This window comes from Phenylobacterium sp. (genome assembly GCF_035569475.1).
Taxonomy (GTDB): domain Bacteria; phylum Pseudomonadota; class Alphaproteobacteria; order Caulobacterales; family Caulobacteraceae; genus Phenylobacterium.
Window position 1 is genome coordinate 1 of the sequence record NZ_DATMNA010000036.1, and the last position, 54,350, is coordinate 54,350.

The 54,350-nt window shown below is 70.1% G+C and carries 56 protein-coding genes and 1 riboswitch (1 of these 57 running past the window's edge); of the genes, 35 read left to right on the forward strand and 21 right to left on the reverse strand.

The genetic code is table 11. The features are described 5' to 3' along the window. The first annotated feature begins 92 nt into the window (after positions 1-92). Entirely contained in the window at positions 93-431 is a 339-nt protein-coding gene (locus tag VNW53_RS05050; protein ID WP_325554002.1) for an MmcQ/YjbR family DNA-binding protein, read from the forward strand. Here VNW53_RS05050 and VNW53_RS05055 read toward each other — a convergent pair. After that, the gene (locus VNW53_RS05055; RefSeq protein ID WP_325554003.1) at positions 428-1,762 is read right to left on the reverse strand and encodes a dihydroorotase; all 1,335 of its coding nucleotides are present in this window, start codon (positions 1,760-1,762) and stop codon (positions 428-430) included. The two genes, VNW53_RS05050 and VNW53_RS05055, sit on opposite strands and share 4 nt — an antisense overlap. Next, complete coding sequence (locus VNW53_RS05060) at positions 1,759-2,736, reverse strand: glycosyltransferase family 9 protein (RefSeq protein ID WP_325554004.1); 978 nt, start codon at positions 2,734-2,736, stop codon at positions 1,759-1,761. Before VNW53_RS05060 ends, VNW53_RS05055 begins: the two co-directional genes overlap by 4 nt. 60 nt (positions 2,737-2,796) lie before the next feature. Between VNW53_RS05060 and VNW53_RS05065 the strand changes: the two genes are divergently transcribed. Further along, a complete protein-coding gene (locus VNW53_RS05065) occupies positions 2,797-3,642 on the forward strand; it encodes a folate-binding protein YgfZ (protein ID WP_325554005.1) in 846 nt (281 codons plus the stop codon). Here VNW53_RS05065 and VNW53_RS05070 read toward each other — a convergent pair. Then, positions 3,613-4,491, reverse strand: coding sequence for an alpha/beta hydrolase (locus VNW53_RS05070; protein ID WP_325554006.1), 879 nt, complete (start codon positions 4,489-4,491; stop codon positions 3,613-3,615). The two genes, VNW53_RS05065 and VNW53_RS05070, sit on opposite strands and share 30 nt — an antisense overlap. A gap of 52 nt (positions 4,492-4,543) precedes the next feature. Between VNW53_RS05070 and VNW53_RS05075 the strand changes: the two genes are divergently transcribed. The 4 genes from VNW53_RS05075 (at position 4,544) to sthA (ending at position 7,635) form a co-directional block, all read left to right on the forward strand. Further along, positions 4,544-5,140: a DNA-3-methyladenine glycosylase I gene (locus VNW53_RS05075; protein WP_325554007.1), complete on the forward strand. Its 597-nt coding sequence runs from the start codon at positions 4,544-4,546 to the stop codon at positions 5,138-5,140. Next, the gene (locus tag VNW53_RS05080; protein WP_325554008.1) at positions 5,137-5,436 is read left to right on the forward strand and encodes a hypothetical protein; all 300 of its coding nucleotides are present in this window, start codon (positions 5,137-5,139) and stop codon (positions 5,434-5,436) included. The genes VNW53_RS05075 and VNW53_RS05080 overlap by 4 nt, the downstream gene beginning before the upstream one ends. A gap of 2 nt (positions 5,437-5,438) precedes the next feature. After that, positions 5,439-6,083 (forward strand): ribonuclease HII, encoded by a 645-nt coding sequence (locus VNW53_RS05085; protein WP_325554009.1) that lies wholly within the window; start codon positions 5,439-5,441, stop codon positions 6,081-6,083. Positions 6,084-6,177: 94 nt separating this feature from the next. Further along, the gene (sthA, locus tag VNW53_RS05090; RefSeq protein WP_325554010.1) at positions 6,178-7,635 is read left to right on the forward strand and encodes a Si-specific NAD(P)(+) transhydrogenase; all 1,458 of its coding nucleotides are present in this window, start codon (positions 6,178-6,180) and stop codon (positions 7,633-7,635) included. Here the strand turns inward: sthA and VNW53_RS05095 are convergent. After that, positions 7,632-8,327 carry a PEP-CTERM sorting domain-containing protein gene (locus VNW53_RS05095; protein WP_325554011.1) on the reverse strand — a complete coding sequence of 232 codons (696 nt, stop codon included), beginning with the start codon at positions 8,325-8,327 and terminating at the stop codon, positions 7,632-7,634. The two genes, sthA and VNW53_RS05095, sit on opposite strands and share 4 nt — an antisense overlap. A 257-nt stretch (positions 8,328-8,584) precedes the next feature. On the opposite strand from VNW53_RS05095, the gene VNW53_RS05100 reads away from it, so the two are divergent. Continuing rightward, complete coding sequence (locus VNW53_RS05100) at positions 8,585-9,664, forward strand: site-specific DNA-methyltransferase (RefSeq protein WP_325554012.1); 1,080 nt, start codon at positions 8,585-8,587, stop codon at positions 9,662-9,664. A 42-nt stretch (positions 9,665-9,706) separates the two neighbouring features. After that, positions 9,707-10,216, forward strand: coding sequence for an MAPEG family protein (locus VNW53_RS05105; protein ID WP_325554013.1), 510 nt, complete (start codon positions 9,707-9,709; stop codon positions 10,214-10,216). On the opposite strand, the gene VNW53_RS05110 is transcribed toward VNW53_RS05105, so the two are convergent. Beyond that, complete coding sequence (locus VNW53_RS05110) at positions 10,213-10,575, reverse strand: VOC family protein (RefSeq protein WP_325554014.1); 363 nt, start codon at positions 10,573-10,575, stop codon at positions 10,213-10,215. The two genes, VNW53_RS05105 and VNW53_RS05110, sit on opposite strands and share 4 nt — an antisense overlap. 83 nt (positions 10,576-10,658) lie before the next feature. On the opposite strand from VNW53_RS05110, the gene VNW53_RS05115 reads away from it, so the two are divergent. Both VNW53_RS05115 and VNW53_RS05120 read left to right on the forward strand, forming a co-directional pair. After that, complete coding sequence (locus VNW53_RS05115) at positions 10,659-10,967, forward strand: helix-turn-helix domain-containing protein (RefSeq protein ID WP_325554015.1); 309 nt, start codon at positions 10,659-10,661, stop codon at positions 10,965-10,967. A gap of 79 nt (positions 10,968-11,046) precedes the next feature. Beyond that, the gene (locus VNW53_RS05120) at positions 11,047-11,472 is read left to right on the forward strand and encodes an SRPBCC domain-containing protein (RefSeq protein ID WP_325554016.1); all 426 of its coding nucleotides are present in this window, start codon (positions 11,047-11,049) and stop codon (positions 11,470-11,472) included. Here the strand turns inward: VNW53_RS05120 and mutY are convergent. Next, complete coding sequence (gene mutY / locus VNW53_RS05125) at positions 11,469-12,515, reverse strand: A/G-specific adenine glycosylase (RefSeq protein WP_325554017.1); 1,047 nt, start codon at positions 12,513-12,515, stop codon at positions 11,469-11,471. The two genes, VNW53_RS05120 and mutY, sit on opposite strands and share 4 nt — an antisense overlap. A 141-nt stretch (positions 12,516-12,656) precedes the next feature. Here mutY and VNW53_RS05130 point away from each other — a divergent pair, with 141 nt between their 5' ends. From VNW53_RS05130 to VNW53_RS05170, 9 genes are all read left to right on the forward strand, one after another. Continuing rightward, a complete protein-coding gene (locus VNW53_RS05130) occupies positions 12,657-13,208 on the forward strand; it encodes a DUF721 domain-containing protein (protein WP_325554018.1) in 552 nt (183 codons plus the stop codon). Positions 13,209-13,300: 92 nt separating this feature from the next. Continuing rightward, positions 13,301-13,936 (forward strand): thioredoxin domain-containing protein, encoded by a 636-nt coding sequence (locus VNW53_RS05135; protein WP_325554019.1) that lies wholly within the window; start codon positions 13,301-13,303, stop codon positions 13,934-13,936. A 7-nt stretch (positions 13,937-13,943) separates the two neighbouring features. Continuing rightward, a complete protein-coding gene (locus tag VNW53_RS05140; RefSeq protein ID WP_325554021.1) occupies positions 13,944-14,570 on the forward strand; it encodes a DsbA family protein in 627 nt (208 codons plus the stop codon). Positions 14,571-14,576: 6 nt separating this feature from the next. Further along, entirely contained in the window at positions 14,577-18,020 is a 3,444-nt protein-coding gene (gene smc, locus VNW53_RS05145; RefSeq protein WP_325554023.1) for a chromosome segregation protein SMC, read from the forward strand. Positions 18,021-18,332: 312 nt separating this feature from the next. Continuing rightward, complete coding sequence (locus VNW53_RS05150; protein WP_325554024.1) at positions 18,333-18,575, forward strand: hypothetical protein; 243 nt, start codon at positions 18,333-18,335, stop codon at positions 18,573-18,575. Between the two features lie 7 nt (positions 18,576-18,582). Beyond that, entirely contained in the window at positions 18,583-19,410 is an 828-nt protein-coding gene (locus VNW53_RS05155; RefSeq protein ID WP_325554025.1) for a F0F1 ATP synthase subunit A, read from the forward strand. Positions 19,411-19,444: 34 nt separating this feature from the next. Beyond that, positions 19,445-19,684 carry a F0F1 ATP synthase subunit C gene (locus VNW53_RS05160; RefSeq protein ID WP_325554026.1) on the forward strand — a complete coding sequence of 80 codons (240 nt, stop codon included), beginning with the start codon at positions 19,445-19,447 and terminating at the stop codon, positions 19,682-19,684. A gap of 30 nt (positions 19,685-19,714) precedes the next feature. Next, positions 19,715-20,242, forward strand: coding sequence for a hypothetical protein (locus VNW53_RS05165; RefSeq protein WP_325554028.1), 528 nt, complete (start codon positions 19,715-19,717; stop codon positions 20,240-20,242). 6 nt (positions 20,243-20,248) lie between these two features. Continuing rightward, complete coding sequence (locus VNW53_RS05170; protein WP_325554029.1) at positions 20,249-20,740, forward strand: ATP F0F1 synthase subunit B; 492 nt, start codon at positions 20,249-20,251, stop codon at positions 20,738-20,740. Between the two features lie 131 nt (positions 20,741-20,871). On the opposite strand, the gene VNW53_RS05175 is transcribed toward VNW53_RS05170, so the two are convergent. The 6 genes from VNW53_RS05175 to VNW53_RS05200 all read right to left on the reverse strand — a co-directional run bounded on the left by VNW53_RS05175 (position 20,872) and on the right by VNW53_RS05200 (position 27,426). Further along, the gene (locus VNW53_RS05175) at positions 20,872-21,273 is read right to left on the reverse strand and encodes a hypothetical protein (RefSeq protein WP_325554031.1); all 402 of its coding nucleotides are present in this window, start codon (positions 21,271-21,273) and stop codon (positions 20,872-20,874) included. 237 nt (positions 21,274-21,510) lie between these two features. Continuing rightward, positions 21,511-23,082, reverse strand: coding sequence for an aminomethyl-transferring glycine dehydrogenase subunit GcvPB (gcvPB, locus tag VNW53_RS05180; RefSeq protein ID WP_325554032.1), 1,572 nt, complete (start codon positions 23,080-23,082; stop codon positions 21,511-21,513). Further along, on the reverse strand, positions 23,079-24,416 hold the full coding sequence (gcvPA, locus tag VNW53_RS05185; RefSeq protein WP_325554033.1) for an aminomethyl-transferring glycine dehydrogenase subunit GcvPA: 1,338 nt from the start codon (positions 24,414-24,416) through the stop codon (positions 23,079-23,081). The genes gcvPB and gcvPA overlap by 4 nt, the downstream gene beginning before the upstream one ends. A gap of 163 nt (positions 24,417-24,579) precedes the next feature. Next, the gene (gcvH, locus tag VNW53_RS05190) at positions 24,580-24,945 is read right to left on the reverse strand and encodes a glycine cleavage system protein GcvH (RefSeq protein ID WP_325554034.1); all 366 of its coding nucleotides are present in this window, start codon (positions 24,943-24,945) and stop codon (positions 24,580-24,582) included. 10 nt (positions 24,946-24,955) lie between these two features. Next, complete coding sequence (gene gcvT / locus VNW53_RS05195) at positions 24,956-26,104, reverse strand: glycine cleavage system aminomethyltransferase GcvT (RefSeq protein WP_325554035.1); 1,149 nt, start codon at positions 26,102-26,104, stop codon at positions 24,956-24,958. Positions 26,105-26,162: 58 nt separating this feature from the next. Further along, positions 26,163-26,284: riboswitch (glycine riboswitch) on the reverse strand. Between the two features lie 422 nt (positions 26,285-26,706). Then, a complete protein-coding gene (locus VNW53_RS05200; protein ID WP_325554037.1) occupies positions 26,707-27,426 on the reverse strand; it encodes an SDR family oxidoreductase in 720 nt (239 codons plus the stop codon). Here VNW53_RS05200 and VNW53_RS05205 point away from each other — a divergent pair. Both VNW53_RS05205 and VNW53_RS05210 read left to right on the forward strand, forming a co-directional pair. Continuing rightward, the gene (locus VNW53_RS05205; protein ID WP_325554038.1) at positions 27,413-28,426 is read left to right on the forward strand and encodes a LysR family transcriptional regulator; all 1,014 of its coding nucleotides are present in this window, start codon (positions 27,413-27,415) and stop codon (positions 28,424-28,426) included. The genes VNW53_RS05200 and VNW53_RS05205 overlap by 14 nt on opposite strands. Positions 28,427-28,593: 167 nt before the next feature. Next, on the forward strand, positions 28,594-30,720 hold the full coding sequence (locus tag VNW53_RS05210; protein ID WP_325554040.1) for an FkbM family methyltransferase: 2,127 nt from the start codon (positions 28,594-28,596) through the stop codon (positions 30,718-30,720). Here the strand turns inward: VNW53_RS05210 and VNW53_RS05215 are convergent. Continuing rightward, complete coding sequence (locus VNW53_RS05215; protein WP_325554042.1) at positions 30,717-32,279, reverse strand: glycosyltransferase family 2 protein; 1,563 nt, start codon at positions 32,277-32,279, stop codon at positions 30,717-30,719. The genes VNW53_RS05210 and VNW53_RS05215 overlap by 4 nt on opposite strands. Before the next feature lie 223 nt (positions 32,280-32,502). On the opposite strand from VNW53_RS05215, the gene VNW53_RS05220 reads away from it, so the two are divergent. Both VNW53_RS05220 and VNW53_RS05225 read left to right on the forward strand, forming a co-directional pair. Beyond that, positions 32,503-33,294 carry an SDR family NAD(P)-dependent oxidoreductase gene (locus VNW53_RS05220; protein WP_325554044.1) on the forward strand — a complete coding sequence of 264 codons (792 nt, stop codon included), beginning with the start codon at positions 32,503-32,505 and terminating at the stop codon, positions 33,292-33,294. 171 nt (positions 33,295-33,465) lie between these two features. Then, entirely contained in the window at positions 33,466-33,831 is a 366-nt protein-coding gene (locus VNW53_RS05225) for a response regulator (RefSeq protein WP_325554045.1), read from the forward strand. Positions 33,832-34,056: 225 nt separating this feature from the next. Here VNW53_RS05225 and argS read toward each other — a convergent pair whose 3' ends face one another. Next, entirely contained in the window at positions 34,057-35,829 is a 1,773-nt protein-coding gene (argS, locus tag VNW53_RS05230; protein WP_325554046.1) for an arginine--tRNA ligase, read from the reverse strand. Then, a complete protein-coding gene (locus tag VNW53_RS05235) occupies positions 35,826-36,560 on the reverse strand; it encodes a Tat pathway signal sequence domain protein (protein WP_325554047.1) in 735 nt (244 codons plus the stop codon). Before VNW53_RS05235 ends, argS begins: the two co-directional genes overlap by 4 nt. A 128-nt stretch (positions 36,561-36,688) precedes the next feature. Between VNW53_RS05235 and ispH the strand changes: the two genes are divergently transcribed. The 3 genes from ispH (at position 36,689) to VNW53_RS05250 (ending at position 39,447) form a co-directional block, all read left to right on the forward strand. Further along, on the forward strand, positions 36,689-37,642 hold the full coding sequence (gene ispH, locus VNW53_RS05240) for a 4-hydroxy-3-methylbut-2-enyl diphosphate reductase (RefSeq protein ID WP_325554048.1): 954 nt from the start codon (positions 36,689-36,691) through the stop codon (positions 37,640-37,642). A 652-nt stretch (positions 37,643-38,294) separates the two neighbouring features. After that, positions 38,295-38,732 carry a DUF1236 domain-containing protein gene (locus VNW53_RS05245; protein WP_325554049.1) on the forward strand — a complete coding sequence of 146 codons (438 nt, stop codon included), beginning with the start codon at positions 38,295-38,297 and terminating at the stop codon, positions 38,730-38,732. Positions 38,733-39,021: 289 nt separating this feature from the next. Continuing rightward, the gene (locus VNW53_RS05250; protein ID WP_325554050.1) at positions 39,022-39,447 is read left to right on the forward strand and encodes a hypothetical protein; all 426 of its coding nucleotides are present in this window, start codon (positions 39,022-39,024) and stop codon (positions 39,445-39,447) included. A 97-nt stretch (positions 39,448-39,544) separates the two neighbouring features. On the opposite strand, the gene VNW53_RS05255 is transcribed toward VNW53_RS05250, so the two are convergent. The 3 genes from VNW53_RS05255 to VNW53_RS05265 form a co-directional block, all read right to left on the reverse strand. Continuing rightward, complete coding sequence (locus tag VNW53_RS05255) at positions 39,545-40,258, reverse strand: hypothetical protein (RefSeq protein ID WP_325554051.1); 714 nt, start codon at positions 40,256-40,258, stop codon at positions 39,545-39,547. Positions 40,259-40,468: 210 nt separating this feature from the next. Continuing rightward, entirely contained in the window at positions 40,469-41,533 is a 1,065-nt protein-coding gene (locus VNW53_RS05260; protein WP_325554052.1) for a class I SAM-dependent methyltransferase, read from the reverse strand. 89 nt (positions 41,534-41,622) lie between these two features. Further along, a complete protein-coding gene (locus tag VNW53_RS05265) occupies positions 41,623-43,212 on the reverse strand; it encodes a metallophosphoesterase family protein (protein ID WP_325554053.1) in 1,590 nt (529 codons plus the stop codon). 168 nt (positions 43,213-43,380) lie between these two features. On the opposite strand from VNW53_RS05265, the gene VNW53_RS05270 reads away from it, so the two are divergent. The 6 genes from VNW53_RS05270 (at position 43,381) to VNW53_RS05295 (ending at position 48,647) form a co-directional block, all read left to right on the forward strand. Further along, positions 43,381-44,031 (forward strand): PEPxxWA-CTERM sorting domain-containing protein, encoded by a 651-nt coding sequence (locus tag VNW53_RS05270; protein WP_325554054.1) that lies wholly within the window; start codon positions 43,381-43,383, stop codon positions 44,029-44,031. Positions 44,032-44,084: 53 nt separating this feature from the next. Continuing rightward, a complete protein-coding gene (locus VNW53_RS05275) occupies positions 44,085-44,984 on the forward strand; it encodes a LysR family transcriptional regulator (RefSeq protein ID WP_325554055.1) in 900 nt (299 codons plus the stop codon). Positions 44,985-45,114: 130 nt separating this feature from the next. After that, positions 45,115-45,606: a hypothetical protein gene (locus tag VNW53_RS05280; RefSeq protein ID WP_325554056.1), complete on the forward strand. Its 492-nt coding sequence runs from the start codon at positions 45,115-45,117 to the stop codon at positions 45,604-45,606. Positions 45,607-45,659: 53 nt separating this feature from the next. Continuing rightward, entirely contained in the window at positions 45,660-46,814 is a 1,155-nt protein-coding gene (locus VNW53_RS05285; RefSeq protein ID WP_325554057.1) for a TDT family transporter, read from the forward strand. 100 nt (positions 46,815-46,914) lie between these two features. Further along, positions 46,915-48,153, forward strand: a complete 1,239-nt coding sequence (locus tag VNW53_RS05290) for a molybdopterin-dependent oxidoreductase (protein ID WP_325554058.1) — start codon at positions 46,915-46,917, stop codon at positions 48,151-48,153. Then, the gene (locus tag VNW53_RS05295) at positions 48,150-48,647 is read left to right on the forward strand and encodes a hypothetical protein (RefSeq protein ID WP_325554059.1); all 498 of its coding nucleotides are present in this window, start codon (positions 48,150-48,152) and stop codon (positions 48,645-48,647) included. Before VNW53_RS05290 ends, VNW53_RS05295 begins: the two co-directional genes overlap by 4 nt. Positions 48,648-48,664: 17 nt before the next feature. On the opposite strand, the gene VNW53_RS05300 is transcribed toward VNW53_RS05295, so the two are convergent. Then, positions 48,665-49,879 carry a hypothetical protein gene (locus VNW53_RS05300; protein ID WP_325554060.1) on the reverse strand — a complete coding sequence of 405 codons (1,215 nt, stop codon included), beginning with the start codon at positions 49,877-49,879 and terminating at the stop codon, positions 48,665-48,667. 188 nt (positions 49,880-50,067) lie between these two features. Between VNW53_RS05300 and thrB the strand changes: the two genes are divergently transcribed. The 3 genes from thrB to VNW53_RS05315 all read left to right on the forward strand — a co-directional run bounded on the left by thrB (position 50,068) and on the right by VNW53_RS05315 (position 52,040). Then, positions 50,068-51,045 carry a homoserine kinase gene (thrB, locus tag VNW53_RS05305; protein ID WP_325554061.1) on the forward strand — a complete coding sequence of 326 codons (978 nt, stop codon included), beginning with the start codon at positions 50,068-50,070 and terminating at the stop codon, positions 51,043-51,045. Next, positions 51,042-51,494, forward strand: coding sequence for a ribonuclease HI (gene rnhA / locus VNW53_RS05310; RefSeq protein WP_325554062.1), 453 nt, complete (start codon positions 51,042-51,044; stop codon positions 51,492-51,494). The genes thrB and rnhA overlap by 4 nt, the downstream gene beginning before the upstream one ends. A 69-nt stretch (positions 51,495-51,563) precedes the next feature. Next, on the forward strand, positions 51,564-52,040 hold the full coding sequence (locus tag VNW53_RS05315) for a MarR family winged helix-turn-helix transcriptional regulator (RefSeq protein ID WP_325554063.1): 477 nt from the start codon (positions 51,564-51,566) through the stop codon (positions 52,038-52,040). A gap of 42 nt (positions 52,041-52,082) precedes the next feature. On the opposite strand, the gene VNW53_RS05320 is transcribed toward VNW53_RS05315, so the two are convergent. Further along, on the reverse strand, positions 52,083-52,490 hold the full coding sequence (locus tag VNW53_RS05320) for a hypothetical protein (protein WP_325554064.1): 408 nt from the start codon (positions 52,488-52,490) through the stop codon (positions 52,083-52,085). 202 nt (positions 52,491-52,692) lie between these two features. Continuing rightward, positions 52,693-54,350, reverse strand: partial view of a TonB-dependent receptor gene (locus VNW53_RS05325; RefSeq protein WP_325554065.1) — the 3' portion only. Its footprint extends 595 nt past the window's final position; only the last 1,658 of its 2,253 coding nucleotides appear in the window; the start codon falls outside the window, past its right edge; the stop codon is at positions 52,693-52,695.

Consider the following 54,350-nt stretch of genomic DNA (forward strand, 5'->3'; position numbering starts at 1 on the left):
GACGCGGAGGTGATGGACTGGCTGGCGACGGCGCACGGCCTCGTCGCCGCCAAGCTGCCGCGCAAGCAGCGCGCGGCCCTGGGGCTCGCCGTTTGACCCGCGAGCAGGTCGAGGCGGCGGCCATGGGCCTGCAGGCCACGACCAAGGTCGTCCAATGGGGCGGCTCGGACGTGTACAAGGTGGGCGGCAAGGTGTTCGCCATCTGCGGCCTGCGCGGCGGGCTGTCGTTCAAGGTCAGCGAGATCGGCTTCGTGGCGCTGACCGAAGGCGGGCCGGCCCGCCAGGCGCCCTATCTGCACAAGGGCTCCTGGGTGATCGTCGACCTGGACGGCGCGCCGGACGAGGACATGGCCGACTGGCTGACCAACGCCCACGCCCTGATCGCCGCCAAGCTGACGAAGGTCGCGAGGCGCGAGCTGGGGCTGGCCTAAGCGACCAGGGTCTCCTGGAACCGGCACGGGTCGCCCAGGTGCGGGGCCACCACCTCGCCGTCGCGCATGACCACGGTCCCGCGGATGATCGTCGCCATGGGCCAGCCCTTGGTCTCCATGCCGTCGAATGGGGTCCAGCCGACGCGGCTGGCCATCATGTCGTGGCGGATGGTCTTGCGGGCCTTCAGGTCGACGATGGTCAGGTCGGCGTCGTAACCCTCCGCCAGGCGGCCCTTGTCGGCCAGCTGGAACAGGCGGTTGGCGCCGTGGCTGGTGAGGTCGACCAGTTGCTCCAGGCTGAGCCGCCCCTCCGCCACGTGGGTCAGCATCACCGGCAGCAGGGTCTGCACGCCGGGCATGCCGGAAGGCGAGGCCGGGTAGGGCCGGGCCTTCTCCTCGGAAGTGTGCGGCGCATGGTCGGAACCCAGCACGTCGGGGACGCCGTTGGCCATCCCCGCCCAGAGGGCGGCGCGGTGCTCGGCGGTGCGGATCGGTGGGTTCATCTGGGCGTAACCCTTCAGCCGCTCATAGGCCTCCGGGCCCTCCAGCGTCAGGTGCTGCGGGGTGAACTCGACGCTCGCCACGTCCTTGTGGGCGGCGAGGTAGGCGACCTCCTGGGCGGTGGTGACGTGCAGCACATGGATGCGCTTGCCGAGTTGGGTGGCGATGCGCACCAGGCGCTCGGTGGACTGGATCGCCGACTGGGCGTCGCGGACCTCGTAGTGGCTGGTCCAGTCGCCGGGGCGAGCCAGCGGGCGGCGGTCGGCCAGGCGGTACTCGTCCTCGGAGTGAAAGGCCGCCCGGCGGTTCACGTGGCGCAGCACCTGCTCGATGCCCTCGTCGTCCTGCACCAGCAGGCTGCCGGTGGAGGCGCCCATGAACACCTTGATCCCGCAGCAGCCGGGCAGGCGCTCCAGCTCGCCCAGCCAGCGGGCGTTCTCGTGCGTGCCTCCGACGTAGAAGGCGTGATCGCAGTGCATGCGCCCCTTGGCGCGGGAAAGCTTGTCGGCGAGCGCGTCCGGGTCGGTGGTTGTGGGCTCGGTGTTGGGCATCTCGAAGACCGCCACGACCCCGCCCAGCACCGCGGCGCGGGAGCCGGTCTCCAGGTCTTCTTTCCACTCCAGGCCCGGCTCGCGGAAGTGCACCTGGGTGTCGATGACCCCGGGCATGACGGTCAGGCCGGACGCGTCGAACACCTCCCCGGCGCTGGCCTGGCCAAGGTCCCCGATGGCGGCGATCTTGCCGCCGCGCACGCCGACGTCGGCCAGGCCGCGGCCGGCGTGGTTGATCACTTCGCCGCCGCGGACGATCAGGTCGTAGGTTTCAGTCATGTCCCCTTTTCCGTGGCCGCGAGCAGTTCCTCGGCGGTGTCGCCCACCGTTTCGACGCTCAGGTCCATCATGTGACAGAGCGCCTGGCCGAAGCCCGGGTCAACGGCGCGGATCTGCTCATAGCTGCGCGGGCCGCGCGCCACGCGGGTCTCGGCGCCCCAGGGCCCATAGAGCTGCTCGTCCGACGGGCCGAACAGGCCCAGCGTGGGGATCCCCGCGGCCGCCGCCAGGTGCATGGTCCCGGAGTCGTTGCCGATGAACAACCGCGCCCGCTTCAGGCAGGCATAGGCGGTGAGCAGGTCGGTGTCCTCGGTCAGGTTGATGAACTGGTGGCGCATGACCACGTCGCGCAGGCCCTTGGCGAGCTTGGCGTCCGCAGGCCCGCCCAGCACCATCAGCCGCCCGCCCTTCATCGGTCCCTCGGGGTCCAGGAGGCGCATGGCGACCCGGGAGAAGCGCTCCAGGGGCCAGGTCTTGCCCAGCCAGTTGGCGGCCGGCGCGAGCGCCAGGATCGGGCCGGAGCCGGCGGTCAGCTCGTCGGCGCGCGCCTCGGTTTCCGGGGTGGTGAAGATGTAGGGCGGCGCGGGATCGTCCTCGATCTTCAGGATCCGGGCGGCCTCGATCACCTTGTGCACCGCGGGCCCGGTGTTCTTGCGCCAGATGGCGCGGCGCCGGGTCGAGACGAAACGCGACAGGCCCGAGCCCCGCAGGTCGACCACCAGGCCCCAGCGTCTGCCGCGGACCTGGCGCCAGAGCTCGATCCAGTGGCTGCGGTTCTTGGCCTTGGCGAGCACGATGACCCGGTCGAGGTTCGGGACCTCCTCGAACAGGGGCGCGGCCACGGGTCCGGCGACGATAGTGAAGCGGGCGTTGGGAATCTCGTCGGCCAGCCGCTTGACCAGGCCGGACGACAGCACCGCGTCGCCGATCCGGTTGGAGGTGATGAACAGGATCGGGAAGGCGCCGCGCGACATCGGCCCTCTATAGGACGCGCGGTGCTGGCGCTCCACCGCCGCACACCCCAAATTACGCCGATGAGCGAAACCCTGACCTTTGCGCCACTGCCCAGCCGCGCGCTGATCGCGCTGTCCGGACCGGACTGGCGGGATTTCCTGCAGGGGCTGATCACCCAGGACGTGGCGACGCTGGGCGTGGGCGAGGCCCGGTTCGGGGCGCTGCTGACGCCGCAGGGGCGGCTGCTTTACGACCTCTTCGTGGTCGGCCGCGAGGACGGCGGCGGCTGGCTGGACGTACTGGCCGAGCATCGCGCGGCGATCGTCCAGCGCCTGACGATGTATCGCCTGCGGGCCAAGGTGGAGATCGCGCCGGACGAGACCCAAGTGTCGAGCCTGTTTCATCGCGAGGCCGTCTTCCCGCCAGGGGGAGAGGGCTTTGTGGCTGACCCTCGGCTCCCCGCGCTCGGCTGGCGTGGCTATGGCGCCGAGCCGCCCGCCGGCGCACGCGTCGCCGATGAGGCGGTCCGCGACGCCTTCAAGCTGGAGCTCGGTGTTCCCGGCCCCGCGGACTGGGGTTCGGACAAGACCTATCCCATCGAGGCCAACTTCGACCTGCTGAACGGCATCGACTTCCAGAAGGGCTGTTTCGTCGGCCAGGAGACCACCTCGCGGATGAAGCGCCGCGGCCAGATCAAGAGCCGCATGCTGCCGATCGCCTTCGACGGGCCGCCGCCCGCGCCGGGCGCCGAGGTGCTGGCCGGCGACCTGCGGGCCGGGGTGGTGACCTCCAGCGGCGAGGGACGCGCCATGGCGCTGCTGCGGCTGGACCGGGCGGAGGGCCAGAGCCTGACCGTCGACGGCCGGCCTGTGAGGCTGGAACGCCCGGCCTGGCTGCTAGAGGCCCTCGGCGTGGAAGCGGCTTAGGGCGGCCAGGGTCTCGGCGGGCTTCTCCTCCGGCAGGAAGTGGCCGCAGTCCAGCGCCTCGCCGCGCACGTCGCTGGCCCATTCGCGCCAGACTGCGATGGGGTCGTACCAGGCGCCCACCGCGCCCCTGGCGCCCCAGAGCACCTGGACGGGGCAGGCGATCCGGTGGTGGCCCGCGGCCTTGTCCTCCCAGTCCAGCGCCCGGTCGAACCCGGCGCCGGCGCGGTAGCACTCGCACATGCCGTGGATCACCTCGGCCCGCCGGGCGCTGGCCAGGTAGTCGGCATAGGCCGCGTCGGTCATGAACGGCGGCTGGACGCCGCGGAACAGGAAGTATTCCGGGTCGTGTGCGATCAGCTTTTCGGGGAAGGGCGCCGGCTGCGCCAGGAACGACCAATGCCAGTAGCCGATGGCGAAGCGGGGATCGATCCGCGCCCAGACCTCGCCGGTGGGGATGATGTCGAGCACGGTCAGCCGACGCACCGCCTGCGGGTGGTCCAGCGCCAGGCGATAGCCGACCCGCCCGCCGCGGTCGTGGCCGGCCACGTCGAACCGCGCGAACCCGAAATGGGCCATCAGGGCGACGGCGTCGCGCGCCATGGCCCGCTTGGACGAGGTCTCGTGGTCGGCGCTCGAGGGCGGCTTGGCGCTCAGGCCATAGCCGCGCAGGTCCGGCGCGACGATGGTGAACCGCTCGGCCAGGCCGCCGGCGATCTGTCCCCACATCATGTGGGTCTCGGGATAGCCGTGCAGCAGCAGGAGCGGCGGCCCCGATCCGCCGCGCCGCACCCGCAGCGAGACGTCCTCGCCCACCTCAACCTGTGACAACTCGAAGCTTTCGAAGTTCATCGAACGCCCTCGCTCTTGTCTCCGGCCGCCGGCTCGGCTGAGAGTGCCGCCGATGGCTGAATCCCTGATCCGATGCGGCTGGCGCGGCATGGCCGGCGACCCGCTCTACGAGGCGTACCATGACACTGAATGGGGCGTACCGGAGTACGACTCCCGGGCGTTGTGGGAAAAGCTGGTGCTGGACGGCTTCCAGGCGGGGCTCGCCTGGATCACCATCCTTCGCAAGCGCGAGGCCTTCCGCGCGGCCTTCGACGACTTCGATCCCGAGAAGGTCGCCCGCTATGGGGAGGCCGACCGGGCGCGGCTGATGGCCGACGCCGGCATCATCCGCTCCAACGCCAAGATCGACGCCGCCATCCAGTCAGCCAGGATTTATCTCGCCATGCGCGACGCGGGCGAGGACTTCTCCGATTTCTGCTGGGGCTTCGTGGACGGCAAGCCGCTGCAGACCGGCGCGGTCGGCATCGGCGACGTACCGGCCCAGACGCCGCTGGCGGTGGAGGTCTCCAAGGCGCTGAAGGCCAAGGGCTTCAAGTTCGTGGGGCCGGTGATCGTCTATGCCTGGATGCAGGCCGTCGGCATGGTCAACGACCACCTGACCTGCTGCTTCCGCTACGAGGCGATCCGCAAGGCGGGAGAGGCGCGATGATCCGGGCCGCGGGGCTCGTCCTGACCCTGGCCCTCGGGGTCGCGGCCTGCCAGACGGTCGGGCCGGTGCATCTCGGGGAGATCAACCAGGGCCGCGCCACGGTCCTGGCCAAGACCGAACTGGCGCGGCGGCATATGGAGGCGATCGAAGGCTGGCGCGCCCAGGTCGACGACTACGCCACCATCTGGGTGGTCACCTTCTATCGCCCGACAGGGACGTCGGACGGACCGCCGTTCGTGCGGGTCAGCCTCAACAAGCACACCGAGAGGGTGGTCGCCGTGACCACGGGGGACTAGCCATGGCGCGGGGGCCGACGCTCTTCCTGGAACGGGCCTTCATCGGCGGCCCGGTCTGCGGCGTGGACGAGGCTGGGCGCGGGCCCTGGGCCGGTCCGGTGAGCGCCGCGGCGGTGATCCTCGACCCCAAGCGGGTGCCCAAAGGACTCGACGACTCCAAGAAGCTCTCGGCCAAGACGCGCGAGGCGCTGGAAGTGGAGATCAAGGCCAAGGCCGCCGCCTGGTGCGTGGCCTTCGCCAGCGTCGAGGAGATCGCCGCGCTCAACATCCTGCACGCCGCGGGCCTGGCCATGCGCCGCGCCGTCGAGGGCCTGTCGGTGACGCCGGCCTATGCCCTGGTGGACGGCAACTACCGCTTCGACCTGCCCTGCGAGGTCAAGACGGTGGTGGGCGGCGACGGCAAGTCGAAGTCCATCGCGGCGGCCTCGATCCTGGCCAAGGTCGCCCGCGACCGGCTGATGGTCGAGATGGACCAGCGCTATCCCGGCTACGGCTTCGCCAGCCACAAGGGCTATCACGCCGAGGTCCATGTGGAGGCGCTGCGGACCCTCGGCCCTTGCGAGATCCATCGCCTCGCCTGGGCTCCGGTGAAGCTGGCGCTCATCGGCGGCCTCCCCTCGCAGGACGAGTTCGCCTTCGAGGACTGACCGCCCGCCGCGCGGTCTCCGGTTCGCACACCAAGGTTACCTTAACACCCGCTCCTTATGGTTTCCGGACCCGCAGAAGGCCGGGGAGGGGACGTTGTCGAACAACCACTACGACCTGATCGTCATCGGATCGGGCCCTGCGGGACGCCGCGGCGCGATCCAGGCGGCCAAGCTCAACAAGCGCGTGCTGGTGGTCGAACGCGGCCGGCGCGTGGGCGGGGTCTCGGTCCACACCGGCACCATTCCCTCCAAGACCCTGCGCGAGACGGTGCTCAATCTGTCGGGCTGGCGCGAGCGCGGCTTCTACGGCGCCGCCCACCGCGCCAAGAAGAACATCGGCGCGGAGGATCTGCGCCGCCGGCTCGACATCACCCTCGGCCACGAGGTCGACGTGCTGGAGCACCAGTTCGCGCGCAACGGCGTCGACACCGTCGAGGGGGTGGCCACCTTCACCGCCCCGCACGGCCTGGCGGTTACGGGCTCCGGCGGGGTCGCCGACTACACCGCCGAGAAGTTCCTGATCGCCTGCGGCACCCGCCCGTTCCGCCCGGCGCATATCGGCTTCGACGGCGAAAACATCGTCGACAGCGACGAGATCCTGGAGATCGCCCGCATCCCGCGCCAGTTGGTGGTGGTCGGCGCCAGCGTCATCGGCGTGGAATACGCCTCGATCTTCTCGGCGCTGGACGTGAAGGTGACCATCATCGAGCCGAACAGCGTGCTGATGCCGTTCCTCGACCGCGAACTGGCCGATGAGTTCGTCCACGACCTGCGCGAGCGCGGCGTGATCATCCGCTTCGGCGCCAAGGTGGTCTCCGCCGATGTCGTTGGCCCGCAGGCCTGCCACCTGCGGCTCACCGACGACCGGGAGCTCGCCGCCGACATGGTGCTGTTCTCCGCTGGCCGGGAAGGCGCGACCGATGGCCTGGGCCTCGCGGCCTGCGGCCTGGAGACCGACGAGCGCGGCCGCCTCTGCGTGGACAAGGCCAGCTTCCAGACCGCGGTCCCGCACATCTACGCCGCAGGGGACATCGTGGGCTTCCCGAGCCTGGCCTCGACCTCGATGGAGCAGGGCCGGATCGCCGCCTGCCATGCCTTCGACGCGCCCGCCCAGGCGGCGCCGGAGTTCTTCCCCTATGGCATCTATTCGGTGCCGGAGATCTCGACGATCGGGATGAACGAGGAGCAGGCGCGCGAGCGGGGCATTCCCTACGAGTGCGGCGTCGCCCGGTTCCGCGAGACCTCGCGCGGGCACATCATGGGCATCAGTTCCGGCTTCCTGAAGATGTTGTTCGCCCTGGAGACGCGGCGCCTCCTGGGCGTCCATATCGTCGGCGAAGGCGCCACCGAGCTGATCCACATCGGCCAGGCGGTGTTGAACCTCGAGGGCACGCTCGACTATTTCGTGGAGAACACCTTCAACTATCCGACGCTGGCCGAGGCATACAAGGTCGCCGCCCTCGACGCCTGGAACCGAATGCCCAGGCAGCAGCCTAGCGTGCAGGCGAGGAAGACGAAGCTGGAATTGGCCGCCAAGGCGGTGAGCGGCTAGGCCGCGCGCCGGCGCCGCTGGCCGCGCATCGCCGCGCCCACGCCGCCGAGGCCGAGGGCCAGTAAGGCCCAGGTCGACGGCTCGGGGGCCGGCCCGGTCACGCCGGGCGCGGCCAGCAACGGCTGAACGCCTTGGGAGGTCGTGGTGGCCGCCTGTCCGCCTGCACCCACGCCGCCTCCGCCGCCGCCCGAAGGACTCGACAGGAAACCGCCGCCGCCCGAGGGCGGACCGAGCTCACCGCTGTTCCCGCCCCCGGCGAAGAAGCTCCCATCGTCGGCCGAGGAACCGGCGTCCGCGGACCCGCTGAACTCGAACGCCGCGGGGATGAGCACGCCCGGCGCGTCGGCCTCGACGCCGTCGGACGCCTCTTCCGCGGGCTCGACGGCGTCTCTCACGCCTTGCAGGGAGAGGAGAAGGGCGTGCGGCGCGCCGCTCCTGTGCGCAGGGTGCAAGGCCGCGCCGGCCGGCATAGCGACGGCGACGGGACCGGAAGACCATGCCGCGCGCTCCACGCGCCCCTGGGGAGCGATCGTCTTCAGGGCGGGCGCCGCATCATCAGCGCCTGGGTCCGCCTGCCCGATGTCCAAGGTGTAGGCGTTGCCGACCATCAGCACCAAGGCGATTGCGCCGGCCATCAGGCCGCTGGCGGCGGCCAGCCCCCATGCGCGGCCCGCCGCGCGGGCGCTCTGCAAGATGGTTCCAGGCGTAACTCGGGTCTGCATCGCCGTCCAAACCCGCGATGACGTGAAAAGGCTCCCAAGGTTAAGCTATTGATTTTACACAGACAATTTTCCGACACATTGGAGTCCGGCATTTGGCCACATTGGAGCTTGGCCGTGCGGAAGGCCCTGGGCGGCCATCTGGCCTTAACCTTCTGTTGGCCATGTTCCGAAACGGGTCCTTCACCATAGGGCCCCACGATTCAGCTTCGTGAATCCGAGAGGCGAGTATGGCCGTTCCCATCGACACCATCATCCTGGGCGATTGTCTCGAGGCGCTGAGGAAGCTCCCCGACCGCTCCTGCGACCTGGTGTTCGCCGATCCGCCGTACAACCTGCAACTGGGCGGCGACCTCCTGCGGCCCGACAATTCCAAGGTCGACGCGGTCGACGATCACTGGGACCAGTTCGAAAGTTTCGCCGCCTACGACGCCTTCACCAAGGCCTGGCTGTCAGAATGCCGCCGCATTCTGAAAGATGACGGGGCGCTGTGGGTGATCGGCAGCTACCACAACATCTTCCGGGTCGGGGCGACGCTGCAGGACCTGGGGTTCTGGATCCTCAACGACATCGTCTGGCGCAAGTCGAACCCGATGCCGAACTTCAAGGGTACGCGCTTCACCAACGCCCACGAGACCCTGATCTGGGCGACCAAGTCGAAGGGCGGCAAGCGCTACACCTTCAACTACGACGCCATGAAGATGGCCAACGACGAACTGCAGATGCGTTCCGACTGGAGCCTGCCGCTCTGCACCGGCGAGGAGCGGCTGAAGGACGAGACCGGCGGCAAGGCCCACCCGACCCAGAAGCCCGAGGCCCTGCTGCACCGCCTGATCCTGGCGTCGACCCGGCCCGGCGACGTGATCCTCGATCCCTTCTTCGGCACCGGCACCACGGGCGCGGCGGCCAAGCGGCTCGGCCGCCACTACATCGGCATCGAGCGCGAGGAGGCCTACGCCAAGCTCGCCAAGGACCGCATCGCCAAGGTGCTTCCGGCGACGGCGGAGGAGATGGTCGTCACCGGCTCCAAGAAGTCCGAGCCGCGCATCCCCTTCGGCCAGATCGTCGAGGCGGGCCTGCTGCGCGCCGGCGACGTGCTCTACGACGACAAGGGCCGTCACGCCGCCCGCGTCCGCGCCGACGGCAGCCTGGTGGTGGGCGAGCTTTCCGGGTCGATCCACAAGGTCGGCGCCATGGTGCAGTCGCAGCCCGCCTGCAACGGCTGGACCTACTGGCACTTCAAGTCGGACAAGGGCCTGGCGCCCATCGACGTGCTGCGCGCCAAGGTCCGCCAGCAACTGGTGGCCTAGCTGCAGGCGCCATAGGGGCCTAGGCTGGCGCCGGGTTGGTCGATGCTTCGAAAGCAGGTCCTGATCGCGCTCGGCATGCTGGCGGCGGTGGTCGTCTGCCTCGTCGTGGCGTCACGCGCCCTGGGCTCGCACGACGGCGGCGCGGTTGCGACGGCCGAGCGCTTGGCGCTGGCGGGGCGATGGCTCCTGGTCCCAGGGTTTTGCCTGCTCGCGGGACTCGGCCTCACCGCCAACCAGCGCTTCCTGCGCGCCGACGCCATCGACGGGGGACCGGCGGCGAAGCCGGGCTTCCTGGAGATCAACCTTCGCTACAACCAGAACACGCTGGAGCAGACGGTCCTGGCGGCCATCGCCTGGACGGGGCTGGCGCTGACCGTGGCGCCACGCGATCTCGGACTGATCCCGGCGCTGGCGGCCCTGTTCGCGGCGGGGCGGGCCGCCTTCTTCCTGGGCTACCTCTACGCCCCTTGGGCGCGGGCGTTCGGCCTGGGGCTGACCTTCTATCCGACCCTCGCGGCCATGATCTGGCTCGCCGCCAGGCCCTTCGCCTAGCGTGAGCTCAGCACGAACTCGTTGCCCTCCGGGTCCTTGAAGATCGCAAAGGTCCCCCACGGCTGCTTCTCCGGCGGCCCGCGGAACTCGACGCCGCGGGCGCTGAGCTGGCGGTGGGTCGCCTCGACGTCGTCGCAAGCGAAGGAGCCGTTGAAGAAGGTTCCCACGCGGTCCTCGTGGCCCTCCGGCGTGAACAGGACCAGGCCCGTCTGGCTCCCGGCGATGGCGAGTTCGATCCAGCGCTGGGCGCCCATCGGCTGGTCAGTGGTCACCCGGAAGCCCATCTTCTCGGTCCAGAACTTCAGTTGCAGGTCCTGATCGCGGCATGCCACGCCGGCGAACTTCAGGTGGGTGATCATCGGAGCCTCCGCTTGTTCCGCCCACCTTTGCCGGATCGGCCACGGGACGGACAATTCGTCCAATGATTGCTATAGTAACCAAGATGACTCGAAAGATCGCCCTCGACCCCTATGTCGTCGATGTCCTGATGCGCGACCTGGTGGGCCACGACCGCACGCCCTCGGCCTTCCTGGTCTATCTGTGGCTCTGGGCGCGGACCGACGGGGGCCAGCGCCGGTTCGCCGCCAGCCTCTCGGCCATCGCCCTGGAGACCGGCCTGTCGAAATCCTCGGTGCAGAATTCGGTGCGCCAACTGACGACTCGGCGGAAGCTCCTGGCGATCACGCGGACGGGAGCGACCAACCCGCCGGTCTATGAGGTGCTGACGCCATGGGTGCGCGTCCAAACCTGATCATTCACCGTAGTTCCGACGCGACCCTTTGGCGCCTCGCGCGTTGTGAAGCGGTTCCCAGCAATCAGGAGTGGTGAAGATGGCTGCCATGGCGCAGGCCTCGCGGGTGATCCCGGCCAACAAGGCCGAGGTATGGGAAACCCTCACCTCGCGCGAAGGCATGAAGGCCTACATGATGGGCGCGGAGGTCGAGGCGGTGTGGCGCGTGGGCGGCCCTATCGTGATGCGCGGCGAATACAACGGCCGGCAGTTCGAAGACCGCGGCGAAGTGCGCTCCTTCGAGCCCTGGCGGCGGCTCAGCTACACCCACACCAGCTCCGCCGCGCCGGACCGGACCCATCTTGTGACCATCGAGCTGGCCCCCCAGCAGGCCGGCACCGAGGTCACCGTCACCCAGGAAAACGCCGACGGCTCGGTGACCGAGGCCGATAAGGCCCGCCAGGCCGACTACGAAAAGACCTGGGCGAAGATCCTCGAAAAGCTCGCCGAGGCGGTCGCCGACTAAAGCAGGTTCGAGAGCCCGGCCCGCGCCGCCTTCAGGAAGACGCTGGGCAGGGCGGCGAGGCCGCGCCGCGGCGTCCAGATCATCCCGTCGGCCTCGCCCTCCGCCCGCAGCAGCTTGAGCGTCAGGGTGAAGTGGGTGAACCCGTGCTCCACCTCGCCCACGCCCCGCCAGTCCGCCGGCGCCGGCGCGGCCGCCCTGGCCTCGGCCTCGCTCCAGGGTCCCGTGCGCCAGTCACTGGTCGGAAGGGCCAGCATGCCGCCCAGCAGACCCTTGGGCGGACGCCGGACCAGGGCCACTTCGTCGCCGCGGGTCAGCACATAGGCCACGCCGTGCCGATGCGGCCGTGCGGTCTTGGCGGTGCGGCGCGGAAAGCTCTCCGGCGCGCCGCCGGCGAGCGCCGCGCAATGACCTGCGACCGGGCAGCGGTCGCAGAGCGGCGCCTTGGGGCGGCAGACCGTCGCGCCCAGGTCCATCAACGCCTGGGCCCAGTCGCCGGGCCGGTCATCCCGGACCAGGCCGCCGGCCAGGCGCTTCAGCTCCGGCTTGGCGTCGGGCAGGGGCTCTTCGACGGCGAACAGCCGCGCCATCACCCGCTCGACATTGCCGTCGACCACGTTGGTCGCCTCGTCGAAGGCGATCGCGGCGACGGCGGCGGCGGTGTAGGGCCCGAGGCCGGGCAGGGCGCGCAGACCTGCCTCGGTGTCTGGGAAGACCCCGCCATGATCGGCGGCCACAGCCCGGGCGCAGGCCAGGAGGTTTCGGGCGCGCGCGTAGTAGCCGAGCCCCGCCCAGGCGGCCATCACCTCGCCGTCGGCCTCCGCGGCCAGGTGCGCCACCGTTGGCCAGCGGGCGGTGAACGCCAGGAAATAGGGCGTGGCGTGCGGCACCGTGGTCTGCTGCAGCATCACTTCCGAGAGCCAGACCCGATAGGGGTCGGCGCGGACCCCGGCCGCATGCGCCTTCGGCCCCACCCGCCACGGCAGGTCGCGGGCGTTGGCGTCGTACCAGGCGAGCAGTTGGGCGCGGAGGGCGGCGGGGTTCACTCCTCCTCATATCGTCATCCTCCGGTCGCGCGCGAGCGCGATCCCGGGGGAACCCAGGCAGACGCGCCATCTTGCCAGATTCAGCTTGAGCGCCCCGGATCGTCCTTCAGACGACCGGAGGATGACGATAAGGTAGGAGCCATGCCCCGCCGCGACCTGCCCAGCCCGCAAGAGGCGCTCCGGATCCTGACCGCCAAGCGCACGCGGCCGCCGCGCCGCCCGCCGCCGCCGCTCGGCCGGGCGCTGAACAGGACCTTGAAGGAGCTCGACGCCAAGTTCGGCCAGGGCTCCGGGGCCCTGGAGGCCCGCTGGCGCGAGGTGGTGGGCGCCGAGATCGCCAAGCGCACCGAGCCGGTGAAGCTGACCCGTGGCCGCAACGGCGGCCCTTCGTCGCTGGAGATCCGCGTGGCCGGGCCGGCGGCGGCGCTCATCCAGCACCAGGCCCACGAGATCCTGGCGCGGGTGAACCTCTTCCTGGGCGCCGACGCGGTGCAGAAGCTGCGCATCGTCCAGGGCCCGCTGCAGCACAAATACGAGCCCGCCGCCAAGCCGCGCCGCCGCCTGCCGCCGCTGGACGCCGCGGCCGAGGCCGGCCTGAAGAGCGACCTCGCCGCCGCCCCCGACGGCAAGCTGAAGACCGCCCTCCTGGCCCTCGGCCGAGGCGTCCTGCGCCGCGGCCGGGCCTTGGACTAACAAGCGCCGCGATCCTCGCCGCCTGTCGCGCGGTTGGTGGGGCCGGATGGAATCGGGCTTTACTCGCCCTTCGCCAGGAGATCCTGCCCGCCATGACCCTCGCCCGTCCCATCCTCGCCGCGGCCCTGGCGGCCGTCCTGGCGGCCGGCGGGCTGGGCTTGGGCGGCTGCGCGAAGAGGGCCGCGGACCCGGCGTCGGTGGCCCAGCCTGGGGATATGAGCCTGGGCAATCCCGCCGCGCGGGTGAAGGTGATCGAATACGCCTCGGCGAGTTGCCCGCACTGCGCCCGCTGGGACATGGAGGTCTTCCCGGCCTTCAAGGCCAAGTACGTCGACACCGGCAAGGTCAGCTACACGCTGAAGGAATACCTCACCGAGCCGCAGGCCCTGGCGGCGGCCGGGTTCCTCCTGGCGCGCTGCGCCGGGCCGGGCCGCTACTTCCCGGTGCTGGACGCGGTGTTCCGGGGCCAGGAGGAGATGGTCCGCACCGGCGACCCGCGCGGGGTGCTGAGCCGCATCGCCGCCGACCCGGGCGGGATGACGCCGGCGCAGCTCGACGCCTGCATGCGCGACACCGCGGCGGAGAAGGAATTGGCCGCGCGCGCCGACCGGCACATGCATGTGGACAAGATCAACTCGACTCCCACCTTCGTCATCAACGGCGTCCGCTTCGAGGGCGAGATGAGCCTGCCCGAGCTGGACGCCGCCATCGCCAAGGCCGCCGGATAGGAGCCCTATGCTGAACCGCCGCTCCGCCCTGATCGCCGCCGCCGCCGCGCTCGCCGCCGGCGCGGCCGTAAGCGCGCCCGCGCCCCTGCCGGACGACATGAGCCTGGGCAATCCCAAGGCCAAGATCGAGGTGATCGAATACGCCTCGCTCTCCTGCCCGCACTGCGGCCACTTCAACGAGGCGGTGTTCCCGGCCCTGAAGGCCAAGTACATCGATACCGGCAAGGTGCGCTACACGCTCAAGGAGATGCTCACCGAGCCAGCCAATGTGGCGGCGGCCGGCTTCCTGCTGGCGCGCTGCGCCGGGCCCGGGAAGTACTTCACCGTGGTCGACCAGGTGTTCCGCAGCCAGCCGCGCTGGACCGAGGGCAACGTCAAGCCGATCCTGGCCGAGATCGGGGCCGCCAACGGCGTCGACGCCGCCCATTTCGACGCCTGCCTGCAGGACCAGGCCGCGGTGGACGCGGTGGTCGGCCGCGCCAAGCGCGCCGCCGAGCAGGACGGGGTCAATTCGACGCCGACGCTGTTCGTCAACGGCAAGAAGATCGACACCGTGCCGCTGACGCCGGAAGACCTCGACGCGGTCATGGCGTCGGCCGCCAAGGGCCCGTCATCGAGCAAGGGAGGGCGCTAGAGCAAAGTGCACTTCCAGCGGCTGCGCCTTTCGGGCTTCAAGTCCTTCGTCGATCCGACCGAGTTCCGGATCGAACCCGGCGTCACGGGGATCGTCGGGCCGAACGGCTGCGGCAAGTCGAACCTGCTGGAGGCCCTGCGCTGGGTGATGGGCGCCAATTCGGCCAAGGCGATGCGGGCCGGCGGCATGGACGACGTGATCTTCGCCGGCGCCGCCAAGCGGCCCTCGCGCAACCACGCCGAGGTGGCGCTGACCATCGACAATTCCGACCGCCGCGCGCCGGCCGCCTTCAACGACAACCCGGTGCTGGAGGTGGTCCGCCGCATCGACCGGGGCGAGGGCTCGACCTACCGGATCAACGGCCGCGAGGTCCGCGCCCGCGACGTGCAACTGCTGTTCGCCGACGCCTCCACCGGGTCGAACTCCCCGGCCCTGGTCCGCCAGGGGCAGATCAGCGAGCTGATCGCGGCCAAGCCGCAGAACCGCCGGATGATCCTGGAAGAGGCCGCCGGCGTCAGCGGCCTGCATTCGCGCCGCCACGAGGCGGAGCTGCGCCTGCGCGCCGCGGAGGCCAACCTCGCCCGGCTGGAGGACGTGGCCCGTGAGCTGGAGACCACGCTCGGCCGCCTGAAGCGCGAGGCGCGGCAGGCCGAACGCTACAAGAGGCTGTCGGCCGAGATCCGCGCCCTGCAGGGCGCGGTGCTCTACGCCCGCTGGGCCGAGGCCAGGGCCGCCGCCGAGCGCCTGGGCGCCGAGGCCGCCGCCGCCATCCGGGCGGTCGAGGACACGGCCGGGGCCGCCGCCGCGGCCACCACGCGCGCGGCGGCTGCGGAAGAGGCGATCAAGCCGCTGCGCGAGGCCGAGACCATCGCCGCCGCCATCCTGCACAAGCTGGCCATCGACAAGGACCGCCTGGACCGCGAGCACGAGGCCCACGCCGCGGAGCTGGAGCGCCTGACCGGCGACCTCGCCCGCATCGACGCCGACCGCGCCCGCGAGGAGCATATCGTCGAGGACGCCGGCGCATCGCTCGCCCGCCTCGCGGACGACCTCGGGGCCCTCGAGGCCGCGATCAAGGCCGCGCCCGAGCGCATCCCCGAGCTGGACGCCGCCGCGAAGGCCGCCGAGGCCGCCCGCGCCGCCGCCGACGCCGAGGTCGAGGCCCTGGCCGCCCAGGTCGCCGCCCAGGAGGCCGTGCGCGAAGCCGCCGCCCATCGGGTCGAGGAGGCCCAGGCCCGCCTGTCGCGCACCCGCCGCGCCCTGGACCAGGCCAAGTCCGAGCGCGAGGCCCTGGGCATCGCGGTCAATCCGCAAGCGGCGCAGGCCAAGGCCGAGCTGGAGGCCGCCGAGGCGGCGCTCGCCGCCGCCCGCGCCGCCCTCGACAAGGCCGAGGAAGACCGCACGGCCGCGCAAGGCGCCGAAGTCTCCGCCCGCGAGGCCGCCCGCAAGCTGGACGAGCAGCTCGGCCGCCTGACCGCCGAGGCCCGCGCGCTGGCCGCGCTCGTGGCCCAGGCCAAGCGCGGCGGTTTCGCCCCGGCCCTGGACGCGGTCTCGCCGGACCGCGGCTACGAGAAGGCTCTGGCCGCCGCCATGGGCGATGACCTCGACGCCGCCCTCGACAGGCAGGCGCCGTCCTTCTGGGGTGGCCGTGACGCCGAGGCGCCGATGTGGCCCAAAGGCGCGACCCCGCTGAGCGGCCTGGTCAAGGCGCCGGCCGCGCTGGCCGCGCGCCTGGCCTTCACCGCCCTGGTCGACCGCGCCCAGGGCGACGCCCTGCAGGCGGGGCTGGCGCCCGGCTGCCGGCTGGTCTCCAAGGAAGGCGACCTCTGGCGCTGGGACGGGTTCACCGCCCGCGCCGACGCGCCCAAAGCCGCCGCCGTGCGCCTGGAGCAGAAGACCCGGCTGGCCGAGGTCGAGGCCGAGATCGAGGCCCTGACGCCGAAGGCCGAGGCCGCTCGGGCGACCCAGAAGGAGGCCGCCGCGAGGCTCGCGGCCATCGAGGAGGCTCTCCGCGCCGCGCGCCGGGAGACCCCAGCCGCGGAACAGAAGACGTTGGCCGCGCGCGCGACCCTCGAACGCTTCGACCGCGAGGCCGCCCGCAAGGAGGCCCATGCCGCCTCGCTCGACGACGTGATCGCCCGCTTCACCGCCGAAATGGCCGAGCTCGAACAGGCCCTCGCCGCCGCCCAGGCCGCCGCCTCCAGCGAGACCGACGGCGAGGACCTCGCCCAGCGTCTGGCCGCCGCCCGCGCCGCCGCCGGCCCCGCCCGCGAGGCCGCCGCCGAGGCCCGCGCGGCGCTGGACGTGGAAGTCCGCGAGAAGGGCGGCCGCGCGCGGCGCCTGGAGGCGCTGACCGCCGACCGCGAGGACTGGACCCGCCGCTCCGCCGCCGCCGCCAAGCGCCTGGAGGCCCTGGCCGCGGCCCGCGTCAAGTCCGAGGCCGAGCTTGCCAAGGCCAAGGCCGCGCCGGAGACCCTGGAGACCCGCCGCGCGGCCCTGCTGGACGAGCTGGCGGTGGCCGAGGCCCGCCGCGCCAAGTCCTCCGACGCGCTCGCCGGCGCCGAGCATGAGCGGGCCGAGGCCGACCGGGCCTTGCGCGGGGCGGAAGCCGCGGCTTCCGAGGCGCGCGAGGTCCGCGCCAGCCTCGCCGCCCATTCCGAGGCCGCACAGGCCCGCCTCGCCGAGGTCTCCGCCCAGATCCGCGAAACCGCCCGCATCGAACCCGAGGCCCTGGCCCAGAAGCTGGCCGACGAGGCGGTCGCCATCCCCACCGACGCCGGGGGAATCGAGGCCCACCTCTACAACCTGGAGCGCCAGCGCGACGCCATCGGCCCGGTGAACCTGCGCGCCGAGGAGGAAGCCGCCGAGCACGCCGCGCGGCTGGAGACCATGCAGTCGGAGCGCAGCGACCTGACCGGCGCGATCGCCCGGCTGCGGGAGGGCATCCATGAGCTGAACAGCGAGGGCCGCGAGCGCCTGCTGGCCGCCTTCGAGGTGATCAACGAGCACTTCAAGACGCTCTTCCAGGCCCTGTTCCAGGGCGGCCAGGCAGAGCTGCGGCTGGTCGAATCGGAAGACCCCCTCGAGGCGGGCCTGGAAATCTACGCCTGCCCGCCCGGCAAGCGCATGGCCACCATGAGCCTGATGAGCGGGGGCGAGCAGGCGCTGACCGCCACGGCCCTGATCTTCGCGGTGTTCCTGGCCCAGCCGGCGCCGATCTGCGTGCTCGACGAGGTGGACGCCCCGCTGGACGACGCCAACGTCGATCGCTTCTGCAACATGCTCGACGAGATGCGCCGGCGCACCGAGACGCGCTTCATCGCCATCACCCACAATCCGGTCACCATGGCCCGCATGGACCGGCTGTTCGGCGTCACCATGGCCGAACGCGGCGTCTCCCAACTGGTCAGCGTCGACCTCTGCCAGGCGGAGGCCATGGCGGCCCAATAAGGGAGTCGGGCAGTGGGCCGGCCGTGCTTCTTGAACCCAGGTCGCGGACCATGTGTCGCGACGTCACAAATATCGTGCAAAAACAATATGATATAGAGCATCCGCCCAGCCTTGACGCGCCGCAGCACGGTCTATAGGTTCCGCGCGACCTAAAAGCCCCCGCCGTGGCGGCGACGTCGCGGTCATTAGGCCTTCCGACGTATGCCACACCCCCATGAGCCGCCAGATGAGGCCCTAGCCAGCCTCGATCAGCGCTTGGGAGCGGCGGAGGCCGCGCAGGCCCGCAAGGTGAGTCCCGAGACTCACGCGGCCATGGCGCAGGGGTACCGCTTCGTAGGGGAAGTGGTTGGCGGGGTGCTCGGTGGCGTCGGCCTTGGCTGGCTGCTGGACCACTACGCCAAAGTGACAGCGCCCTGGGGCATAGTCGGCGGTCTGCTGATTGGCACGGGGTTCTCGATCTTCACCGCGGTCACGGCCGTGGGGAGGGCGAACAGGATGGCAGTGGACGCGCACGGGACGGTTCCCGTCGCGGCCGACGACGAAGACGAGGACTAAGGCCCTTATGGCGAACCAACCGGCCATCCAGCCGATGGAACAGTTCATGGTCCACAAGATCGTGGACCTGCCTGTCGTGCACATCGGCGGCATGGCCCTCGACCTGTCGATCACCAATTCCGTGGCCAGCATGATCGCCGGGGCGATCGTCCTGGTGCTGTTCTTCGCGCTCACCGCGCGGCGCGAGATCGTGCCGAACCGCGGCCAGGCCCTGGCCGAAAGCCTCTACAACATCATCGACCGGGTGCTGGTCGGGCCGATCATCGGCCACGAGGGCAAGCCCTACGTGCCCTACATCTTCTCGCTCTTCCTGGTCATCCTGGTGCTGAACCTGATGAGCGTGGTGCTGGCGATCTTCAACATCGGCGGCATGGAGCTGACCTTCGCGGTGACCGCCCAGTTGGCGATCACCGCGACGCTCGCGGTGCTGACCTTCTTCAGCGTCTTCATCCTGGGCTTCGTGAAGCACGGGCCGAAGTTCCTGACCCTGTTCGCGCCCTCGGGCATGCCCAAGGTCATGCTGGTCTTCATGGTCCCGATCGAGATGCTGTCCTACTTCGTGCGGCCGGTGACGCTGGCCATGCGTCTGTTCGGCAACATGCTGGGCGGCCACGTGGTGATGAGCCTGTTCGGCTCCTTCGTGGTGGCGCTGGGCATCCTGGCGCTGTCGGGCGGGGTGGCGACGCTCGCCTTCATCCCCAGCGCGCTCTCCTTCTCCATGATCGTGGCGCTCACCGGCCTGGAGCTGGTGGTCGCGGTCCTGCAGGCCTTCGTCTTCGCGGCGCTGGCCACCGTGTACCTCAACGAGGTCGTGAACTTCGGTCACGGCCACTAACCCAACCCGAAATCTTCGAGAGGAACCACCTGACATGAACGCCGTCGCTGACTTCCATACCTACAAGCTGATTGGCGCGGGTCTCGCCGCCATGGGCATGATCGGCGCCGGGGTCGGCCTGGGCGTGCTGTTCGGCTCCTACCTGCAAGCCGCCATCCGCAACCCGGCCGGCGCCGCCAGCCAGCAGACCATGCTGTTCCTCGGCATGGCCCTGACCGAAACCATGGGCCTGTTCGCCTTCGTGGTGTCGCTGATCATCCTGTTCGGCTCCTAAGCCCGAACCGTCCCAAGAGGCTGATCGCCGATGGCGACCGAGACCCAAGAAAGCACGGCCCCGGCGGAACATGCGTCCGCCGGCCTGCCGCAGTTCGACTTCCAGTGGTGGCCGGGCCAGATCGTCTGGTTCCTGGTCGTCTTCCTGTTCGTGCTGCTGTTCGTCCGCCTGTTCGTGTCGCCGCGGGTCGGCGGCACGATCGACGCGCGCGAGGGCAAGATCAGCGGCGACATCGCTGACGCCCGGCGGCTGAAGGAAGAGGCCGAGGCGCAAGCCGCCGCCGCCGCCGCCGAGACCGCCCAGGCCCGCGCCGCGGCCCAGCGCCTCGCCGCCGAGGCGCGCGCCAAGGCCCAGGCCGAGGTCGCCGCCAAGCTCGCCGAGGAAGAGGCCAAGCTCGCCGAGAAGGGCGCCGTGGCCGAGGCCCGGATCGCCAAGTCGCGCGACGCGGCCATGGGCAACGTCGCCGGCATCGCCGCCGATGCGGCCGGCGCCATCGTGGCCAGGCTCACCGGCAAGGCCGCATCGGCCGCGGAGCTCTCCGCGGCCAAGGGATCGTAGACGCCGATGGAACTCCTGACCTCCGCCCACTTCTGGGTCGGCGTGGCCTTCGTGGTCTTCGTGGTGATCCTGGTCTTCGCCGGGGTGCACAAGTTCGCCTGGAAGGCGCTGGGCGACGCGGGCGACAAGGTCCGCGCCCAGCTCGACGAGGCCAACCGCCTGCGCGAAGAAGCCCAGGCTCTGCTGGCCCGCATCCAGTCCGACCGCGAGCATTCCGAGAAACTGGCCGCCGAAATCATGGCCAACGCCCAGGAGCAGGCCCAGCGGCTGCAGGCCGAGGCGCAGGAACGGCTCGCCGAGCAGATCGAGCGCCGCGGCCAATTGGCCGAGCGCCGCATCGCCACCGCCGAGGCCCAGGCCGCCGCCGAGGTGAAGGCCGCGGCCGGCGAACTGGCCGCCGAGATGGCCGAGACCGTGCTCGCCGCCCGCATCGCCGGCGCCAAGTCCGATCCGCTCATCGACAGCGCCATCGGCCAGCTCGCCGGCAAGCTGCAGTAGCGCCCACAACTGTCGTCCCGGGTTTCGCGGAAGCGAAAGACCGGCACCCATAGGCGTCGACGGGTCCGCAGCTATCCTGAGAGTTTCGCGAGTATGGTCCCGGACAAGCGCTGGGATGGCACGTTTGGTGACTAGGCCGTCCGTGGCCTGAGCCGGCGGCCGAGGTAGCGGCGGCAGCGGGCGGCGAAGCGGATGCGCTTAGGCAGCACCAGCCGTTCCAGCCGCAGGTACTGCTGCCAGAACACCGGGATGATCTCCGGGTCGCGGCGCATCAGCCGGCGGATCGGGAACACCATCTTCGGGTGGGCGTGCTGCATCCGCAGGAACTGGCGCTTGGCCCGGAACGAGTTGCGCAGGACGATCATCAGCCCGATCACCAGCAGCGGCAGGCCGATGTGCCCCGGCAGCGGCGCCAGGATCAGGCCCGCGATCATGATGATCCCCCCCAGCCCAAGCAGCAGCCAACGCGCCACGCGCGAGGCTAACTCGCGGGCGAACTCGTCAGAGGCGCGGTAGACGCGCAGGGAGGGCATGGCGAAAGTCACTGGAATCAGACCTGGGAACGCGCGCACGGCCCAAGGGGAGGTCGAACCGCCGCTGCGCAAGCTTGATATGCGAACGCTCTCTAGAGTCGTAAAGGCGCCGGCCGGGTTAAATTTCGCTCATTTCGCCTATTCGGCCACGGATGGCGCCGGCGCCACACCTGCGATGCAAGCCGGCCACGAGATCCTCGCGCCAGACGCGAAATCTCCCTCCGTCTACGGAAAGGCCTATTCCGCCGCCAGCGGCGCCTCCTGCTCCGGCCGCCAGGTCAGCTTCGGCTTGCGCGCCGCCAGGGTCTCGTCGAGCCGGCGCAGCGGGGCGAGATAGGGCGCGCCGGTGAACCGCTCGGCGTCGCCGGCCTTGGCCGCCCCGGCGAGCGCCAGCAGGGCGTCGCAGAAGCGGTCGAGCTCGCGCTTGGACTCGGTCTCCGTAGGCTCGATCAGCATGGCGCCGTGCACCACCAGCGGGAAGTACATGGTCATCGGATGGAAGCCCTCGTCGATCATCGCCTTGGCGAAGTCGAGGGTGGTGACGCCCGTGCTTTCCAGCCAGGCGTCGTCGAACAGCGCCTCGTGCATGCAGGGGCCGTCGGGGAAGGCGGGCGTCATCTCGGCGGACAGGCGGGCCTTGATGTAGTTGGCGTTCAGGACCGCATCCTCGGCGACCTGGCGCAGGCCGTCGGCGCCGTGGCTGCGCATGTAGGCGTAGGCGCGGACGTACATGCCCATCTGCCCGTGGAAGGCGCACATGCGGCCGAAGGCGCTGGCGGCCTCGCCCTTGGCTTCCTCGACGAGCTCCAGGCCGGCCTCGCCGTGGACGATCCAGGGCGCCGGGGCGAAGCGGGCGAGGGCCTTCGACAGCACCACCGGGCCTGCGCCGGGACCGCCGCCGCCGTGGGGTGTGGAGAAGGTCTTGTGCAGGTTGATGTGCATGGCGTCGACGCCGAGGTCGCCGGGCGCTACGCGGCCCACGATGGCGTTGAAGTTCGCGCCGTCGCAGTAGAAATAGGCCCCCGCCTCGTGGGTCAAGCGGCTGATTTCCATCACATCTCGCTCGAACAGGCCGCAGGTGTTCGGGTTCGTCACCATGATGGCGGCGACGTCGGGGCCGAGCTTGGCGGCGAGGTCGGCGAGGTCGACGCGGCCGTCGGCGGTCTGGGCGATCTCGGTCACCGAATAGCCCACGAAGGCGGCGGTGGCAGGGTTGGTGCCGTGGGCCGAGGTGGGCACCAGGACCGTGCGGCGGTGGCCCTGGCCGGCGGCCTCGTGGGCGGCGCGGATGCAGAGCAGGCCGCAGAGCTCGCCGTTGGCGCCGGCCTTGGGCGTCATGGCGACGGCGGGCATGGCGGTCAGCGTCTTCAGCCAGTGGGCCAGGCGGTCGATCAGCTCCAGCGCGCCCTGGGTCGTCGAGACCGGCTGCAGGGGGTGCAGGTCGGCGAAGCCGGCAAGGCGGGCCATCTTCTCGTTGAGGCGCGGGTTGTGCTTCATGGTGCACGAACCCAGCGGATAGAGCGCCAGGTCGATGGCGTGGTTCTTCTGGGAGAGGCGCACGTAGTGGCGCATCGTCTCCGGCTCGGAGAGGCCGGCCAGACCGATCGGCGCCGCGCGTACCAGGTCGCCGAGGTCCGAGGCGTCGTGGTCGGCCGCATCGAAGTCGACGCCGGTCTTGTCCCAGCCGCCGAGCTCGAACAGCAGCGGCTCGTCCTGGAGGAGACCGCGGCCGCCGGTGAGCGACGCATGGCCCTCAGGACCGCCGGCGGCGTTGGGTCGGGTGGGGCGGCCCACGCTGGACATGCTCATTGGCCGAGCCTCCACTTCAGAGCGGCAGACAGGGCCGCGATATCTTCCGATGTCGTGGTCTCGGTGGCGGCCAGCAGCAGGACGTCGTCCATGCCGGCCCCGGGCGCGAGCCGCGAATAGGGCACGCCGGCGACCACGCCGTCGGCCAGCAGATCCTCGACCACATGGGCCGCGTCGGGCACGCGCACGGCGATCTCGTTGAAGAACCGGGGGGTAAGGATCTCCACCGTCCCCTTCAGGGCGGCGGCCAATTCGCGCGCGCGGCTGTGGTTGATCGCCGCCATCTGGCGCAGGCCCACCTCGCCCAGCAGCGACAGGTGGATGGTGAAGGCCAGCGCGCAGAGGCCGGAGTTGGTGCAGATGTTGGAGGTCGCCTTCTCGCGGCGGATGTGCTGCTCGCGGGTCGAGAGCGTGAGCACGTAGCCGCGCCGGCCGTCGGCGTCGACGGTCTCGCCGCAGAGGCGGCCGGGCATCTGGCGAACCAGCTTCTCGCGGCAGGCGAACAGGCCGACGTAGGGGCCGCCGAAGTTCAGCGAATTGCCGATCGACTGGCCTTCGGCCACGGCGATGTCGGCGCCCATCTCGCCCGGCGATTTCAGGAGGCCGAAGCTGACGGCCTCTGTGGTCACCACGATCAGCAGCGCGCCGGCGGCATGGGCGGCGTCCGCGATCCGGGTGACGTCGGTGACGACGCCGAAGACGTTGGGAGTCTGGACCACGACGCAGGCGGTCTCGGCGTCGATCGCGTCGATCACCGCGGCCTCGGCGTCGATCGCCGCGGCCTGCCGGACGATCTCCATCCCCTCGGCGTGCGCGATGGTCTGGGTGACGGCGGCGTAGTGCGGATGCAGGCCGCCGGAGAGGATGGCCTTCTCGCGGCGCGTCACCCGCTGGGCCATCATCACCGCCTCGGCGCAGGCCGTGGAGCCGTCGTACATCGAGGCGTTGGCGACCTCGAGCCCGGTCAGGGCGGCGACCTGGGTCTGGAACTCGAACAGGACCTGCAGGGTCCCTTGCGCGATCTCCGGCTGGTAGGGCGTGTAGCTGGTCAGGAACTCCGAGCGCTGGATGATGTGGTCGACGCTGGCCGGCACATGGTGGCGATAGGCGCCGGCGCCGCAGAAGAACGGGCCCTCGCCCGCCGGGCGGTTGCGGGCGGCCAGGCCGGCGAGTTCGCGCTCGACCTCCATCTCGCTCGCCCGCGTCGGCAGGTCGAACAGGGCCGCCTTGCGGGCGGCCGCCGGCACGTCGGCGAACAGCGCCTCGACATCGGCGGCCCCGATCACGCCCAGCATCTGGGCGCGATCCTCGGGGGTCAGGGGCAGGTATCTCATTCGGTCAGTTCCAGTGGAGTCTTCGGGCGTGTTGAGGTCTCAGCGCCCCCTCCGTCCTTCGGGTCCCCCTCCCCCGTGAACGGGGGAGGTTCTGAGCGTCCGATACCTCTCCTGCGAGCGGGGGAGGGGGACCACGAAGTGGTGGAGGGGGCGCTGGTTCAAATCAAAGCGTCTGCAGGTAGGCTTCGTAGGCCGGGCGATCCATCAGGGCGTCGACTTCGGCGGGGTTGGCGACCTTGACCTTGGCGAACCAGCCGGCGGCTTCCGGGGCGGCGTTGACGGTCTCCGGCGCATCGCCGAGCGCGGCGTTGGCCTCGACCACCTGGCCCGAGATCGGGGCGTAGACGTCCGAGGCGGCCTTGACGCTCTCGACCACCGCGAAGCCGTCGCCGGCCTTGACGGTCTTGCCGACGTCGGGGGTCTCGACGAACACCACGTCGCCCAACTGTTCGGCGGCGTAGGCGGTGATGCCGACGGTGGCGACATCGCCGTCGACCTCGACCCACTCGTGATCCTTGGTGAAGCGCATGGGGTTCTCTCTAGGCTGGGAGTTTGCGGACGTAGCGGTGGGGGACGAACGGCGCCTTCACGACTTCGGCGGCCTGTGGCTTGCCGCGGACGATGACCTTGAGCTGGGCGCCGATCTCGGGGTTCACGCCGCGAACGAAGCCCAGCGCGATGCCGCATTTCAGGACGGGGGAGAAGCCGCCGGAGGTGACCACCCCGATCACCGCGCCGCTCGCGTCGGCGATCTCGGCGCCTTCGCGGGCCGGGGCGCCTTCGAGGACCTTCAGCGCCACGCGGCGGCGCGCAGGGCCTTCGGCCAGTTCCTTGACGATCCGCGCCGCACCGGGGAAGTCGCGCTGCTCGCGGCGGTTCTTGTTGATGGCGAAGGTCAGGTCCGCCTCGACCGGGCTGACGGTCTCGTCCAGGTCGTGGCCGTAGAGCGGCAGGCCCGCCTCCAGCCGCAGCGAATCGCGCGCGCCCAGGCCGATCGGCTTCACCCGCCGGTCGGAGAGCAGGATGTTCCAGACGTCGTCGGCGGCGACGTCGGGGACCGAGATCTCGTAGCCGTCCTCGCCGGTGTAGCCGGAACGCGAGACGATCAGGTCGACCCCGAAGGCGGTCATCAGGCGCACGTCCATGAAGCCGAGCGTGCCGGCCTCCGGCGCATAGTGCTGGAAGACGGCCGCGGCTTCCGGGCCCTGCAGCGCGATCAGGGCGCGGGTCTCCAGCCGCTCGATGGCCACCTGGCCGGCGAGCTCGGCCTCAATGACCTTGAAGTCGTTGTCCTTGCAGGCGCCGTTGACCACCACGAAGAGGCCGTCGTCGCCGGTCCCCTCGGAATTGACCGGCCGCGCGGCCATCAGGTCGTCGACGATGCCGCCCGCGCGGTTGAGCAGCACCGAATACTTCTGCCGGCCGGGCTTCAGGTTGATAAAGTCACCGGGGACCACCTCCTCGAAGGCGGCCCGGGGGTTCACGCCGCGCAGCCGCGCCTGGCCCATGTGGGAGACGTCGAAGATGCCGGCGTGCTCGCGGGTCCAGAGGTGCTCCTTGAGCACGCCCTCGGTGTACTGCACGGGCATGTCGTAGCCCGCGAAGGGCACCATGCGCGCGCCCAGCGCCAGGTGCGCCGCGTGCAGCGGGGTGGTCTGGAGGGGGGCTTCGGCGGGCGACTGGGCCACAGGTGGGGACTCCGGCTGACGATGGGGCGAGCCGCCGGGGGACGGTCCCCTGGCATCCCGCGCCCCCGCTGTCCTTGGGCCTGAGAGATTTCGGACCGCCCTAATTCGGCGCGTCCCCTGCTCCTTCGGCGTCCGCCTGCGCTCTCACGAGCTTCGGAGGATCTTTCCAGCGTGCATCAGCTCGTCGCGGTCCGTTTGCCTGAGCGTTTCCGGGGCGGTTGCGCCTTCGGCTCCGGGGCGCCCCGCGGTGGTCAGCCGGGTCCCGATCTCTCCCGCGAGAGTTGGCGGAGGGATGCGGGATTGGGGGTGGGGAGTCAAGGCGGGGGGCGACTCCGCTCTTCTCGCGAGTTGGTTCGCGCGTGGCCCTGGCGCAGATCGATGCCGATGATCCGATCGCCAGGACGCTATTGGGCGCCCCGTCGAATCGAACAGTTGCGCCGGGATTTGGCGGCGAGCATTCCCTGCGATCCCCCTGAAGATTGCCCGAAGGAACAGCTTCGCTCCAAGCCATTTGGGAATTGCTCCCGGCCCCTGGAGCCTTTCGTCATGGCTCGGACAAGCCGGGTCATGACGTCTTCGACATGGGTGATTATGTCACCGACCTAGGCGAGGAGGCCGCCGCCGTCGACGTAGAGCACCTGGCCCGTCACGTAGGTCTGGCGGATGAGGTAGAGGTAGCCTTGCGCGATCTCCTCCACCTCGCCGGCGTGGCCGACGGGCAGGCGTGCGGCCTCGGAGGCGTAGAAGGCGTCGCGTTCGGCCTCGCCCATGCCGGCCCAGAGGTCGGTCTTCACGACGCCCGGCGAGACGCAGTTCACCCGCAGGGGCTTCAGGTCCACGGCGAGCGCCCGGGTGAGCCCCTCCATCGCGCCGCAGATGCTCGACGCCGCCGCCCAGCCGGGGCCCAACGGGCGGGCGCCCGCCGTGCCGGAGGTGAACACCATGGAGCCGCCGTCCCGGATCGCCTTGCGCCCGTACTTGGCGGCGGCGAGCGCGCCCCAGTACCGGAGCTCGAAGAATCGGCGGACTTGGGCGAGATCGGCCTCCAGCCCCAGGAGCTGCAGGGGCTCCCCGGCCGTGTAGACGAGATGATCGAACTCGCCCACCGCCTCGAAAAACCCACGCGTGGCGGTCTCGTCCGAGAGGTCGACCGCGCGGCCTTCGGCGCCCGCGCCCAGGGTGGCGACCGCCGCCGTCACCCGCGTCGGGGAGCTCGAGCCGACCACGACTTCGGCTCCCCGTTCAGAGGCGGCCTTGGCGACCGCGAAGCCGATGCCGGACGTACCGCCGAGCACGACGATGCGTTGCTTGTTCAAGGTCATGGCGAAACTCCTCAAGATTTGGATGCCGCACGATCCGCTTTACCCGACCTGGAATCCAACGCATCTTTGTCATGCTGATGTTGCCGAAAACTCATCCATGACGTTCGACGCGCGCTTGCTCTCAGGCGTCGGGGTGATGGCCGCCGTCGTGGAAAGCGGCGGCTTCACCCGGGCGGCGGAAGCCGTCGGGTTGACGCCATCGGGGGTCAGCCGGGCCATCGCGCGGCTTGAGGCGCAGGTCGGGGCTCGGCTGTTCGACCGGCATCCCCGGATGGTGGCGCTGACCGAGGCCGGAGCGCGCTTCCATGCCGAGGTGGCGCCGCTCCTCGCCTCGATTACCGAGGCCGCCGAGACCGCCGCCGCCGACTCCACCCAGGTCCGCGGCCGGCTGAAATTGAGCGTCGACCCGTGGTTCGCGCGCATTGTGCTCGCGCCGCGACTGCCGGCGCTGCTGGCGCGCTATCCGGAGCTTTCGCTGGAGCTTCGTGTGACCAACGCCTTCGAGGAGATGCTCGCCGGCGGCGCCGATCTCGCCCTGCGCTTCGGGCCGCCGCCGACCTCAAGCCTGATCGCCCGCAAGCTCCTGGAGACGCGGGTCCTGACGGTCGCCACGCCGGCCTACCTGGCCGGCCGGCCGGCTCTCCGCGCGCCCGCCGACCTCGCCAAGCACGACGCGATCCTGTTCCGCGATCCGCAGTCCGGACGGGCGTTCGCCTGGGAGTTCCATCGCGGCGGCAAGACGATCGAAGTCCCTGTCGCCGGCCGCCTCGTGCTGGACGATCCTTCCGCGGCGCTGGCCGCCTGCGAGGCGGGACTGGGTCTGTTCCAGAGTTTTGAACTGGGGCTCGAACCCTGGCTGACCAGTGGCCGGCTGGTCACCGTGCTGGACGATTGGGCGGAGGAGCGCTTCCCGCTCCACGCCTACTATGCGTCGCGCCGCCAGTTGCCGGCCAAGGTGCGCGCTTTCCTGGATTTCATCGCGCTCAGCCTGACGGCCTGACGGCCTGACGGTGAAGGCCAGGCCGGGGCGGCTGGCCCACCTGCGCTGAATGCCCGGGGCTATGGTGGCTAAGGCAGCCGGATGCCGGCCGCCAAACCTCCTCGGGGAGAGAAGCGGAGAGGGCGGGGCTCCCGGCGCTGCGCGAATCCTGAGACACATCTCGTCCGATGACGCGCTACCGATCCGCGATCCTGTCCGAGCTCAGTCGCGCAAGGTTCGCCGACGTCGACGGCAACTACGACCACGAGCTGGGTCCCGAGCCGCCGCCACCGCCGGGCGTGGTGCGGCAGGCTCTCACCGTCTCCCGGGAACGGGCGCGCGAGGCCAGGCGCCTGCTGGAAGAGGCGCTCGGGGCGCTCGGCCGGGCGCTGCAATACAGCCTCTCGCCCGGCCGCTATTTCTCGAAGCACGCGGCCGAGGAGATCGCGCGCGGTCAGTATCTTTACGATCGCCTGGCCGATAAGCGGTCCCGCGCTCTGCTGCTGAAGCTGGTCGCGTTCAAGGTGCTGGGCCATCGGAAGGTCAAGCTTCCCCGGAACACGCCGGACTACCTGCCGACCATCGAGTCGATGAACCAGTTCGTCACGGACGCGCCGCCCGTGAAGATCAAATTCATGGACCTCGCATTGTCGGTCTTCGACACCAAGCCGCTCGGCTACGATATGCGCGTCCATGCGACGAGCACCGGCCTCGCCTACGCGATCCGGCAGATGCAGTACGAATATCACAACGGCGACGTGCACTGTAAGGCCGAGGCCGGCGATGTGGTGATCGATGCGGGGGGCTGCTGGGGCGAGACCAGCATGTACTTCGCCCATGAGGTCGGCCCCTCCGGCGCCTGCGTTTCCTACGAATTCATTCCGAGCAACATCGCGGTGTTCGAGCGCAACCTCGCGCTCAACCCACACCTGGCTTCGCATGTGTTCCTGGTCCGGCGCCCCATCTGGAGCCGCTCCGGCCACGTGCTGCACTTCGTCGACTGGGGTCCGGGGAGTCGCGTCGCCGCCGATCCGGGCGGCCAGTTCCGGCCGGACGGTCAGACCGAGACCATCACGATCGACGAGACGCTGGAGAAGCTGGGTTTCGACCGCGTCAACTTCATCAAGATGGACATCGAAGGCGCCGAGCTCGAAGCGCTGAAGGGCGCGGAGGGGTCGATCCGCAGGCGCCGACCGAAGCTTGCCATCAGCCTATACCACCGGCCCGAGGATTTTACCGAGATCCCGCGCTACATCGACAGCCTGGACCTCGGCTACAAGTTCTACCTTGAGCACCACACGCTCTATGGGAACGAGACCGTGCTGTTCGCCGTCCCGTCGCCCCGCGCGCTCGACGCCGCCTACGCCCTGCGCAGACAAGGCGACCTCGCAGGCGCCGAGTCGAAATACGACGAGATCATCACGGCCGATCCGGGCGGCCAAGACGCCATGACGGCGCGCAATGACCTCCTCCGGCTCTACGAGGAAACGCACCGCCCGGACGACGCCGAGCGGATCATGCGGGCCGCGCTGAGCGTCGCCCCGAGCGACGCCAAGTGGCGGTATAGGCTGGCGACGACGCTGCTTCGGCAGGGACGGTACATCGAGGCCTGGGACAGCTACGAGGCGCGCGCCGACCTCAACGGCTCGCGTGACGCGGTGCGAGGTCTGCCCTTCCCGGAATGGCGGGGTGAACCGGTCAGGACGCTGCTGGTCTGGCCCGACGGCGATTTGGGCGACGTGATCCAGCACTCGCGCTATCTGCCGCTGCTTCGCGACCGCGGGATCTCGGTGACCCTCGCCTGTCCGCCGGCGCTCTCGGCCCTGCTGGAGCCGCTGGTCGACCGGGTCATCCCACTCGCGGCGGATCTCGACGCGCCGGATCAGGACGCCTGGGTGATGATCGGCTCGCTGCCGCGTGCGTTCGGGACCGGACCCGACGCCGTGCCGCCCCCGGCGCTCGTCGCGGGGCCGGAAGGCGGCGTTGGCGTTGGCGTATCGCTCGAGGGGCTGGAGGGTCTGCCGGAACGCGACAGGATCGCCATCACCGCACGCGCCGAGGCCCTTTCGGGGCCGGGCGCTGTCCGGCTGGATGAGGTCTGCGCGGGGCTCGACGCCCCCGCGATCGCAGGCAAGCTTGCGGAATTGGAGCACGTCGTCTGCCCGCCCGGCGCCTTGGCGCATCTGGCGGCGTCCCTTGGCAAGCCCACGACGGTCTTGATTCCGGAGTGGAACACCGACTGGCAGTGGGGCCAGGACCGGGAGGATTGCGCCTGGTATCCGTCGATCAAGCTGATCCGGGTGTCCGCCGCCTAGATGGGGGCGGGGGTTCGGCCCGGGACGGCCGGCGCGCCGCGGGCGGGCTTGTGCACGAGCAGCTCGATCTGGAACTCGCTGCAGACGTTGAGGGTCGTCTCGGCCAGGCGGCCGGCGCTTTCCGGCGACAGCATGCCGGACTGGAACTGGCTCTTGTAGGGCTCGTCCAGGATCACCGTCCGCTCGATGATCTCGAAGTCGACCTTGTTGCGACGGGCCAGCGGCTGCGGGTCGGCGGGCGACGGCGCCAGCCCGTCGAACAGGCCCAGCAGGATCGGGCTGACCACGCGCACGCAGGTGGGGTCGTACAGGAAGGCGTTGTGCTGCGGATGCTTGGCGACGATCTTGATCTTCGCCCCCGGCTGGCAGACCCGATAGAGCTCGCGCATCATCCCCTGGAAGGTCTTGAGGTCGCCGCCCATGTGTTCGAGGGACCGCTCGAATTTCACTTCCTTGGCGTAGTTGTCCGGCCACGGCCAGGGCGTGTGCTCCAGGTCGACGACCATGTCGGCGTCGACGTCGCGGCGGATGTCGACGTTGACGTAGGGCACCCAGCCGCGGAGGCCGGCGCCGAGATTGAGCGTGGCGCCCGAGGTCCTGGCGCGCCGGCCCGGAATCCACTTGGCAAGCCAGACGTCCATCCAGCGGTAGGCCTTCTCCCAGATCCGGTAGCGCCGGCGGACCCCCTCGTAGTAGCGGCGCTTTTCAGGCGTGAAGCCATCCTCCTCGCGCCCGTTCAGCAGCAGCCGGTCGCAGTAGTGGTAGATCGACTTGGTGAACTGAGGGACGTAGCGGTAGCGGAGCCAGCGATTGCACGCCCTCAGACTGTCGATGTTCCACATCCAGCCCTTGGTCTCGCTCATGTTCGAGAACAGCCCGCCGGCATGGGCGCGATAGACCGACCAGGGCTCCGGGAAGAAGCGGATCTTGCCGTGCTGGGCGTGGGCGATGGTGATGAAGATGTCGCAGGACAGCGGGCTTCGCAGGTAACGCGGCACCTTGCCTCGGAACACGTTCCGGAACGTGAGCGACGAGGCGTGGAAGAACGACGACAGCATGATCAGCTCGCCGATCTCATGGGCGTCCTTCAAATAGGGCTCCATGAAGAGGTGCGGCTCCTTCGAGCCGTCCTCGTAGACCTTGATCGTGTTGTTGGCGCAGGCGACGAAGTCGGGGTTGGCGTCGAGGAACGCGACGTGGGCCTGCAGCCGGTCGGGCGAGGCCCAGTAGTCGTCGCCTTCAAGGAAGGCGATGTAGTCGCCGTCGAGCGTGCAGAAGCCTCGATAGAAATTCTTTTGGGTGACCTTGTTGCCGATATTCTTCTTGTTGATGAAGGGCTTGACCACACCGGGATAGCGCGCGGCGTAGTCGCGGACGATGTCCTGGGCGCCGTCGGTGGAGCAGTCGTCGATCACGTGGATGGCGAAGGTGAAATCCGTCTTCTGGGCCAGGACGCTTTCGATCGCCTGGGCGAGGTACTTGGCGTGGTTGTAGGTGATGATCATCACCGTCACCTTTGGACGCCCGCCCCGGCCCTGCTTCACAATCGGCTGCTGCAAACCTGCCCCCAAATGCGGTCCGTCTCCCCGCGCGAAAGGCGCGGCGCTGCGGTCAGGACACATCAGACACCAGGTTATGCCGACTCGCCGGGCGGCGGCGATAGCAGCGGCGCACGGACTTGGACAGGTTCGCGCCCGTCGCTGCGATCGGTTGGACGGCGGCCGGGGCGTTCCTATCTGGGCTGGCGCGGCCGGGTGGCGGGACAAGAGAGGTTCGAGTCACATGGATCTGAAGCTGAAGGACAGGCTGGCGCTGGTGAGCGGCAGCACCGCCGGGATCGGGCTGGCGATCGCCCGGGCCCTGGCCGCGGAAGGCGCCCGGGTGATCGTCAACGGGCGCACGCAGGCCGCGGTCGACGAGGCGGTGGCGCGGTTGCGGTCGGAGACCGGCGCCGAGGTCCTGGGCTTCGCCGGCGACCTGACCCAGGCGGCCGACGCCGAGGCGCTGGCGGCGCGGCATCCGGGGGTGGAGATCCTGGTCAACAACCTGGGGATCTTCGAGCCCAAGGCGTTCGAGGACATTCCGGACGCCGACTGGACGCGGTTCTTCGAGGCCAATGTGCTGAGCGGGGTGCGGCTGGCGCGGCTCTACCTGCCGGCCATGCGGGCGGCGGACTGGGGCCGGATCATCTTCATCTCCAGCGAGAGCGCGGTGCAGATCCCGGCGGAGATGATCCACTACGGCATGACCAAGACGGCGCAGATCGCCGTGGCCCGCGGCTTGGCGGAAGCCGTGGCGGCGACCGGGATCACGGTCAACAGCGTGCTGCCGGGGCCGACGCGCTCGCGCGGGGTGGAGGATTTCGTCGGCGTCCTGGCCGAGCGCGAGGGCAAGTCGTTCAAGGCCTTCGAGGCGGAGTTCTTCGAGACGGTCCGGCCGACCTCGCTGATCAAGCGGTTCGCGACCCCGGAAGAGGTCGCCGCGCTGGTGGCCTATGTGGCGAGCCCGCTGGCCTCGGCCACCACCGGGGCTGCGCTGCGCGTCGACGGCGGAGTGATCAAGAGCGCCTTCTAGCCGCGCCGCGCGAACCTGCGCCAAGTTTCGCCATGATCCTGTGGAGATCGTGCGATCCGGCGGATCGCTTGAACAGCATCTGCTTGGCGGTGCTTGGAAAAAAGCCCTTGGTGTCGGGAACCCGACGCGGGCGCTGCCGGTTGGCGTTGGTCGAGGTTCGTGGGTGGTCGCATGGCGCGCGTGCTGGTGGTCGAGGACCATCATGAAATTGCGGAGTTGATCCGCGAGGTCCTTGAGGACGCCGGGATGCAGACGGTGTGTGTGGAGAGCGACCGCGACGCCTATGCGGCCCTGAGCGGGGGACCAGGCTTCGAGGCCGTGGTGCTGGACATCAACCTGGGGTCGGGGACCACCGGCTACGACATCGCGCGCCGCGCGCGTTCGGCCTTCCCGAAGGTGGCGGTGGTCTATGTGAGCGGCCAGACCTCGGCGGAGTCGTTCCAGGCGTTCGGGGTCGAGGGCAGCGACCTGATCCCCAAGCCGTTCACGCCGGACGAGGTGCTGGAGACGCTGCAGCGGCGGCTGCCCGGGGCGTGACCCGGGCCTGCGGCCTGACGGTGGTGGGTCCGAACCATCCGGAGCGGCAGCCGCCTCTCCCCCAAGCGCAGCGAGAGAGGGAGAGGGTAGGGAGAGGGCGGCTGGATTTGTCGGTCTCTCCCGGGTCAGGCGAGGGCCCTTGACCTACCGCCGGTGGCCGCGTTGTTTTGCGAGCCGCCCTCTCCCTACCCTCTCCCTCTCGGCTTCGCCGGGGAGGGGCGTTGGCTACATCCGCTCCGGGACGGCGATGCCGAGGACGTCCAGCGCGCGTTCGAGCTGGGCGAGCGTGGTCTGGGCGAGCGCCAGGCGGGATGCGCGGGTCGCGGGCTCGGCCTGCAGGATCGGACAGGCGGCGTAGAACTTGGAGAAGGCCTGGGAGAGCCGGTAGGCGTGCTCGGCGACGGCGTTGGGCGCCTGGCGGTCGTAGGCCTCGGCGAGCGCCGTTTCGAAGGCGTCGAGGGTCAGCACGAGCTCGCGCTCCGTGGGTTCGGCGACGGCGATGGGGCCGGGCATGACGCCTTCTTCGGCGGCGCGGCGCAGCACGGATTTCACCCGCACCGCCTGGTAGAGCAGGTAGGGGCCGGTCTTGCCCTCGAAGCTGGTGAAGCGGTCGAGGTCGAAGACGTAGGAGGTGCCGCGGAAGTTCTGCAGGTCGGCGAACTTGAGCGCGGCGACGGCGACCTTGCCGGCGATGTCCTCGAACTCGTCGGCGGGCAGGTTCTCGCCGAGGCCCGCTTCGTGCAGGCGTTCGCGGGCCTTGGTCCGGGTCATCTCGATCATGTCGGCGAGCTTCAGGACGCCGCCCTCGCGGGTCTTGAAGGGCTTGCCGTCGGTCCCGTTCATGGTGCCGAAGCCGACGTGCTGGAGCTGGCCCTCGGTGGCGTAGCCGGCCAGGTAGGCCGCGCGGAAGACGATCTCGAAGTGGTCGGCCTGGCGCTGGTCGACGCAGTAGATGACAAGGTCCGGATCGAAGGCGCGCTTGCGGTCGAGGATCGTCGCCAGGTCGGTCGTGCCGTACATGGCCGAGCCTTCGGAGGAGACCACCAGCAGGGGCGGCAGCTCGCGCTTGTCGCCGTCCCGGGCGACGCGGATGATCCGGGCGCCCTGGTCGTCCACGAGGAGGCCCTTGGCGTCGAGCTCGGCGACCATGGGGTCGATAAGGTCCTCGACGTCGCTCTCGCCCTTCCAGAGGTCGAAGTCGACGCCCAGCGCGTGGAAGTCGCGCTGCAGGGCGACCTGGGTCACGTCACGAAACCGCTGCCAGAGCGCGAAGTAGCCCGGCCGGCGGTCCTGCAGGCCCGCGGTGATCTTGCGCGCGCGGTCGCGGTAGTCGGCATCCCCCTTGCCCTTGGCGGCGGCCTCCGGATAGAGCCGGTCGAGGTCGGCCAGGGTAACGGCGTCGAAAGCCGAGGTGTCGGCCTCACCGCCGGCGTTGAGAGCCTCGACGGCGGCGGCCACCGCCGGGCTCTCGTCCATGGCCGCGCCGATCAGGAGGCCCATCTGGTAGCCCCAGTCGCCGAAGTGGGCGTCGCCCAGGACGGTGTCGCCGCGAAAGCGGTAGAGGCGCTTGATGGACTCCCCGATGATCGAGGCGCGCAGGTGGCCCACATGCATGGGCTTGGCGACATTGGGGCCGCCGTAGTCGACCAGCACGCGGCGCGGCTGGGCCACGGCTGAGGCGCCCAGGCGCGGGTCGTCGGCTATGTCTTGGGCGCGGCGCGCCAGCGCGGCGTCGGTGAGCTTCAGGTTGATGAAGCCGGGGCCGGCGATCTCGACGGCGGCCAGGCGGGCGTCGCCGGCCAGGGCCTCGGCGACGGCGGCCGCCAGCTCGCGCGGGTTCCGGCCCAGGCGCTTGGCGGCGGCCAGGGCTCCGTTCGACTGGAAGTCGGCGAGGTCGGGGCGGTCGGAGGCGGTGACCCGCCCCAGCTCAGGCGGCAGGCCAAGGCCCGCGAAGGCGGCCTCGACCGCTTCGCTTAAGGCCCCTTTGAGGTCGCTCATCGGCGGGGCTGGGTGTCCCCGGCGGCGGCGACGGCGGTCGCGCCCGTGGCGTTCACCCGGAAGCGTTTGCCCAGGCGGTTGAACTCGGCCATCTGCGGCGTCACGTCGAAGCCCACCAGCACCTCGAAATTGGCGCCCGAGGTGGTCTGGGTGCCGCGCGGGATGACGATATTGTTGATCGCGTCGTTCATGTAGACGCGGTCCTTGCCGGCCGGGAAGCTCACCGGCAGGTCGAAGTTCTGGCGAGTGATCACCTCGCGGTTCCGATCAGTGACGGCGATCCAGTAGTGGTAGGTCTTGGTCGTAGCCGTCGCCTGGGGGCCTTTGCCGAGCTCGAACAGGATGTCCATGGTGACCTTGATCGGCTCGTCGTCCTTGTATTCGCAGCCGGCCGAGATGCCCTGGATCTCGCCGGAGAAGCCGACGTTGGCCGAGGCCTCGCGGCCGTCCTTGAACTCCACGTAACGGCTGGCGTCGTAGAGCGTCTTCACGAACGGGCAGGGGCCGGAGTTCTTCAGCGCCGGCAGGGCGGCCTTGCTGTCGCCCCACTCCTTGTCGCGCTTCTTCTTCTTGGCGTCGTCCTGCGATTGCCCCTGGTCGCCGCCGGGACCGCCGCCGCCGGGGCGGCCGCCGCCGCCGCCAGGACCGCCGCCGCCGCCATACTGGGCATGGGCCGCGAACGGGGTCGCGACCAGGAAGGCGCAGGAGCTCAGGATGATCAGGCGGCGCATGACGGGCGTCCGTGGCTTTCGAAAGCGGCGCGCGCAAGGCGCGGGCCAGTTAGCGCCTAAGTACAGCCTGGAGACTGTGGCGGCAACGCGGCTGGCGGCCACGCCCCGGACCCCTTAACCTGTCGGCGATGTCGCACATCTCCGTCGCCCGTCCGTCGCTCACCGTCCTGCTGGCCAGTCCACGCGGGTTCTGCGCCGGCGTCGACCGGGCGATCCTGATCGTCGAGCGGGCGATCGGCCGGTACGGCGCCCCGGTCTATGTGCGCCACGAGATCGTCCACAACCGCCACGTGGTCGAGCGGCTGAAGGCGCTGGGCGCGATCTTCGTCGAAGAGCTGGAGGAATGCCCGCCGGACCGCCCGGTGGTGTTCTCCGCCCACGGGGTGCCCAAGGCCGTGCCGGCGGAGGCGCGGGCGCGCAAGATGCTCTTCCTCGACGCCACCTGCCCGCTGGTCTCCAAGGTGCATGTGGAGGCCGGCCGCCATTTCGAGGCCGGCCGCGAGATCGTGCTGATCGGCCACGCCGGCCATCCGGAGGTGGTCGGCACCATGGGCCAACTGCCCGAGGGCTCCGTGACCCTGATCGAGACCGTGGAGGACGCGGCCGCGTTCACGCCGAAGGACGCGGCCAACCTGGCCTTCATCACCCAGACGACGCTGTCGGTGGACGACACCGCCGAGATCGTGGCGGCCCTGAAGGCCCGGTTCCCGCAGATCGCCGCCCCGCACAAGGAAGACATCTGCTACGCCACCACCAACCGCCAGGAGGCGGTGAAGACGGTGGCCGAGCGCTGCGACGTGCTGCTGGTGCTGGGCAGCGCCAACTCCTCGAACTCCGTGCGCCTGGCCGAGGTGGGGCGGCGCGCCGGGACGCGGGCCTACCTCCTCGACGACGCGAGCGGGCTGAACCTGGCCTGGCTCGAGGGCGTGGCGACGGTGGGCGTCACCGCGGGGGCCTCGGCGCCGGAGATGCTGGTGCAGGGCGTCCTCGATCGCCTGGCGGAGCGCTTCGATCTTGCCATCGAGGAGATCGACGCCGCCCGCGAGACGGTGACCTTCAAGCTGCCGAAGGTCCTTGCATAGGCAGCGAACCCCCGGAGGCGCCGAAGAGCGCGCGCGGACTCGCGTCGATCAAGCATCCAGCATCAATATACGCGCGACCGCGTTCACCACGACACGCGATGACCTTAATTGATTAGTGAACGACGGGGCGACGTGCGCTTTTACATGGTGGAGGACGCCACCATGACTTGCATGAGGTTCACGATCTCAGAGGAAAACTCGGGATGGTTTGTCGGAGGGCGCGACAGGTTCGGGCCGTTCTTCTCCAAACAGCGCGCCGTCGACCTGGCCGAGGGCATGGTTTCGGCCCTGCGGGCGATCGGAGAAGACGCCGAGATGCACATCGCCGCGCATCCTGATCCCCACCCTCTCGCCTCGGCGCCGAACCTGGCGGAACGGCTGCGCTCCAGCCCGCCAGCCCCGCGGGCTCATATGGGCGCCTGACAGAAGGGCGTCGCGGCCTGCGGGCCGGGGTGGCTGGCGGACCCGATGCGCCGTTGCGAGCGTAACGGACTGAGAATTACTTTCCATGTCGACCGTGATTCAGCCATTGGCGCTGTTCTGGAAATATGAAATCAAGCAGAATTAAGTTGTATGCAAATATAAGCCGCACGCGGAACCGAAGATATTACTGGGTGTTTCGGGCTTACCCCAAGACATTCGGAGATCTTCAATGCGTACGAAACTGCTTTTCCTGAGCGCCAGTCTGTCCGTGACCCTGGCCCTGCCCGCGTTCGCCCAGAGCACCACCTCGACGACCGTCACCACTGAGAAGTCCCACGCCGGCGCAGGCGCGGGCGTCATCGGCGGCGCCGCCACCGGAGCCCTGGTCGGCGGCCCTGTCGGCGCGGTGGTGGGCGGCGTGATCGGCGCCGTGGCTGGCTCGACCCTGGATCCGCCCGCCGAGGTGAAGACCTATGTCCGCACCACCCACGTGGATCCGGTGATCTACAACGGCCCGATGGCGGTCGGCGACGAGCTGCCCTCGACCGTCGTGGTCTATGAGGTGCCCCGGTACGAGCGCTATCGCTGGACCTATGTGAACCACCAACGGATCCTGGTGGACCACAACACCCACAAGATCGTCTCGGTGATCAACGACGACCAATAGGGACAGGCCGGCTCCGGCCGGTTGCGAAAGGATGGCCCAGGTTCTCGCCTGGGCTTTTCTTTGCCTGCGTTCGGGCGGCGGACGGCGTGCGACAGGTCCGCGTCCCGATCGATCGCCGATGACGGTTCCGACCCGAAGCGGACTCTCGTTTGGCCAGGCCATGGCGTGTCGGCGCGCGTAGGGGGCGAACCTTCCCCGACCACCCGCCGTGATTGCTCTTGGCTTGGATATCAAGCTATACTTTAGCGGGAGACGTCAGTCTCATCCTCTGGCCGTGAAGGAGCATTCGATGCTTTGGCGAGCCGGTTTTCTACGCGTAAGCGCCCCTATCCTCGTCATCATGCTCGCGGCGCTGTCCGTCGCCGGCGGCGTCGGGCGATCTGTGGCGGCGCCCGCCTGCCGTATCGCCGGCGTGAATCTGGCGTCGAAGACGCTCGAAGAGGGCAGTCACCACTGCACGGCGGAGGACTATGCGGTCACATGCGATCACGCGGTCACGAAGCACCAGGCCGGGTTCGACGCCGACTGCAAGAAGGCCTGCGAGCCCTACGTCAAGAAGAGGGAACGGCCCCTCGAGGAGCCTGCGGTCAAGTGCGCTGCAAACCCGGTGGAGGTCACGATCGACGCGTTCGACCAGGCCAAGCACTGCAAAGAGGTCCGAGGCGGCGCCATGGTGAGTTGCACGGTCTATCCCAAGTGCACGTGCGATCCGTAGGACCTATCCCAGCATGCGACGTTGGTCCGCAAGCCGCCGTTGAAGGCGGTCGCGCGGCCGGCCTTCAAAGCCCGGCCGCGCTCGCTATCCGCCCTGGTCAGAGTTGCGGCGTCACCTTGGTCGTCGTCGTGACCGAAGAGGTGGCGGCCGGACTTGTCGTCGTGTGATGCGTCACATGCGTCCGCGTGGACCGATGGGCGCTGGCCGGCTGCTGGGTCGTGACGGTCGTTTCGACCTGAGGCGAGGAGGGAGGCTGGGCGGCCAGGGCGGCGGAATTGCGCGCGGCCGCCGCGTCGGCCGCCGAGCTTGCCGCCGACTGCTGGGCGGCTTCGGCGCGTGCGTTGGCCTCGGCCGCCTGCTGCTGCGCGGTGAGGGCCTGCTGCTGAGCGGTCGCCGCCTGGTCCTGGGCCGCGGCGGCCTGATCGTGGGCGGCGAGCACTTGATCGCGCGCCGCGGCGATGCCTTCCCGCTGGGTCTCCCGCGCAGAAGCCACGGCCTGGTCCTTGCGCCGCTGCAGCTCGCCGATCGCGGTGTCGGCGAGCGCCGAGGCGCGGATGGCTTCCGCGATGGAGGGCGACTTGTGGCCGGCCTCGAGATCTTCCTTGGCCATGGCCAGGGCCGCCCGAGCCTCGGCCGTCTCGCGTGGCAGCTCGGTGCTGGCGCCAATGGATTCGGCGGTGTGGATCTTGGCCTCCGCGGCGGCGATGGCTTCGCGTGCGCGGTCGGTCTTGCCGGCATGGGCGGGCGTTGTGACGGCTAGGGCCATGGCGCTGGTCGCCAGGAGCGATGCGAAGGTCATTTTACGAAACATGATGTTCTCCCGCCATGACGACCGCGGCTGCTGCTTATGCCGCTGGCATGGCTTGCTGTTTGCGTGCCCCGTCCAACGGCCCACACGGACAAGGGTTGCAAATCCGCCAAACAGCCGGAGCGGCCGGAGCTCAGGATTTGGCGCAACGAGGCGCGAGGCTTCTTCCCCGGCCAGGCGGGGCCGCATGGGCCCGTCACGGCGTCCCTAGCCTTAGGCGCGGGCCTCCAGCACCATGTTGAACGGGCCCTCGGTCGCGCGACGGACGCGGGTGAAGCCACCGTCCCGGATGACCTCGGTGAGCCGCGCCTCGCCCGCCTGGGCGCCCAGGGCCTCGCCGACCTCCTGATCGAGCGAGGTGGGCACGCAGATCATGGTCGAGGCGTTGTAGTAGAGCCGCCCCACCGGGTTCAGGTTGTCCGCGGGGCGGTCGCCGGCGACCGGCTCCACGACCATCCACGTGCCGTCGTCCTTGAGGATCCGCCGCATGTGGCGCGCGCAGCCCCTTGGGTCGCCCATGTCGTGCAGGCAGTCGAAGGCCGTCACGAGGTCGAACCCGGTGTCCTCGATCTCCTTGACGCTGGCCGCCTCGAAGCCGACGCGGTCCGAAAGGCCGTGGGCCTTGGCGTGCCGCCGGGCTTCCTCCACCGAGGGCTCGTGGAAGTCGAAGCCGACGAAGCGGCTGTTGGGAAACGCCTCGGCCATCAGCAGGGTGGAGAAACCCACGCCGCAGCCGATGTCGGCGACCTTGGCGCCGGCCTTCAGCTTGTCCTCCACGCCGTCGAGGGCCGGCAGCCAGTTCTGGACGATGTTGTTGACATAGCCCGGGCGGAAGAACGCCCCGGTCGCGCAGAAGAGGCACCCGGCGGAGTCGCCCCAGCGAACGCCGGCCCCGGTCCGGAACGAGTTCTCGACCTTCGGTTCGCCCTCGATCATCGCCGCGGCGATGTCGAACGCTCCGGCGAGGTAGACGGGGCTGTCCTTGGCCGCGAAGACCATGGCCTGCTCCGGCGAGAGGGAGAAGGTTTCGGCCGCCGGGTCGTAGTCGACATAGCCGTTGGCGGCCTGGGCCAGGGCCCATTCGCGCACGTAGCGCTCCGTCAGGCCGCCGGCCCGCTCGGCGAGCTGGCCGGCGGTGGCCGGGCCGCCCGCGTGCAGCGCGTCGAACAGCCCCAGCCGGAACCCCAGCCGCGCCGTGGGCACGCTGAAGGCGCCCCCAAGGTCGCCCAGCATCTTGCCGACAAATTCGTTCAGCTTGTTTTCGTCGAGGATCGCCATCGCCGTCCTCCCGCCCCATCCAAGGCGCCGACGCTGTCGCGAACGCCCTCCGGACGCAAGTTACGTAACGGTGATATTCTCCTGCCAACTCAGTCGCGGCGGGGGCGGCGCAGGGTGAAGGTCTCGAAGGCCGCAAGCCGGCCGTCGGTCCCCACCACGTCGTAGTAGGTGACCTTGATCGTGGTGAGGTCGCCGGGGCGCGCGCCCGGGTCGACGGCGAAGGCGGCGAAGCCGTAGGCGTGGGCGGCGTTGCGCACCGCCGACCACGACGCCGGCTCGCGCACATAGACCGGCGGGCGGCGGCCGGTCTGGGCGTCGGGCGGCCCCACGGCGGTGATCACCCGGCACTGCGGCGGGTCGAAGAACAGGTCGTTCGAGGGCCGGGACGTGCCGCCGCCGCCCAGCACCATGTGGACACAGCCCCGGGTGGTGTCGATCACGTCGGTGGCGGTCGCCGCGGCCCGCGGCGTCAAGGTGGCGTTCGGCTCGGCGCCGCGCAGCGGGTGCGAACGCTCGTAGTGGTGCTCGTGGCCGCAGACCACGAGGTCGACGCCGTAGCGGTCGAACAGCGGCGCCCATTCCTGGCGGATCCCGAGGTCGGCGCCGTTGAACTTGTCGGCGCTAGAGATGGCGACCTGGTGCATGCAGACCACGATCCAGTCGATGTCGCGGTTGCGGCGCGTGGCCGCCAGCTCCGCCTCCAGCCAGGCCTTCTGGGCGCCCGACGAATAGCCGCGGACGTAGCTGTCGCCGCCATCCTGGTAGGCGACGTCGTCGTTGGCGATGCTGACCACCCGCACCGAGCCGACGGTGAAGGCGTACCAGAGCCCGCGCGTGAGCTCCGTCTGGCCGGCCGCCTCGGGGACCTGGAAATAGGTCTGATAGGCCCGGTAGCCGATCGGCCCGTTGCCGAGCTCGTTCTCGTGGTTGCCGGGCGAGGGCATCCACGGGCGGCGGCTGGCGCTGCGGCTGTTGTTCGCCCAGAAATCCCACCAGGCCCGCACGCGGTCGTGGGCGAGGTTGGCGTAGCAGAGATCGCCGTTGAACAGGTGGAACAGGGGCGCCACGCGCTCCACGCCGAGCGTCGTGTCGGCCCCCGCCGGGGCGCCGAGGTTGTCGTTCACCCAGAGCGGCCCCGGGAGCGTCACCCCCGCGGGCGGGACGTATTCGCGGCCGAGCGTCGGCGTGCCCTGGTCGCCGAAGCTGGTGAAGGTGAACGCCGCGCGTCCCCGCGGGGCGGTGCGGAAGGTGGCGAACTGCGGCGTCGCCCCGTCATGCAGCGCCCCGTAGATGTAGGGTGTGTCGGGACGCAGCCCGCCGAGCTTCGCATGGTGGGCGTAGACCACCTGCCCGGACTTGCCGTCCACGTAGCTGACCGTCGCGGCGGCGGCCTGCTGCTCGAGCCGGCCGTCCATGCGCCCCAGCAGGACCCGTGGATGGTCGACCGGCTGCAGGGTGTGCCAGGAGACCACCATCTGCGACGCGGCGTCCGCGCCGAACTGCAGGTGCAGGCCCGCGACCGGGGGCGTCGTCGCCGGGTCGGACGTCGCGGGCGCGGCCTCGGCGGGTCCGGGCGTGGCGAGGGCTCCGGACGCCGCTGCGCCGGCCCCCAGGCCCGCGGCCGCCAGCAGCCGGCGTCGGCTGATTTCGAATTCGGATCCGGTGTCGGGTGAGGTCATGGGCCAGATCGCCTCGGGATTCGCCGAAGGGACCTATCCCAGCTCCGCGACAGTTCGGCAAACCGGCCCGCGCGCGATCTTCGCCGGACACTCTTCCATGTTGACGCGCGGCGCTTCGAGGTATCACGTATAACAACGTTCGATGGGCATCGGTCTTGGGAGGCTGCGATGACCCTCAGAGCCCTGGCCGCCGCGGCGGCCGCCGCCCTCGTGGCCGGGACCACCCTCTCCGCAGGCAGAGCCGAAGCCGCCGGTCAGGTCTCGATCCAGATCTTCGGCGACCCGATCATCAATGTGGACGAATGCACCGACGGCTGCCAACTCAGTCTCCTGTTCCAGGTCCGCAACAATGGGCTGGTGAATTCGGTGATCAGCCTGGGGCTCATGACGACCACCGTCGAGGGCGTGCCCGGCACCGACATAACCAACGACGTGCTGACGGCGGGGCCGACGGGGCAGGCCTTCCCCGGCTCGTGCGGCACGGCGCTGGAGGCCTTCCAGTCCTGCTTCATCAACGCCCAGTTCAATGTCGTCGACGCCGATCCCTTCGACCAGGATCACGACGACGCGCACGCCGACTGGGGGGCCTGGCTCGTGCAACTGCATGTGCCCTGGGTCGTGCCGCAACCGCCATGCGATCCGGCGCGGAGTCCGACAGGGGACGTGTGCAGCGGGACGCAGGCCAGCCCGTTCTACGACGTGCACGTCAACGACGACCGGGCACCTGTCCCCGAGCCGGGGGCCTGGGCGTTGCTGATTCTGGGCGCGGGGCTGGCGGGCGCTGCGCTGCGCCGACGCCGGGCGGTCGTCGCGGCATAGAAGGCGGTCGAGGGATATCTGGCGCTGTGGCCAAGCCGGGCTAGGGTCGGCGCATGACCCTGGAACAGCTCCGCATCTTCGTGGCCGTCGCCGAGCGCCAGCACATCACCCGCGCCGCCGAGGCGCTGAACCTGACGCAGTCGGCGGTCAGCAGCGCCATCACCACCCTCGAAGGCCGGCACGGAATCGCCCTGTTCGACCGGGTCGGGCGCGGCATCGTCCTGAACCAAGCCGGCGAGGCCTTCCTCGACGAGGCCCGCGCCGTGCTGGCCCGGGTCGCGGCCGCCGAGGCGGCGCTGGAGGACCTGAGCGGGCTGCAGCGCGGGCGCCTGTCGATCCACGCCAGCCAGACCATCGCCAGCTACTGGCTGCCGCCCCGGCTCGCGGCCTTCCATGCGAAGTATCCCGGCATCGGGCTCGACGTGGCCATGGGCAACACCGCCCAGGTCGCCCGCGCCGTCGCCGAGGGCGCGGCCGAACTCGGCCTGGTCGAGGGCGAGGTCGACGACCCGGTCTTGAGCCGCTCGGTGATCGACCATGAGCAACTGAGCCTGGTCGTGGGCCGCAGCCACCCCTGGGCGTCGCAGGCGCCGGCCAAGGCGCTGGATCTGACGGCGACCTCCTGGGTGCTCCGCGAGCCGGGCTCGGGGACCCGCTCGTCGTTCGAGGCCGCGCTGGCCTTGCGCGGGCTGAGCCTGGCCGACCTGACCGTGGCCATGGTGCTGCCGGGAAACGAGGCCGTCCGGGCCGCCGTCGAGGCCGGCGCGGGGGCGGCGGTGATGTCGGCCAGCGTCGTGGCCCTGGCCGTGGCCAGCGGCGCCCTGGTCGCCCTGCCGCTGGACCTGCCGCCGCGCGCCTTCCACCTCCTGCGGCACAAGCAGCGCTACCGCAGCCGGGCCGGCGACGCCTTCGTCGAGATCGCCAAGGGGTACGCGGGGCGGGAGACGGTCTAGGCGGATACGTTCGATCAGATCGAACGTTCATAGCTGTCATATCCGTTGGAATAGAACGATCTCCGCGCCCACCTTTGTGGTCAAGGAGCGCGCCGCAGCTTGCGGCCGCCACTCCCGACCGGAGTGAGCCATGACCGCCATCGACCAATTCGCCTCGCCGCTGATCTTGCGGCGCGCCTGGGCGCCGCCCGCGCACACCGTCCTGTCTCCCCCGCCGGCGGCGTCCGATCGGCCGTTCGAAGAGCTGCGGCGTGCGGCGCCTGAGCTTGGAGTCAGCGGCGTCCACCCGAACACCGTCGTGGCCCTGGTCGCCCTCTATGCGGCGCTCCTGCTGTCGTTCTGGCTCTTCTTCGGGACGCTCGAGACCGCCCTGACGCTGGGGGTCATCACCGTGTTCGGCATCCTGTACTTCGGCCTCATGGCGGGCGGCGTCCTGGTCGCCGACAGCGCGCCGCGCAGCGTTCGGGGACGCAGCTTCGGCGACTTCCTGGAGGGCCGGGTGCTGGTCGCGACCGGCTGGATCGCGGGCCGGGAGGCGCTCGCGCAGATCCTCGTCCTGCCCGCCGCACTGGTGCTCGGCGGGACGACTTTCGGACTGATCTGGCGGCTCACCGCCGGCTGACGCCTCCGCCCCGACACCGCCGCCCTGCAACGCCTACGTCCCGGATCCAGATCATGACCGACACCGTCCAGCTTCGTCCCGCGTCCCCCGGCCTCAAGCCGTCTCCCAGCCTTCCGAGCCTGCGCGAGGTCGTGCGGCAGTTCACGCCCAACTGGTTCGCCGTGACCATGGGGACGGGCATCCTGGCGCTCGCGCTGGCCCAGTTTCCCATGCCCGTCCCGGGCCTGAAGGCGGTCGCCGAAGGGCTGTGGGTCTTCAACATCGGCCTCTTCACCCTGTTCACCGCGCTCTATGCGGCGCGCTGGACCTTCTTCTTCGACGGCGCGAAACAGGTGTTCAGCCACTCGGTGATGTCGATGTACTTCGGCTGCGTCCCGATGGGCCTGGCCACGATCGTCAACGGCTTCCTGGCCTTCGGGATCGCCCGTTTCGGGCATGCGGCGGTGGACATCGCCGAAGGGCTCTGGTGGCTCGACGCGGGCCTGGCGCTGGTCTGCGGGATCGCTGTCCCGTTCCTGATGTTCACCCGCCAGACCCACGCCATCGACCAGATGACGGCGGTGTGGCTGCTGCCGGTGGTGGCCGCCGAGGTGGCCGCCGCCAGCGGCGGGCTGCTGGGGCCCCACCTGGCCGACGCCCACCATCAACTGACGGTGCTCATCGCCAGCTATGTGCTGTGGGCCTGCTCCGTGCCGCTGGCGATGGGTATTTTGGCGATCCTCGTCCTGCGCATGGCGGTCCACAAGCTGCCCCCCGCCGGCATGGCCGCCTCGAGCTGGCTGGCGCTTGGGCCGATCGGCACCGGCGCCCTGGGCCTGCTGGTGCTTGGCGGCGCGGCCCCGGCGATCTTCGCGGCCAACGGCCTCGGCGACTACGGCGCCGCCGCGCGCGGCATCGGCCTGGTCGGCGGGCTGCTGCTGTGGGCCTACGGCCTCTGGTGGGCGGCCATGGCCGTGCTGATCACGCTCCGCTACCTGCGCGAAGGCCTGCCGTTCAATCTGGGCTGGTGGGGCTACACCTTCCCGGTCGGCGTCTACACGGTCTGCACGCTGAAGCTTGCGGCCCTGCTTCCGATACCTACGTTCGGTGTCTTCGGCGCCGCCTTGGTGATCGCGCTCGCCGCCATATGGCTGGTGGTCGGGGCGCGGACGGTGAGGGGCGTCTGGCGCGGCGAACTCTTCGTGTCGCCCTGTCTGCAAGGAGACTGACGTCGGCGCGGACCGACCCGCAAAGCCCGGATCCCCCTGTGCTTCCTGTTGAGTTCGTCGGGCTGGGCCGCGCGCCATGTCCGGATGAAGGACGAAGACCATGAATCGGACGGCGAAAGACCAAGTCCCAACGACCAGTCGCCGAGACTTCCTCCTGGGCGCGGGCCTGGTCGGCGCGGCGGGCCTCGCGACGCCGGCCTGGGCCGAGCAGATCGTGGACCTCGGCCTGCCCGGCGGCCCCTCGAAGCGGCCCCTCACCAGCGCCTTCCCCGGCAAGAGCAACATGATCCTGCAGCGCACGCGCCCGCCGCTGCTCGAGACGCCGATGGAGGTCTTCGACCAGGGTGTGTTCACGCCCAACGACCGGTTCTTCGTGCGGTGGCACTGGGCGGTGATCCCGACCTCGGTCGACGTGACGAGCTTCCGCCTGAACGTCCACGGCCATGTCAGCCGTCCGCTTTCGATCACGCTTGCCCAACTCCTGGCCATGCCGCGCGTGCAGCTCGCGGCGGTCAATCAGTGCTCCGGCAATTCCCGCGGGCTGTTCCAGCCCCGGGTGGCCGGAGGCCAGTGGGCGCACGGCGCCATGGGCAACGCCAGGTGGGTCGGGGTCAGCCTGCGGCACGTCCTCGACCTGGCCGGTGTCCAGCCCGGCGCGATCGCGGTGCGGTTCGGGGGCCTCGACGAGCCGGTGGTTCCCACCGCCCCGGACTTCACGAAGTCGATCGCCATCGACCACGCCCGCGACGGCGAGGTGATGCTGGCCTTCCTGATGAACGGCGAGCAACTGCCGCTGCTGAACGGCTTCCCGGTGCGCCTGATCGTACCGGGCTGGTACTCCACCTACTGGGTCAAGATGCTCAACGACATCGAGGTCCTGGATAAACCGGACGACGGCTACTGGACGGCCAAGGCCTACAAGATCCCGGACACGCCCTTCGCCAACGTCGCGCCGGGGGCGACGGGCTTTGCGACCGTCCCGATCAACCGGATGGTCCCGCGGGCCTGGATCACCAACCTCGCGGACGGCGCCACGGTCGCGGTCCAGCCGTTGTTGCCGGTGGGCGGCCTCGCCATGGGTGGCGACGCCGGGGTCGCAAAGGTCGAGCTGTCGGCCGACCAGGGCCGTAGCTGGGCGCCCTCGACGCTCGGGCCGGACGAGGGCAAGTACAGCTTCCGCCGCTTCGACGGCGCGGTCCGCATCGCGGGCCGGGGGCCCGTCGCCCTGATGGCCCGCTGCACCAACACCGCCGGCGTGACCCAGCCGATGACCCCCAACTGGAACCCCGCGGGCTTCATGCGGGGCTGCGTCGAGACAACCCATGTGGTGCTGGCATGACGCAGACGCCGAATCCCCCTTCAGGGGCCAAGACCCTGCTGATGGTGTTCGCCATCGGCGCGGGCTTCATCGTCCCCGTTCTCCTGGCCCGGGATGCGTTCCAGGCCAGCCTGGCCGAACATCCGGCGGTCCCGGCAGCGGCCCAGGCCGCCGCCCCCCCGTCGCAGGTCTCGGCGGGCGGCGTCGCGCTCACCTCGGTCAGCGTCCAGTTTCCGGACGACCAGCCCTATCCCAAGGGGCCGGGCGCCGACGTCATGAACGCCAACTGCACGGCCTGTCACTCGGCCAACATGGCCCTCAACCAGCCACGTCTTTCGGCGGCCGACTGGAAGGGCGAGGTCGAGAAGATGCGGGGGACCTACAAGGCCCCGGTCGCGGACAAGGACGTGCCGGCGATCGTGCAGTATCTGACCGCCATGAGCGACGCCCTGGGACCCGCGGGCGCGCCGGCGGCAGGCGCGCCGTCCCGGACGCCCTCGGGGCTCACCGGATAGGGCCGCAGGCTTCGAGCCTATCGCGCGTGCCGGGCCGCCGCCGTAGCCGCGTTCAGCTTGCGGATACGCTCCTCGTAGAGCCGCGCCAGGCGGTCTGGGTCGGAGACGCTGTTGCGGGCGTCGCGCCAGGCGAGCTGCCGCTGGCGCAGCAGGGTGCGATCCTGGTGGGCCGCCAGGGCCGCGGCGTAGGCCTGGCGCAACTCGCCCTGCAGAAGCTGCAGCTTCGGGTCGCCGCAGATCGTGCGATCCGCTGGCGTGGCCGCCCCCGCGCAGGCCCTGGCCCCGCCGCGCGCCGGCCGTTCCAGGGCGGGCGGGGCGGTATCGGCGGCGGAGTCCGCCTCGGCGCTTCGCGAGGCCGGGGCCGGCGATTCGGTCGCCGCCGCGTCCGGCGCGCGGGTGGGCCCCTGGGCGTCGGGCGGGGTGATCGGCGCCGCGCGGAGATCCGGGCCGGGCGGCGCGGCGGGCGGCGCGGGCTGGACCTCGGGCGCGGGCTCGGCGGCGCTGGCGCTCGGAGCCGGCGGCGTTTCGGGCGGCGCGGGCGCGGGCGTGAGCGCCGCAGTCTGGACCTGGGCGGCGGCCGGTGCGGTGGGCGATGACGGCGCATTGCGGACGAGGACGGCGCCCCACCAGCCCAGGGCGAGCCCTATGGGGATGCCGAGCGCCAGCCCTGCGACCAGCCCCAGGCGAGGCGGCCGAGGTGCGGAACGGCCTGGCTTGTCCTCAAGGTGCATCCGCAAGCCCGGGTCTTCGGCGTCCGCCGCGTCGTCCCGCGGCGGCTCCGCATCGGCGTGCCAGAGGCTGAGCGGACGGTGCGTCTCCAGGGGCGGCGGAGATTCGAGGTCGAGGGCGGCGACCGGCGCGGCGGCTTTCGAAGCCGGGGGCTGCGGCGGCGGCGGCGTCTTGCGCCGAGACCGGCGCTCGGCCGGAGCCTGGGGGGCGGGCGGCGGGGACGCCCCGCCGACGGCCTCGGCGTCCCGGACCGGGGGGCGCCAATTCGGCAGCGGCGGCAGGTCGTCGTCCGTCTCTGCCGCCTCGTCGAGCTCGACGTCGACGTGGCGCGGCTCGGCCGGACGGCGCAGCATGAACGGACGGCGCTCGCCCCCGGCTTCCCGGCGCGCGGCCATTTCCTGGAGGACGGTGTAGGACAGCGCGGCGTCGCCGCGCCGGCGACTCGAATCCAGCAGTTGCCGGAGCTCCTGCCCGTTGAGGGTGGAGAGGTTGACTTGCGGCATCGATAGCCGTCCTGGGCGCATTTCAATTCCAGTCGCCAGCGCCCGTCACTTCACCAGCGGCCCCAGTATTACGTCGGTCGGCCACAGAGGGAAGGCTTATCGCGTGCCGAGACTGCGACGGAAGGTCCGCCCGGTCCTTTGCTGCAACGCGACTTGACCGCCTCGGCGACCTCGCCCATCCCGGCGCCATGGCGGTCTATACCGATATCACCGACGAGGAACTGGCCGGGCTGCTGGCCGACTTCGACCTGGGCCAGGCGCTGAGCCTGAAGGGCGTGGCCGAGGGCGTCGAGAACTCCAATTTCCTGCTGGAGACCGAGGCCGGGCGGTTCTTCCTGACCGTCTACGAGCGGCGGGTGAAGGCCGACGACCTGCCGTTCTTCCTGGAGCTGCTGCGCTGGATCGCGGGCCGCGGGTTCCCCAGCGCCACGCCGATCGCCGACCGCGAAGGGCGGATCCTCAAGGCCGTGCGCGGCAAACCCTGCGCCATCGTCTCGTTCCTGTCGGGCCTGGCGGTGCGGCGGCCGAGCGCCGCCCACTGCCGCGAGGCCGGGGCGGGCCTGGCGGAGCTGCACCTGGCGGCGGAAGGCTTCCCGCGGACCCGAGCCAACGACCTGGGGCAGGCGGCCTGGGCGCCGATGTTCTCGGGCCTGGCGGGGGCGGCGGAAGGGCTGAAGCCAGGCCTGGCCGCGACCATATCGTCCGATCTCGAACTACTGGCCGGCCGCTGGCCGAGGGACCTGCCGACGGGTATCGTCCACGCCGACTTCTTCCCGGACAACGTATTCTTCTCGAAGGGGAAATTCGCCGGCGCGATCGACTTCTACTTCGCCTGCGAGGACGCCCTCGCCTACGACGTCGCCGTCGCGCTCAACGCCTGGTGCTTCGAGCCGGACGGCAGCTTCAACATCACCTCGGCGCGCCAGTTGGTTGCCGGGTACGAGAGCCGCCGCAGGTTGTCCGATCTCGAACGAGCAGCCCTGCCGATCCTGGCCCACGGGGCGGCCATGCGCTTCTTCCTGACCCGCCTGCACGATTGGGGGGCGACGCCGGCCGGGGCGCTGGTGAAGCCGAAGGACCCCCTGGAGTACGAACGCAAGCTCGCCGTCCACCGCGCCGCGCCGGACCTGGTGCTGTTCGGCGCGCCCCAGGGCGCCGCCAAGTGACGCCGAAGGTGGTGATCCATACCGACGGCGCCTGTTCCGGCAATCCGGGCCCCGGCGGCTGGGGCGCGGTGCTGCACTATGGTGACAAGGAGAAGGAGTTGCGCGGCGGCGATCTACAGACCACGAACAATCGCATGGAGCTGATGGCCGCGATCCAGGCGCTGGAAGCGCTGAACCGGCCCTGCAAGGTCGAACTCCACACCGACAGCCAGTACGTCCAGAAGGGCATCCACGAGTGGATCCACGGCTGGAAAAAGCGCGGCTGGCTGACCGCCGACAAGAAGCCGGTGAAGAACGACGACCTGTGGAAGCGCCTCGACGCCGCACGCCTGCGCCACGAGGTCGACTGGCGCTGGATCAAGGGCCACGCCGGCCACGAGTTCAACGAGCGCGCCGACGCCCTGGCGCGCCAGGGGATGGAAGAGACCCTCGCGGCCGCCGGCAAATAGTTCAATATCGAAATTGTTCGGCTTCGCAGTTGGAGTATCATCGTTCAAATTTGAACGATGGAGGCCCGCATGGCCGCCGAGCCGGAAGACCACCCCGACGTCCAGGTGTTCGACGAGATCCGCTACATCGAACATCTGGTGAGGACCGCGATCACCCGGAAGCTCCCGGTGGGCCTGACCTATCCGCAGTTCGAGGTGATGAACCTGCTTTCGCGGCGCGGCGACGGCATCACGCCGCTGGCCATCGCCAAGGCCCTGCAGATGACCAAGAGCGGCCTGACCAACACCCTGCAGCGGCTGGCGGCGCGCAAGCTGATCCACGTGGAGAACTGCCAGGCCGACGGGCGCAAGAAGCGCGTCTGGCTGACGGGCGAGGGGCGGCAGTCCTACATCCAGTCGATGATCGCCATCCGCCCGCGCATGGAAAGCCTGCGCGACGGCTTCACCCAGAAGGAGTTCCGCGAGGCCCTGCCCTTCCTGCGGGCGCTGCGCACCTGGCTGGGCGAGATGCACGAGGCGCCGCAGAGCGAACTGCGCAAGGCGTGAGCCCCGGCCAGGGCGGGCCGAGGCTCACGCACCGACCAAGCCCTACTGCTCGTCGCGGATCTGGTCGACCAGCCGGTCGAGCTGGTCGAGACGCGCCCGCAGCCGCTCGCGGTCATCGCCGGGCAGGTTCCAGCCGTGGACCTGGTATTCGCGCGCTTCCGAGGTCTGGATGTCCCGCAATTGGCCCATGAGGTCCCGCGCGTCGTCCCGCTCGATGAGGTCCTGACGGACCCCGTCCTGGATCTCCCGGCGGATGTGATCCTCGATCCCGCGAAATTCCGGATAGCCGGCGAAGCGCCAGCGGCGGTACCAGTCGCCGCGAGGCTGGCCGTCGTACTGGGCCATATAGACCTGGCCGGCGACGGGCGCGTAGCCCTGCTGGGCGCCGGCGACTCCCGGCGCGGCCAGCGCCACGAGGCCAAGGGCCACAAGTCCTGCTGTCTTCAACATCGATAAGTCCTCCGATTGCCGTTCGGCTTGTTTCAGCCGCGCAACAAGTTGGAGGGCCGCGCATGACGGCGTTCGGAACCGGCCTGTCAGGATCGGTTCATGGCTGGGCCGCGCCTGGCGTTAGAACGGCGTCCCTTCTCGACGATCGGGAGCGAGACCATGGGCCGGCCCCGGGGTCCGAGGCCGGCCGGGAAGTCCCGGACTAGAACTTGGTCTTCACCTCGACGCCGAAGGTGCGCGGGTCGTTCACGAAGCCGGTCAGGTTGTTGAAGTCGATGCCGCCTTCGAGCTGGATGCGGTTGGTGATGTTGCGGCCGAAGAAGGCGGCTTCCCACTTGTCGCCGGCGGCGCGGTAGCCAAGGCGCACTCCGCCTTCCAGCATGTACTGGCCGGTGAACTCCTTGGATTGATAGAGGAAGAAGCTGACCGAGGAGCGGTAGGCCCAGTCGGTGAAGGCGAAGAACTCGCCGTCGCCATAGGGGATCGAGTAGGTGGCCGTCACATTGCCGATCCAGCGCGGGGCGTTGGGCAGGTTGTTGCCGTTGATGTTGACGGTGCCCGGTATGGCGCCGGCGGGGTCCAGCACCGTGCAGCCGTCGCCGCAGGGCTGGGTGGTCAGGTTCGGGTCGTCGATCCTCGTGTGGTTGTAGGACAGGCCCGCGGTGAAGATCAGCCGCTCGATCGGCTCGGCCTCGCCGTCGAACTCGAAGCCGTAGCCCTCGGCGTGGGCGGCGTTGATCAGCCGGTTGAAGTTGGCGCCGCCGCCCACCGCGGTGAGCTGCAGGTTGTCGACCTTGTAGTAGAAGACGTCGGCGTCGATGCGGGCGCGATGGTCGAAGAGGTTCGACTTGAAGCCGCCCTCGTAGGACATCAGCGTCTCCTTGCGGGCGACGGAGATGGTGTCGCCGAACAGCAGGCGGCCCTGGATCGAGGGCGCGCGATAGCCCTTGGCCGCGCGGGCGTAGAGGTTGGTGTTGTCGTCCAGGGCGAAGGTGGTGTTGACGTTGAACGAGACGTCGTCGCTGGTCGGGTTGGCCCGCAGGACCGGCGTCGCGCCGCCGCCGATCGGCGAGATGAAGCGCTGGGCGAGGAAGTCCTTCTGGTCGTTGGAGTAGCGAAGGCCGCCGCCGACCGTCCACCGCGGGGTCAGCTTGTAGTCGGCGTTGCCGAACAGCGCCCAGGAGGTGGTCTTCTGGTGCTGGATGGCGAAGCCGTCCAGGGCCCCGCCCGCCAGGGTGTTGTAGTCGAAGCTGTCGATCTTCACGTCCTCGAAGAAGTAGAAGGCGCCGACCGTGTAGCTGAGCGCGTCGCGCTTGCCGGCCAGGCGGACTTCCTCCGACCACTGGGCGTGATAGGGCAGGCCGTCGGCGCTTTCCGACGGGAAGGGGATGAAGCCCGGCCCGGAGGGCGGGGCGAAGGCGGCGCCGAAGCCGCCGTCGATGTCGCCGTGCGACAGGGTGGTGACGTGCTCGTAGGCGGTGATCGAGGTCAGCACCGGGCCGCCGAAGTCGTAGTTCATCTTCAGGCTGCCGCCGGCTTCCTTGACCTTCTGGAAGGAGCGTTTCTGGGCGTCCTGGGCGATCTTCTCGGGGTCGAAGCCCGGGACCAGGTCGTTGGTCCCGGGGGTGATGATGTTGGCGCGGAAGATCTGCGGCGTACCGTCCAGGTGGAAATAGTGGAGGTTGGCGAGCGCGTTGAACTCCGGCGTCGGGGTGAACAGGAGCTGGCCGCGCAGCGCGTATTCGTCATAGCCGCCGGTGGCGTTCTTTTCGTGGGTGAAGGTGTTGTCGATCCAGGGGTCGCGGTGCTGGTAGAGCGCCGAGAAACGGCCCGAGAGGGTGTCGGCGATGATCGGGCCGC

Coding starts and splice junctions, on each gene's coding strand:
- VNW53_RS05055 (WP_325554003.1), bottom strand. CDS start 1,762: ATGACTGAAACCTACGACCTGATCGTCCGCGGCGGCGAAGTGATCAAC.
- VNW53_RS05060 (WP_325554004.1), bottom strand. CDS start 2,736: ATGTCGCGCGGCGCCTTCCCGATCCTGTTCATCACCTCCAACCGGATC.
- VNW53_RS05065 (WP_325554005.1), top strand. CDS start 2,797: ATGAGCGAAACCCTGACCTTTGCGCCACTGCCCAGCCGCGCGCTGATC.
- VNW53_RS05070 (WP_325554006.1), bottom strand. CDS start 4,491: ATGAACTTCGAAAGCTTCGAGTTGTCACAGGTTGAGGTGGGCGAGGAC.
- VNW53_RS05075 (WP_325554007.1), top strand. CDS start 4,544: ATGGCTGAATCCCTGATCCGATGCGGCTGGCGCGGCATGGCCGGCGAC.
- VNW53_RS05080 (WP_325554008.1), top strand. CDS start 5,137: ATGATCCGGGCCGCGGGGCTCGTCCTGACCCTGGCCCTCGGGGTCGCG.
- VNW53_RS05085 (WP_325554009.1), top strand. CDS start 5,439: ATGGCGCGGGGGCCGACGCTCTTCCTGGAACGGGCCTTCATCGGCGGC.
- VNW53_RS05100 (WP_325554012.1), top strand. CDS start 8,585: ATGGCCGTTCCCATCGACACCATCATCCTGGGCGATTGTCTCGAGGCG.
- VNW53_RS05105 (WP_325554013.1), top strand. CDS start 9,707: ATGCTTCGAAAGCAGGTCCTGATCGCGCTCGGCATGCTGGCGGCGGTG.
- VNW53_RS05110 (WP_325554014.1), bottom strand. CDS start 10,575: ATGATCACCCACCTGAAGTTCGCCGGCGTGGCATGCCGCGATCAGGAC.
- VNW53_RS05115 (WP_325554015.1), top strand. CDS start 10,659: ATGACTCGAAAGATCGCCCTCGACCCCTATGTCGTCGATGTCCTGATG.
- VNW53_RS05120 (WP_325554016.1), top strand. CDS start 11,047: ATGGCTGCCATGGCGCAGGCCTCGCGGGTGATCCCGGCCAACAAGGCC.
- VNW53_RS05130 (WP_325554018.1), top strand. CDS start 12,657: ATGCCCCGCCGCGACCTGCCCAGCCCGCAAGAGGCGCTCCGGATCCTG.
- VNW53_RS05135 (WP_325554019.1), top strand. CDS start 13,301: ATGACCCTCGCCCGTCCCATCCTCGCCGCGGCCCTGGCGGCCGTCCTG.
- VNW53_RS05140 (WP_325554021.1), top strand. CDS start 13,944: ATGCTGAACCGCCGCTCCGCCCTGATCGCCGCCGCCGCCGCGCTCGCC.
- VNW53_RS05150 (WP_325554024.1), top strand. CDS start 18,333: ATGGCGCAGGGGTACCGCTTCGTAGGGGAAGTGGTTGGCGGGGTGCTC.
- VNW53_RS05155 (WP_325554025.1), top strand. CDS start 18,583: ATGGCGAACCAACCGGCCATCCAGCCGATGGAACAGTTCATGGTCCAC.
- VNW53_RS05160 (WP_325554026.1), top strand. CDS start 19,445: ATGAACGCCGTCGCTGACTTCCATACCTACAAGCTGATTGGCGCGGGT.
- VNW53_RS05165 (WP_325554028.1), top strand. CDS start 19,715: ATGGCGACCGAGACCCAAGAAAGCACGGCCCCGGCGGAACATGCGTCC.
- VNW53_RS05170 (WP_325554029.1), top strand. CDS start 20,249: ATGGAACTCCTGACCTCCGCCCACTTCTGGGTCGGCGTGGCCTTCGTG.
- VNW53_RS05175 (WP_325554031.1), bottom strand. CDS start 21,273: ATGCCCTCCCTGCGCGTCTACCGCGCCTCTGACGAGTTCGCCCGCGAG.
- gcvPB (WP_325554032.1), bottom strand. CDS start 23,082: ATGAGCATGTCCAGCGTGGGCCGCCCCACCCGACCCAACGCCGCCGGC.
- gcvPA (WP_325554033.1), bottom strand. CDS start 24,416: ATGAGATACCTGCCCCTGACCCCCGAGGATCGCGCCCAGATGCTGGGC.
- gcvH (WP_325554034.1), bottom strand. CDS start 24,945: ATGCGCTTCACCAAGGATCACGAGTGGGTCGAGGTCGACGGCGATGTC.
- VNW53_RS05200 (WP_325554037.1), bottom strand. CDS start 27,426: ATGACCTTGAACAAGCAACGCATCGTCGTGCTCGGCGGTACGTCCGGC.
- VNW53_RS05210 (WP_325554040.1), top strand. CDS start 28,594: ATGACGCGCTACCGATCCGCGATCCTGTCCGAGCTCAGTCGCGCAAGG.
- VNW53_RS05220 (WP_325554044.1), top strand. CDS start 32,503: ATGGATCTGAAGCTGAAGGACAGGCTGGCGCTGGTGAGCGGCAGCACC.
- VNW53_RS05225 (WP_325554045.1), top strand. CDS start 33,466: ATGGCGCGCGTGCTGGTGGTCGAGGACCATCATGAAATTGCGGAGTTG.
- argS (WP_325554046.1), bottom strand. CDS start 35,829: ATGAGCGACCTCAAAGGGGCCTTAAGCGAAGCGGTCGAGGCCGCCTTC.
- VNW53_RS05235 (WP_325554047.1), bottom strand. CDS start 36,560: ATGCGCCGCCTGATCATCCTGAGCTCCTGCGCCTTCCTGGTCGCGACC.
- ispH (WP_325554048.1), top strand. CDS start 36,689: ATGTCGCACATCTCCGTCGCCCGTCCGTCGCTCACCGTCCTGCTGGCC.
- VNW53_RS05245 (WP_325554049.1), top strand. CDS start 38,295: ATGCGTACGAAACTGCTTTTCCTGAGCGCCAGTCTGTCCGTGACCCTG.
- VNW53_RS05250 (WP_325554050.1), top strand. CDS start 39,022: ATGCTTTGGCGAGCCGGTTTTCTACGCGTAAGCGCCCCTATCCTCGTC.
- VNW53_RS05255 (WP_325554051.1), bottom strand. CDS start 40,258: ATGTTTCGTAAAATGACCTTCGCATCGCTCCTGGCGACCAGCGCCATG.
- VNW53_RS05260 (WP_325554052.1), bottom strand. CDS start 41,533: ATGGCGATCCTCGACGAAAACAAGCTGAACGAATTTGTCGGCAAGATG.
- VNW53_RS05265 (WP_325554053.1), bottom strand. CDS start 43,212: ATGACCTCACCCGACACCGGATCCGAATTCGAAATCAGCCGACGCCGG.
- VNW53_RS05270 (WP_325554054.1), top strand. CDS start 43,381: ATGACCCTCAGAGCCCTGGCCGCCGCGGCGGCCGCCGCCCTCGTGGCC.
- VNW53_RS05275 (WP_325554055.1), top strand. CDS start 44,085: ATGACCCTGGAACAGCTCCGCATCTTCGTGGCCGTCGCCGAGCGCCAG.
- VNW53_RS05280 (WP_325554056.1), top strand. CDS start 45,115: ATGACCGCCATCGACCAATTCGCCTCGCCGCTGATCTTGCGGCGCGCC.
- VNW53_RS05285 (WP_325554057.1), top strand. CDS start 45,660: ATGACCGACACCGTCCAGCTTCGTCCCGCGTCCCCCGGCCTCAAGCCG.
- VNW53_RS05290 (WP_325554058.1), top strand. CDS start 46,915: ATGAATCGGACGGCGAAAGACCAAGTCCCAACGACCAGTCGCCGAGAC.
- VNW53_RS05295 (WP_325554059.1), top strand. CDS start 48,150: ATGACGCAGACGCCGAATCCCCCTTCAGGGGCCAAGACCCTGCTGATG.
- VNW53_RS05300 (WP_325554060.1), bottom strand. CDS start 49,879: ATGCCGCAAGTCAACCTCTCCACCCTCAACGGGCAGGAGCTCCGGCAA.
- thrB (WP_325554061.1), top strand. CDS start 50,068: ATGGCGGTCTATACCGATATCACCGACGAGGAACTGGCCGGGCTGCTG.
- VNW53_RS05315 (WP_325554063.1), top strand. CDS start 51,564: ATGGCCGCCGAGCCGGAAGACCACCCCGACGTCCAGGTGTTCGACGAG.
- VNW53_RS05320 (WP_325554064.1), bottom strand. CDS start 52,490: ATGTTGAAGACAGCAGGACTTGTGGCCCTTGGCCTCGTGGCGCTGGCC.